The sequence below is a fragment of the Pseudoalteromonas nanhaiensis genome, assembly GCF_051235485.1.
Taxonomy (GTDB): Bacteria; Pseudomonadota; Gammaproteobacteria; order Enterobacterales; family Alteromonadaceae; genus Pseudoalteromonas; species Pseudoalteromonas lipolytica_C.
In genome coordinates this window covers 1-57,671 of the sequence record NZ_JBPNYQ010000025.1, presented here as the reverse complement: position 1 = coordinate 57,671, position 57,671 = coordinate 1, and the positions used below count along the sequence as shown (strand labels likewise).

Below are 57,671 nucleotides of genomic sequence, written 5' to 3'. Positions count from 1 at the left end.
TACTTTTGTATTTCCTTGCCAAAGCAGTCACATCATTGAGTCTAAGTCATTCAAGTTGTATCTGAATAGCTTTAATCAGACACGCTTTGAGACGCTAGAAGACGTACATCAAGCGCTTAGCAAAGACTTATCAGATGCGGTAAATGCACAGGTGTTAGTTACATTATACCAAGCAGACGATTTCAACTGTTTACCTTTTACAGCGTTACCGGGTGAGTGTATTGATGATCTTGATATCGAAATCACCAGCTATGATATTGATGCAAGCTCACTTCGCCATAATGGTGATGAGGTTGTCTCAGAAACCTTACACAGCCATTTACTAAAATCGAACTGTTTGATCACTTCACAGCCTGATTGGGCGAGTGTGATTATTCGTTATAAAGGCCAAGCTATTTGCCATGAAGCCTTATTAAAATATTTAATTTCGTTTCGTACTCATAACGAATTTCATGAGCAATGTGTAGAGCGTATCTACTGCGATTTAATGCAGCAGTTAAACCTCGAAGAGTTAGAAGTATATGCGCGTTACACACGCCGTGGCGGTTTAGATATCAACCCTTATCGCTCAACTAATCAAGATGAAACTCCCTTCAAGGTGAAAATTAATCGGCAATAACGTTGGTGACAATAAAAAACCGAGTTCAACTCGGTTTATTATTGTCTGAAGATTCATTACTCGTCTTTAAAAATCCCCACATACGTTGGTGATGTATTTGATTTACTCGCACGATACATACCAGCGGTGTTAAACGGCAAGCTGATGTTCCCTTTAGCATCAATGATGATCACACCGCCTGTGCCACCTATAGGCATTAATACATCGTGGATCACTTCGTTACCCGCTTCAACAATGGTTTTACCTTGGTATTTTACGCGAGCACAAATATCAGCTGCCACATTGTAGCGAATAAAATACTCACCATGCCCTGTCGCAGATACTGCACATGATTCATTTTCAGCAAACGTACCTGCACCAATCACGGGTGAATCGCCCACACGGCCAAAGCGTTTTGCAGTCATACCACCTGTTGAAGTACCTGCAGCAATATTGCCGTTTTTATCAAGTGCAACTGCACCAACGGTGCCCATTTTGTAATTAACAGGCAGAGCTTTATGTGCTGCTTGGTAGTCTTTGCTAGTTACTTTTTGTTTATCGAGTTTTTCTTTGGCTTTTAATAATGCCTTGTAGCGATGATCTGTATCGAATAGATTGTTTTCAACCAGCGGCATACCTTGGGTTTTTGCAAACTCTTCGGCACCTTGACCGCTGAGCATGACATGCACTGATTTTTCCATCACTAGGCGTGCCAGATTAATAGGGTTTTCAATATGTTTAACCCCTGCAACAGCACCTGCTTGGCGTGTACGGCCATCCATAATTGATGCGTCAAGCTCATGGGCACCATCATAAGTATACACTGCACCGCGACCTGCGTTGAAATACGGTGAGTTCTCAAGCACATTAATTGCCGCAGTGATGGCATCTAAGCTCTCGCCGCCCTTTTCGAGTACCGCATAGCCGGTTTCAACTGCTTCTTTTAGTTTTTCACGATAGGCTTTTTCTTGTTCTGGTGTGAAGCGACTCTTTTCTATGGTGCCTGCACCACCATGAATAGCGATAGCAAAAGGTTGATCACTACTGTGGCTTAGGGTACTAAATGATAATGCGCTAAGGGCAATGGCTGAGGTAAGTAATGTTTTTAGCATAAGGGCACTTATATTTATTTTAGTTTGTAAGCCCAATGTGAATAATTCAGCGCTGTATTTCAAGCTTTAACCGATGAAAGAAACAAAAAAAGCGCCTAATGGCGCTTTTTTTCAGCAGTTTAAAATTAAGCTTGCGCTGCTTTTAAACGTGCTAAACGAGCTACTTGGTGAGTAGACGTTAAGAAAGAGTAGATAGGTGCTAGGTAGCCACGTTTGCGAAGTTCTAAGAACTCTTCATCGCTTAGTGAGTTAAGTTTTTTCTCATCAACAAGGTAGATACCGTTGATGTCTTTTTTCTCACCTTTAATTTCTACTGTTAGCGTTTGCGCTACTAATAATTCTTTGTCTGCTAAGAATTTAGTAAATGCTTCTGTTACTTGCGAAAACTCAATGTAAGAAACAAGTGCTTCTTTACGACGTTTAAGATAATCGGTCTCTTCACCGTTTTCGAAAAGTGCGTTACCCGCTTCTTCACTTACTAATGGGCTTGCTTCGTCAATTACGATACCGAATTGGTCAGCTTCTGGGTGCTTAACAAGACCAAGTGGATAACGAGTCATTGCCATTGGAGCAAATGCCGCAGTCCATTTGCCATCTTGGATGAAAAGGTTTTCGCCTGGCTCTAGACCAAATAACGCAACTGCTTGGAATTGACCTGATTCGTTGTTTTTAACAAATGCCATTGGGAATTCATTTGCGATGCGTGCAAATTCGTGTGCAACCACAGGTACTAAGTGCTGAGTTTTCATAAACTCGATATTGATGCCATTTTGGATTTTAGTGTTGGCATGTTTTTCGTTATGTAAAGGCTGTACTTGTTGCTCCGCCATGATACTGCTCCATTAATTTTATAATATGTTTTTGCTGTTAGTGCCCAAAGCCTATAGGTTTTGGCAACAAAAAGGAAGTGAAAATTTTGTGGCAGTTTGTACATTATAGATTAACAAAATTACCCGCCTTACCAATCAATCCCAAATGATGAAAAAACAAACTATAAACAAGTAAATATTATCACGCATAAGCCACTATTTTTGTTAGTATATTCAACAATTATGGAAATAATGAGGCAAACAATGGAAGGCTATCATTTAAATAAAGACTATAAAATAAGCAGCGTTTTCATTGCTGAAATTAATGAGACTGTCATTATTATTGATGACTTTTTACACAGCCTTGAGCCTATTTATCAATTTGCTACAGAAACAGCTTATTTCCAGCCTTTCGGTAGTGATGGAACGCTCTACCCCGGTAAGCGTGATGAAATGCCAGCGCCTTACTATCGTGCTTTTGAGCAGTTAATTAATGAGCTTTTAGAGCAAGGGATAATTACAAGCAGTGAAAATAATTTATATCTTCACCGCTGCAAGCTTTCATTAGTTACACAAAATGCGGACGAACTAAATACCTTACAGCGTATGCCACATATTGACTCGACGGACGATAAAACATTTGCAGCAGTGCATTATTTATCTGCTAAAGAATGGGGTGGTACGGGCATTTACAAATACCGCCCTGACAACATCATTAAAGTGACAGCTGATAATCAAAATAGCGTACATAAAATGATTGCTGATACTGAAAAGCACAGCGCAACTCATCAGGGGTATTTAAATGAAACAACAGAGCTCTTTGAAAAAGTGGTGAATATTGAAGCAAAGGTAAATAGGTTAGTAATTTATAAGAGCAATCTACTGCATAGCGCAGCTCTTTTTAATAACAAAAAGTACAACAATGATATTAACAACAGCCGTTTATCTATCTCTTCATTTTTTAGAATTAACTGAACTGGCTAATGGTTTTTAGCCAGCTCAGTTAATGAAAACTAGTTTTTCTGTAAGCCAAATTTCTTTATTTTATCTAGCAGCTCTCTGTGCTTAGGTAGCTCATTTAATAACTGCTTGACGCGTTGCTGTTTAAATTCAGCAACGTGTTGATTGTCGTTCTGCTTAGATTGCTGCTTGGCTGGTACATAATGCATACCAAACAGTACGTATAAGTAGTTTTCTAAGTCGAATAAATCGAACTTACTGGCAAAGTCTTCTCGTACCGGTGTAAAGCGCTGCCAACGTGTTAGGTTATTTTTTAGTTTTTCTGATAGCTGGTCGGTTTTCTTGTTATCACGCCAAAAGGCCGAATCTGTTCTATCCGAAATACAGTAATGCATCTTTATAAAATCAAAGGTTTGCTGCCATACATAATTCACGTGCTGATTGTAATCATCAGCAACTAATTTAATGTCATCGCGGCTGCGCGGAAAACGTTTAGCTAATAACCCTGCAGAAAAGTCCGCAATTAAAATAGCTGTGGCTTCGAGTGGCTCAACAAAGCCTTGCGATAACCCTATAGCAACACAGTTTTTGTGCCACATTTTTTCTCTGTGCCCTACTTTCATCGGGATTTTTCTTGGCGTTAAATGCTCAAATTTATTACCTAAGTAACGATGTAATTTTTCGTGAGCTTGCTCATCGCTCATATACTTAGATGAATAAACAAAACCCACTCCTCTTCGCTCTGTAAGCGCAATATCCCAGATCCAGCCAGCTTGGTGTGCTGTGGCGATAGTATAAGGCGGTATTTCATCATCACTTTGTGTAGGCACTTGCAAGGTGATTGCGGTGTCGGTTAATAAGCTATCTGATTTATCGACAAAACCAACCCCTAGTTTTTGCCCGATAAAGGCAGCCGAAAAACCAGAACAATCAATAATAAAGTCAAACTCTAAGGCGTTACCTTCTGAGTCAATTAGATGTGTAATAAAGCCTTGCTGATCACAGGTTATATCTTTAATTTCAGCAAAAAGATGTTTTACGGAAAAATGTTGCGTGGCATGGCTTCCTAAGAATGAAGCAAACTTTTTAGCGTCAAAATGATAAGCATAACCGTTGATACCGGCATATTGCGGTGTTGCGATTGTTTTTGGCGCTAGATTATTTTCACAGCACACATGCTGCTTAGAAACAAATTCAGCGTAGTCATTGCCGTTACCGTCAGCAAGCCACTGCTGCGTTAATTGCTCACCAAAAATATGTGGATGATCAAATAAATGATGGTAAAAGTTAGCACCATGTTTGTGTTTATCTAGCCAATTTACAAACTTGATTGACTGCTTAAAAGTAACATCACATTCATTGATAAAGTCACTTTCACTGATACCAAACTTTTGCAATGAGTTGCGCATCGAAGGAACAGTTCCTTCACCGACACCTATGCTGGCAATATTTGGTGACTCGATTAACGTGATCTCAATACCGCTATGTAAAAGCGCATGCCCCAAATGGTTAGCAGCTAACCAACCTGCTGTTCCGCCACCAACAATTGCGATTTTTTTTATCATTTTTACTCGCCCACTTTTTACTCACAAAAAAGCCCAGAACAAGCTGGGCTTTCTTAATTTCGTTATCTAAATCAACTTAGAAACGTAGTGATACACCTAGCTTGTAGCGTGCTTCACCTTCAAAGCTCCATGCTGGATAGCCGTTACGAAGCTCTGGTTTAACCTCAGCATCACCTGTAGCAGTACCAATTTGGATACTATCTTCTTCAGTGATATTAACCGCTTCAAATGTTAAGTCTAGGTAGTCAGTTACAGCAAACTTAGCTGTTAGATCGAGCGTACCATAGTCTTGATGCTCGCGGTTACCATAGAAGTAAGGTGCTTCACGAACCATATACTCTGAGCGCCAGTTATACGCTAAACGTACGCTATAGAAATCTGCTTCATAGTAACCAACTAAGTTAACCGTATGCTCTGAAGAGTCAGAGAATAATTCGATGCGGTCAGGGAAGTTCTCTGCAGGCGCTTCTGAATCAACCCAAGTATAGTTTGCTTGATAACCAAAGCCATTATCAAAACCATCTTGAATTTGCAGCTCGATACCTTGAATTTCACCACCTGAACCAGTTCCTTTAGTAGCAACTGTCCAGTTATCAACACCTGAATCTGGGTCTACAATGCCTATGCTTTGATTCAGAATTTGGTCAACTTTAGTAAATGAAGAAATATCCTTGATAAAGTAAGCCGCACTTATCATGCCGTCGCCATCAAAGTAATATTCAATACCGAAATCAGCTTGTGTTGCCTTAAACGGTTCAAGACCGATATTACCTGTAGTAATTACCTCATTACCAATTGTGCCATCTTCGTAACCAGACAACGAAGATGCTGCAAACATATCCGCATAATTAGCACGAGAGATAACTTGTGCAGCAGAGAAGCGCAGAATCATATCTTCAGTTAGGTCAAACGCAACGTTAACACTTGGTAATACTTCACTGTAGTCTGCTTTTTCAGTGCTAAGGCCGTTACCATAGTCACCATTAGCATTTAATGCATAATAATCAGACTCTGCATCTGTAGAAACATATCTTAGGCCAAAGTTACCGCGAATACCTTCTGCTGAAAAATCAGCCATTGCGTATAACGAGATATTTTCTTCTTGAATCGTACCGTAGCCAGATTTATAAGCGATAGATGTATTATCGAAGCTGGTAATAGCAGCGTAGCCATCACTAATCATTTGATCAAGCTTTGGCTCTGGTAATGTATAGCCTGCACCAGAAGACACCGTACCTGAGTAATAACGAGAAGCATCGTATGCAGCGATTGAGTCAACTAAGTTTGCAGTATAAGTTTCTTGCTTAACTTCATGATCAGCCCAACGGAAACCTGTTTTAATAGCTGTAATTGCGCCAAAATCTACAGGGATAGTTAAATCAAACTGTGCATAAGTCTCTTCGTCCGTATTCGGCTGTTTCTTAAGAGCCCAACCTGCTGAAGATAATTGTCCTTGGAAGTCATCTGGCGTGAATGATTTATTTGCAACATTAATATCAATAACATCGCCTGTCGCATCATAGGTGCCGGCATAGTCTGCTGGAGTGCCTAACCAGAAACCATAGTTTGCTGTTAAATCTGTACCACCTTCAGATTGGGTATTACCAACTCGACCTTTAAGTTCGAAGTTTTCACCTGAATACTTAAAGTCGAAGTCAAAAGTATCTGAAGTCATTGAACCTGCACGAGCCCAAGTTTGTGCCCAACCTGGATTTGCGCCATCACCTGAACGGCGATAGAAAGTACATGTTCCATCAACATTAACTTGCTCACAAGCTGCATCTTTGTCATCAGGGAACATAACAAATAATGACGTGTTAGCATTATCAGCTGATAAGTCTAAAGTCATTATGTTAAGACCTAACTCTAGTTCATCAGTCGGACGGTATTGGAACACTGCGTTAATAGCTGTACGTTCACGTTGTTGTTGGAATGTTGAAGGAACAATGTCACCCCAACCTACTAAAGACTCAATACCATTGCGTTGATAATTTGTTTCAGAAAATGCTGCTGATACAAGCGCACCAAACGTTTCTTCATCATTTTTCCAACTATAAAGACCAGAGATTTCAGGATCTGTTTCTTCAGAGATCGTGCCGTAGTCAGCTTTCACACTTCCAAAAAGAGTATTAGAGTCAAGATCTAAAGGCTTACGAGTGTTTACGATTACCGTACCACCGATACCACCTTCAACGAGATTCGCTTGAGATGACTTATAAACTTCAATACCACCGACCATTTCAGGTGGAAGTAATGTGTAGTTAAAGCTTCTATCGATAGACTGTTGATCATACCACCCTGTTGAAGCAACTGAGTGTCCATTTAGTAAAGTACGCGTTAATTGTGCAGATGCACCACGAATAGACACTTGCTGGCCTTGCCCAAAAGCACGGTTAACAGCAACACCTGAAATACGACCAAGTGCTTCACCTACATCGCTATCAGGAAACTTACCGACATCTTCTGCAGAAACAGCATCGACAACGCTGTCAGCAAAGCGCTTAGTATTCATTGAAGCTTCAAGTGAACGGCGAATACCGCGAACTTCAATTACTTCAACATCTTCTTGAACTTTAGTTTCTTCTGCTGCGTATGCAGCGCCAGTGAACCCAGCACTCATTACGAGGCCGATATTAACTGCTAATAAGCTTTTCTTAAAATTTTTAGCTAACACAGGATTCCCCTTGAATCATTTTGTTGGTTTTTTATATCACTTCTGCCCAGTGATGATGACAACGCTGTCATCTAGTAACAAACCATACACTCTAAATTACATTTGTGCTACATCTTTTTGGTTAATTTGTGCAAAAAATTTACAACGAAATAATCAAGTAATTGATATAACTAATATTTAATATTGAGTTTTTAAGAATTGTTACAAATAAACGGCGCAAATATAGCATGAGTGATATTACAGATGAAAAGACCAAAAGGATGAGTTTTTGAAAACAGCTAAAAATAACGTGCATTTTTGTAAGCTTAAGTTGCCACTGTGCAACTATTAACCATAACTAAAAGTTATATAAAAACTGTTATCTAACAGTTGATTAGCTTAAGAAACTAGCTTGTTTCTAAAAGCACTCTGTCATGTACAATTTATTTTTAACTTTTTCTGGGCAGAGTAAGCTAAAGGGGTTTGAGAATAACAATCAATAACAATGACAGCGTTGTCATTTTTAATTATATAGGGCCATTTTGTACTTGTCTAACACTTTATGGCGCTATTTTAAGAAAGTGCGTTGATACGAAATGGTTTGTTTAAAGTGAATATTTAACAACAAAAAAGCGAGCCTAAGCTCGCTTTAGATAAGTTGGTTTGATTAGGCGATTAAGGTGCCCAATAAACTTCAATATTGATATGTGGGTGATTTAATACTGCACGCAAAGGCATGTCAGCAACTGCACCGCCCTCTTTAGCCTGTTTATATACTGCAAGTTTTTCTTCACCGCTAATTAATAGCTTAACAACTTTAGAATCTGCGATTGCAGATAAAGTTAGCGTCATACGCTCAGTGATCTTGCCAGTTACATCACTTTCAATGGCGTTAATTGCACACACTAAATCATCTGTGGCTAAGCCATGTTCAAGGCCTTCGGCGTGTGGGAAAAGTGATGCTGTGTGACCATCAGGACCCATACCTAAAATAGTCACGTCAAAAGGACGCTTTAATGCTTTATAGGCAGCTTCACAATCAGCTATACCATTTTGAGCCGTTAATGCGTCATTTTTCATCGTTACGAAATTAGCTGCAGCGCCATGGTTTTGTAACAGCGTGCTTTTGATAAATGCTTCATTACTTTTTTCATGATCAGCATCAACCCAACGCTCATCAACCATAGCTACATCAATGTTTGCCCAGTCAAGTTCAAGGTTTGATAAATGCTTATAAGCTGGTGCCGGCGATGAGCCACCCGATACCATCAGTACCGCGCGACCATCTTCTTTAATACCAGCAACAAGGCTTTGTTCAAGGCTTGAAGAAAGCTCAGCTGTTAATTCGTCTTTGTTTGCAAAGAATTTTTCAACAATTGTTGCCATCTTAATTACGCCTTATCGCCTGTGTTAAACCATACATGATTGTTTTCTTCTAACAATTCATCAGCATCGTCCGGTCCCCAAGTACCTGCTCGGTATAACGAAGGGGCGCCTTTTTCTTGCCAGCGCTCAATAATTGGATCAATCCATTTCCAAGCTTGGCGCACTTCATCACGGTGAATAAACAGTGATGGGTTATTTGCCGCAGCATCTAACATTAAGCGCTTATAAGCATCTGAATGGAAACCATTACTATAAGCCTGAGATAACTCAATGTTCATTGTTACTGGCTCTAACTGCATCTCAAGGTTATCAAGACGCTTAGACATCAATGTTAATTGAATTGTTTCTTCAGGTTGCAGACGAATAACGAGACGGTTTGGCTCAATATTGCCTACGTTGTCTGTATAAACATTGTGTGAAACCTTTTTATATTCAACAACGATTTCAGCACAACGCTTTTTCATACGCTTACCAGTACGAAGATAGAAAGGCACACCAGCCCAACGCCAATTATCAATATGCGCACGAATAGCAACGAATGTTTCAGTTTTACTTGCACCTTCGTTTAATTCTTCTAAGTAACCAGGGACGATTTTACCGTCTAAGTTACCTGGCACGTACTGACCACGTACGATGTTCGCATCAACATCTTCAGCCACTAATGGACGTAACGACTCAAGTACTTTTAATTTTTCAGTACGGATGCTATTGGCGTTTAATTTGTTTGGTGATTCCATTGCTACTAAGCAAAGTAACTGCAGCAAGTGGTTTTGCACCATATCACGTAATGCACCGGCTTTATCGTAGAAACCAGCACGGCTTTCTAGGCCCACTGTTTCTGATAAGCTGATTTGGATGTTATCGATTGACTTAGCATCCCAAAGGTTTTCAAACAGTGAGTTTGAAAAACGCAGTGCCATCAAGTTTTGTACGGTTTCTTTACCTAAGTAATGGTCAATACGGAAAATCTGTTCTTCATTAAAGTATTCAGCAATTTTCGCATTGATTGCTTCTGCTGACTCACCACAGTAACCAATTGGTTTTTCAACCACTACACGTGATGTTTCTGTGATTAAACCTTTTGAAGATAAAATTTCACAGCAGCTACCGTATACTGCAGGTGGTAATGAAAGGTAAAAAACACGAGACTTATCAGCATCGTGTTCATTTAAAATATCTCTTAGCTTATCCCAGTCATCATCGGCTTCAGTAACGTTTGAAACAACAGGAACCAAGTAAGATGCAAACGCTTTCCAATCTTTTGCGTTGTATTCGCCTTTACCTAAAAATTCTTGCAAAGCTTTATGAGCCGTCTCGATATATTCTTTGCATTTGTTTTGGTCACGTACCGTAGGAAGGATGCGCGAACCTTGAGGTAAATTACCTTCTTGATAAGCGCGATACATTGCAGGAAGCAATTTGCGTAACGCAAGATCACCACCGCCCCCAAAAATTACGATATCAAATGGATTTAGCATATATCACTCTCTACATTGGCAATGCCGAATAAATTAACTCCATGACTCTCATGAAATTTGGCAATGCTCGTTGTTATCTGGTTGATCTGGCTTTGTTTGATAGTTCCATTAACAAAACCTGTTGAATTTGTTTTGTGAGTAGCTTACTCATTATTCTTGTATTGGCTGAAGTAAATGAGTCTTAGGGGCTCTGTAAATCCTCTCACAAAAATACAGGCCCTAAGAACTCCAGCGCTACCCGTTCAAAGGTATCCGTTTTGCAGCTATTGCTGCGAATCTGTTACTGCTTACGATGCGTTTTATAGTAAGCGATCAGTCCATTCGTTGAACTGTCATGCGGATGACTTACTGTGTCATCAAATAATTCAGCTTCAATTTTAGAAGCAAGTCCTTTACCTAGCTCTACACCCCACTGATCAAAAGAACAGATTTCTAAGATGATGCCTTGGCAGAAAATCTTGTGCTCATAAAGTGCAATTAAACGACCAACTGTTTTTGCATCAACCTTGTCTAATAACATTGAGGTTGTTGGGCGATTACCCTGATGAATCTTGTGATTCAATAATTCTGCAATTTCTGCTTCAGATTTACCTTTTGCGGTTAAATCAGCAGTTACTTGCTCTGCATCAACACCAGCCATCATTGCTTCGGTTTGTGCAAAGAAGTTTGATAATAAGATATCATGGTGCTTACCAACATTTACTTGCGGCTCAATTGAGGCAATAAAGTCAGCTGGTACAATTACATTACCTTGGTGCAGACATTGGTAAAATGCGTGTTGGCCGTTAATACCAGTCATACCCCAAATAATAGGTACTGTTGTGTAAGACACTGTTTCACCATCAAAAGTAACGTGCTTACCGTTACTTTCCATCTCACCTTGCTGTAAATATGCAGGTAACATGTGTAATGCTTGGTCGTAAGGTAAAATAGCTTGCGCCGTATAACCTAAGAAACTCGTATTCCAAACACTTAAAAGCGCCATTAATAATGGTACGTTGTTTTCAAATTCAGCATTTTTAAAATGCTCATCAATTTCAAACGCACCTTCTAAGATTTCTTCAAATGCTTCAAAGCCTAAATACAAGGCAATTGGTAAGCCTATCGCACTCCATAATGAAAAGCGACCGCCTACCCAATCCCACATTGTGAATACGTTTTCATCAGCGATGCCAAAAGCTGCTGTTTTCTCTAAATTTGTACTAACAGCAACAAAGTGCTTAGCAATGTGCTCTTGAGCCTGTGCTGTTTGCAAAAACCATTCAACCGCTGATTTAGCATTAGTCATGGTTTCTGATGTTGTAAACGTTTTAGATGAAATAACAAATAACGTCGTTTCAGCGTCTAAACCTTGTAAAACTGATGCAATCTGAACACCATCAACATTTGATACGTAATGAACATTTAATGTGTCATCAGCGTAGGCTGCAAGCGCCTCAGTTGCCATTTGCGGGCCTAAATTTGAACCGCCTACACCAATTGCAACGACATCTTTCACAGTTTTACCTGTGTAGCCTAACCACTCGCCACTGCGAACCTTGCTAACGAACGCTTTCATTTTAGCAAGCTCAGCGTTTACTGCGTCTGTTACGTTTTCACCATCAACCATTATAGCTGTATTCGCACGGTTACGAAGTGCAGTATGAAGTACAGCACGGTCTTCAGTAATGTTAATTTTTTCACCACTGAACATTTTTTCGCGCCATGCGCTAATGTCACACTCTTTCGCTAAAGAGATTAATTGTTCAAAAACTGTTTTATCAATTTGTTGCTTCGAGTAATCGAATAATACGCCTGGGATCTGAGCTGAGAATTGCTCGAAACGCGTGCTATCTTTGGCAAATAAATCTTTAAGATGAATTTGTTTCATCTTCTTGGCACTTTCAGATAGTGCTTGCCAACTAGCTAATTGCGAACGGCTGCTCATATATATAATCCCCTCAAAACTTGCAACAAACTGATTTTTAACTATCTTTTTATTAATGTTGAATAAAGACAGCAATTAAAAACACGATGAAAATTAACACTAAGTTAAAATGACAACGCTGTCAATGTTCTACTTTTACATTTTATAGTCGAGATAATAGCGCAATTTTTCTCTTTTGACACCGGTATCATAAAAATTATCTCAATTATTTTACTGCTAATTTGGTAGAACATTAGATACACTAACTAACTTATATTAAATATTAATGTACCTATTAAGAAAAAGCGCTCTGGTGAACACTTTTCGATATTATTATAATACAAATATAACTAACTATAAAGTAACTGTATGAAAGTAACCATAAATGATGTAGCCAAACTCGCTGGTGTTTCAATGAAAACTGTTTCGCGAGTGATCAATAAAGAGCCATCTGTCAGAAAAAAAACGTACGACATAGTGATGGACGCTGTAAACACGTTGAACTATCAGCCAAACCTTGCAGCTCGTAACCTTGCAGGCACATCGTCTTTTACTGTTGGTCTAGTATATGACAACCCCAATGCATACTATGTTATCGACATGCAAAATGGGGTGCTATCACGCTGCAAAGAAGAAGGCTATGAGTTGGTTATTCATCCATGCAGCTATCTTGATGCGAATATGCAAGAAGACTTTAAAACCATGATCAAGCGCTCGCGTTTGGCAGGCCTTGTATTAACACCACCTCTTTCAGAACAAAACAGTATCATAGAAATGCTTGACGAAATGGGCATTCATTATGTGCGTGTACTTTCTGGTCGTCCTACAGAGGAAGATCAAGACACCTGTATTTATGTAAATGACTACGCGGCAGCGTACGAAATTACTGCTCACCTACTCTCGCTTGGTCATAAAAATATCGGCTTTTTATGCGGCGACAAAGAACATAAGTCAACAACCGAACGCTTAGAGGGTTATCAGGCTGCGCTAAGGGATCACAACATCCCATTGAATGCTGATCTGATCTACGAAGGCCAATATTCTTTTGAATCTGGTGTTGAAGGTGCAAAAGCATTGCTTGGTGAGAATAACCCGAAAAACATTACAGCCCTACTTGGCGGAAACGATGAGATGGCTGCGGGTGCGTTATTTGCTTCACGATTAATGGGTATTGAAATTCCACAGCAACTCTCTATCACTGGTTTCGAAGATTCGCCATTCTCGCGTCAAACTTGGCCGAAACTAACAACAGCCCATCAAGCGAATGATGTGATTTCACAGCATGCCGCTCGGTTATTGTTTAGAAAAACCCGTGGTGCACGTAATCAAGATAAAGACATCATCACGACCTTTACCCCTTCATTAGTGGTGCGGGAAAGCTCAGGCCCAACCTCAGCTTAATTTATTCAAGTTACAAAAAAGCCGCTGTTTAGCGGCTTTTTTGTTTGATGACTGAATTGTTCTGATACCAATCAAAACAATGCTAAACCGCCATTTAAGTTATACACATTTTCAAAACCTAACTGCGACAAATTGTTTGCGGCTTGTTTTGAACGGTTACCACTACGACACACCAAAATGTAGTTATGTGCTTTATCAAGCTGCCCTTGGACTATAGCATTAGCCATACGGCTTAATGGAATGTTGATCACTTTGCTATCAGCAACTGTAAATAACTCAGCTAAATTATTCGCACCATGTTCATAAGGTTCGCGCGTATCGATAAGGTAAGTTGCCTTGTCGTCTAACATTGCTTTAGCGTCGGTTGCTGCTAGCTGTTTCATCGGCGCACTTTCAAGTGTTTCAACATATCCACATAAAGAGTGGCTCTCTGCATGCTTTTGTTCATCCGCTTGTTGCTTTAACTCAACAAACTGAACATCTGATACTTGCTCATTTAATAGTTTTGCTAATAATGGCGTCGTTGCTTTTTGTGCGTGCCAATCCATTGCAAAGCATTGTTGATAATCATGACCTGAACAAATCACTGTTGAATCTGTGATTGCCATTGCAAGCTGTTTTAGTGATTGTGCCATTTTTGCTGCATCGCCACCGCTAATTGCCGTGTTACCTAAGCCACCTGGTAAGATTAAATCACCACAGAAACAATAGCTGACCTCACCACTTTGCGTATCTGACAATAAATAGCTAACACTATCGTCACTATGACCCGGTGTCGCTACTTTAGTTAAGCGTGCATCGCTTAATTCGATGGTTGCTGAATCTTTAGGCCAGCCAAGTTCATCTATTTCATTAGCAACAAAGCGTTCTGCGAGCTCTTTTGATAATAAACAACGAGCCGATAAACGCTCTTGGTGATTATGGGTATCTAAAATCGCTTTTACTGTTAGACCTTGTGTTGCGACTATTTTCGCCATACGTGGAATAAGCTCGATAATAGGATCAATCACCACTGCGTTTTTATCGCTGTCTACATACAGCCAACAGCACGCCGCCTGATGACGTAGCTGTGTTAAGCCAATCGCACAGACTTCTTGCTGAGGCGATGTGCTATCAGAGACAACTAGGCAGTTAGCTTCTAGAATCGGTTTTAAAGAACGGATTTTTTCACAGGCAAAGTCAATTTCTTGTTGGCTTGCAGCTGGGCCAAACGACATACGAATCGCATTTTCACTTTGCCAATTACTAGCGCCCATTGCATCAAGAACAAAGCTACGATTAGCACCAGAGCTACATGCAGAGCCACCGCTTACTCGGATGCCCGCAGCATCAAATAAGTCCATCACTTCTTTACTGGTTAGTTCATTAACTGCAAAGTTTAATGTAGTGGGCACTGAATGCTCAAAACTATGGTTAAAAGTAATGCTACCAAACGTATCTAAGAGAGCTGCATGTAACTGCTTACGATAATCATGCAACTGCTCAAGAGGCTTAAATGTCTGGTTTTGTTTATCAAGTAGTAGTGAGAACAGTTTATTTAAACCAGCAATACCTGGCAGGTTCTCGGTGCCTGAGCGCATTCCGCTTTCTTGACCGCCACCCGCTATAAATGGTGTGTACGCACTGCCTTTACGAATATACAGCACACCGATACCTTTCGGTGCATACAATTTATGACCAGAGAATGGCGCATAATCTATCGTTGTTTCGCTAAGTGCTAAATTGGTTTTTCCTAATGCTTGAACACAATCTACCATCCAGGCTACATTATTGTTCTCACTGCGAATTACTCGCTCAATGGCGGTTAAATCTTGGAACACACCGGTCTCGTTATTTACTGCCATAGTACAGATCATCAATGCATTAGCAGCATGTTCACGAATAAACTCAAGATCTAAAATACCGTTTTTATCAACTGGAATAGATAAAACGCGTGCGTTGATATCAAGCACATTATTCCAATGCTTTAAGGTATTTGGCACCGCTTTATGCTCTGTAGCCCCATAAAGTAATACAGGGTTCTCGATTTGGTGATTTTTAGCAGCAATAAGCGTTGAAACAACCGCCGTTTGAATACCTTCGGTCGCACCTGAGGTAAATAAAATATCGCCATCGGTAGCACCTATCACTTCGCGTGCTTTGGTGCGTGTTTGTTCTAATAGGTGTTTAGCTTGAATACCTGTAATGTGAGAGCTCGATGGATTACCAAAGCAAACTTGCATCGTGTGCGAAACAACATCGGCAATGTCAGAAAGTACAGGAGTCGTTGCATTCGCATCTAAATAAATTTGTTGATTAGCATCGTCAGAAAGGAAAAAACTTGCCATGAAAAACGCACCATATTACTAAAAGATATATCTTATAACCTATTTTACAGTTTTCACGGCTAAATTATAATAATCAATTAGTCAGTAAAGTGCGTTTTCTATACTTTTTAAGACTAAGCTAGCGCTCAATCAACTCTTCTTTTTTAGATGACCATGCATTTATAAGTGCTTTTACTAATGAAGCTAGCGGGATTGCGAAGAACACCCCCCAAAATCCCCATAAACCACCAAAAAACAACACTGCAACAATTATAAACACCGGATTTAAGTCAACAGCTTCAGAGAACAGTAAAGGCACTAACACATTGCCATCAAGTGCTTGAATTACACCATAGATGATTAGAATGGTCCAAAACTGCGTTTCTAAACCAAATTGGAACAACGCCACCGCAGCCACAGGAATAGTCACCAGTGCCGCCCCCACAAAGGGTATCAATACAGATAGACCAACCAAAACACCTAACAAGGCCGCGTAACGTAGATCTAAAACGGCAAAGGCGATAAAAGAAGCTGTACCAACAATTAAAATTTCAAATACCTTGCCGCGAATATAATTCATTATTTGCTGATTCATTTCTTGCCAAACTTGAATGATTAAGCGGCGCTGCTTAGGTAATAAACGTTCAGCACTTTGTATAAGTTCTAACTTATCTTTAAGCATAAAGAACACAAGTAACGGTACTAAAATCAAATAAATCAACCAAGCTGCCACATCTTTTATAGACGTTAATGACACTGATAGCACTAACTGACCAAACTCAATAGCTTTGGTTTCAACACTGGTAACAATTGATTTAACCTGATCTTCAGTGATCAAACTTGGGTAATCCTCAGGAAGATGTAAAAGCAGCGCTTTACCTTTTTCAATCATATAAGGGGTTTCTTGCACGAGGTTACTGGTTTGCTGCCAAAGCACAGGGCCCATGCCGACGATAATGGTGATCATTAAGCCACTAAACACTAACATGACAATAATTGTGGCAGTGAAGCGTTTTAAACCTAGCCTTTCTAAATGCGCTACAGGCCAATCAAGTAAATAAGCAATTACCAGTGCGACTAAAACAGGTACCAGTAAGGAGCCAAAAAAATAGAAAAATGCAAAGGTTGCAATTAACAGCAACAATAAGGTTACTGAGTGGGGATCAGAAAATTTATTTTCGTACCAAGCTTTTACATATTCAAACACAAACGGGCTCCACGGTTAACACACCTAATTCTAGGTCAATTTCAAAATGGTAATGATGTTTTTCTAAAAAGCGCTGCATATCATCACTAGAATGTGCAGCATTAAATGTAAAAGTGACGGGTTGATTAACAGATTGTGCCTTATTTAACCCTAATTTAAACTGAATAAATTGTTGTGGACACTTATAGTCCCTTAAATCAACCATTAACATAGCGAATCAACTGCGTTATTAATATGAATAATAAGTATAAGATGTCAGCATCTTGGAAAAATAATCCTTTATAGTGAGAAGAACTCATTTTTTTCTTAAAACACGCAAAACAATAGTTTATCCTTAATCAATAACTGGTAGTAAAGGAAACACGATGCCTGGCTCGCATAATAAAGCGCAATTGCCTGCGAATCCAACTCTTAAAGAGATTAATTGGTATAAAAAACAAATAAACTGGGGGGAGTTGCCGCCATTTTACCATTTGGTAGCATCGTCAGTGAGTGAATCTGAAGGTATTTTAGATCATGGCTTTGACAATGCGGTAAAAAGATTAATAGATCCCAGAAATTGGAACCTTGAGCTACTAGGAGGCTACGAAACCGAGATGGGTGAAATTGTCTGTGAGCAAAAGCCACGCATCGCATTGCACCAGAGCTTTACCGATCGAGGTTTCGAATTATGGGCCTACCCCTTTGCTAAAGATGTCACTGTTGACCAATACATCAAAGACAATCGATTTATGGAGTTTAGAGTCTGGGATCCGCATTCAATGAGGAACCTTATACGCTTTAATCAACTACACAAATTTATAGCTTTTTATTTTGAACGTGGCGATAAAGCTGATAAAGCCTTAATCTTACACGCACACAAAGTCGTACATAAAATCATAACTTTTTTACAACGGGAGTTGAACGTTGTTAAGCTAGACGGAGTCACAATAAAAGATTTCTATCAATTGTGTGAAAAAGATAGCCGAGCATGCAGCGACGAAATAGACATAGCAAAAGTCATGTTAGGTGAGCAAATCAACAAGGAATAAGATGCGACTAAAATCAGCCTTTATAACATTATGCAGTGCTTTACTAACATTTTCGATACTGCATAGTGAGCCGTTGAAGGCGCAAACTAATTTTAAGCTGCCCGATTTAGGGACCTCGGCTTTACAAGCCTTGCCTATTGAAAAAGAGCAAGCAATAGGCGAAGTAATGATGATGCAAATTCGTGGCTCATCACCCGTCGTCAATGATCCTGTGCTTGATGAATACCTAACGACATTAGGTCGTCGATTAGTTGCTAACGCAAACGATGTGCGTTTTCCCTTTTCATTTTTTTGGATAAACAACCCAGAAATAAATGCTTTTGCATTTTACGGGGGTCATGTGGGTGTTCACACAGGCCTCATCGCTCAAGCAGACAACGAAAGTCAGTTTGCCTCAGTGCTCGGCCATGAAATTGCCCACGTAACACAGCGCCATTTAGCGCGTCGTATTCAGCAGCAGCAAGATAACAGCGCACTTACTATTGCAGGTATGATTGCGGGGATATTAGCAACCGTTGTTGCTCCAGATGCTGGGATAGCGATTATTTCAGCAAACCAGACTCAAGCCGCATTTAGTCAACTTACTCATAGCCGTGCAGCTGAACAAGAAGCTGACCGCATCGGCATGCAAACTCTCAACAACGCAGGCTTTGATCCGCGCCAATCAAGCGAGTTTTTAACCAAGCTCGCTGCGCAAATTCGCTATAAATATAAGCCACCTGCATTTTTGCTTACCCACCCACTACCCGAAAGCCGGGTATCAGATGTGCGGTTACGTGCAGAGCAATACCCAAAGAGACATTACTCAGACAGTCTCGACTTCAACTTAGCCAAAAGCAGAGTTATAGCAAGGTATCACCAAAAACCTAAAGCGGCAGAAGATCTTTTCCGTAAGCTGATGCGTGATAATAGCGTACATAACGACACCGCCTTAAAATATGGATTGGGTATTAGTTTATTGGATCAAAAAAAGCTAGATGAAGCAGCCAGCATTCTTAATCCTCTGCTTGAGCAAGATCCAAAGAATTTATTTTACATCGATACCCACACCGACTTATTAATTGCCCAAGGTAAAGCCGATGAAGCGGTAGAGTTTTTAGCTAAGTTAGATATCGACAGACCTAACAATCAGGTTATCGCCCTTAACTACGCTAATGCCGCCATTGAAGCAAAACAATTTGATGTTGCTGAGCGTATTTTAAAGTCTTACTTACTCGCAAAGCCTGATCACAACCTTGCTAAAGAGCTCATTGCTGATGTGTACAAAAAACAAGAAAACATGGCCTCCTACCATGAAGCCCATGCAGATGTACTAGCCCAATATGGCGCTTATTTAAAAGCGGCCGATGAAATTCAAAAAGCGCTGAATTTTGTTGAACCCGAAGAGTTAGTAAAACAGCAGCGCTTAAAAGCCCTACTCACGCAATACCGACAGTTACAAAAAGAGCTTGCGAGACTTTAAGTCTTGCACTGCTTGCCCTAAAATAAGCCAAATTATTAAAATCAGAGACCACGCTATGTCTGTAACTATTTACCACAACCCTCGTTGTTCTAAATCACGTGAAACCCTTGCCCTATTAGAAAGCAATAATGTGCAGCCAAGTGTTGTTGAATACCTAAAAACACCACTTAATGAACAACAAATTGCAACGCTTGTGACACAGCTAGGCTTTACCTCAGCGCGTGAGTTAATGCGCACAAAGGAAGATATCTACAAAGAGCTTGAACTGAAAAACGAGCAAGACGAGAACAAGTTAATTGCTGCGATGGCGGCCAATCCAAAACTAATCGAGCGCCCTATTGTTGAGAACAATGGCAAAGCTGCTCTAGGTCGTCCACCAGAAAACGTATTAAGCGTACTTTAATGGCTATAAACATTGTTGTGCTATACCACTCAAGCCATGGCTCTTTGGAAGCTATGGCACATGAGATAGCCGAGTCAATTGAGCAGCAAGGTGCTACTGCCCTACTACGCACATTTGTGCAGCGTCAGCCGCACGATATTGTGATCAGCAAAGATGATCTAATTAATTGCGATGGTTTGGCATTTGGCACCCCGACACGATTTGGCATGATGGCCTCACAAGCAAAGAGCTTCTGGGAAACCACCAGCGACTTATGGTTAAAAGGTCAATTAATCGACAAACCAGCTTGTGTGTTTTCGTCATCCAGTAGTATGCATGGTGGTAATGAAGCCACTTTATTAAATCTATCGCTGCCATTATTACACCACGGCATGATGTTGCTCGGTGTGCCTTATGAGGTGCCTGAATTACTCGCAACTGAAACTGGTGGAACGCCTTACGGGGCCAGTCATGTTGCTGGTAGCAACAACAGCAATGTATTAAGTAAAGACGAAATTAAAATATGCCAAAGTGTTGGAAAACGTTTGGCGCAAATTGCGAGTAAATTACAATGAGCGTGGAAACTGAATTAAAACAGCCCGTAGCCAAAAAGCCTATCACTAAACGGTTTCAACGTTTTGCGTTAATAGGTTATGTTGGCTTATTAGTTTTGATGCCGATTTGGTTGTTTTTAATTGCCCCAAGAGAAGGACATAGCAATGCCTTTATCTTTGTAGTTTATATACTTCCCCTGCTGCTACCACTTAAAGGCATTATTCAAGATAAACCTTATACCTATGCATGGGCCAACTTTATCGTAATGTTCTATTTTATCCATGGTTTTACATTACTGTGGGTGGCACAAGAGCAGCTGATTTGGGTATTACTTGAGTTAACCTTTGCCAGTCTGATGTTTATTGGCTGTACCTATTATGCACGCCACCGTGGACAAGAGCTTGGTCTTAAGATACGTAAATTAAAAGAAGAGCTGGCTGAAGAAAAAGCCGCTCACGAGCACGATAAATAATACCGATTCTTTTATCTAAAGATGAAACAAAAAACGGCAACCAAGGTTGCCGTTTTTTTATGTCATATTTGCTAATCGTTAACTAATCACACTAACTCAGCTAAGGTAGCTAAAGCGACGATACTTGCCAGACCAACTTGCCCGATTAAGCTAAGTAACGAGAACATTCTTAATAAGAAAAGTCCCCATGGATGGCGTATATGCGGGTAAAGTGCGCATCGCTTCAAACTTGTAGCAAAGAAAAAGCACAGAATAGAAACCAGCGTAAAGCTAAGTGTTAACTCACTTTTAATGGCAATACTGTCATCAAAGAAGAAAAACAATTGCACAGGAAATAGCAAGGTAACTATGGCGTGCAAGAGGTGCACTTTTTTAACGCGGTCAAACTGCCCTTCAGGCGAAAGCTCTTTAATCCCGAAGTCATGTTCAAGAACCTTGACTAAATTATCAGCTTTAATACTCACAGCTAACCGATAACAACTTAAGCCATCTTTATTACGTACTCTGAAGTCAAAACCATTTTTCAGTAACAAAACGAGTAAAGGCGCATTTTCAGCGAACACTGCGTAATGAAGAGCTGTGTTGCCTTTATTGTCTTGAATGGTTTTATCTTGGTGCTCAAGCAGGGTTTCAACAACATTGACATACCCTTTCTCTGTTGCCCACATAAAAGCTGTTTTACCATTCTCATCAGCTAGGGTGCCAGTAGCCCCTTGTTCAATAAAGCGCTTAGCCATGGTTTGTTTGGCGCTTTCATGGCTTAAGTGAGCAAGCAATGCTTGTTCTAAAAGAGACACCGAATCAACATCCGGAGAGATCAACTTAAGTAACGTGAAATAATCCTCACCGTGCGCAACTTTTTCAGCGGCTAACGCAGTTAGCTGCTCTAAATCAGCCACAGAGTCAGGGATAAATCCGCTAAAACGTTCTCTAAAGTCTACTTCGGTCCAAAGAGTCAGCACATCTTCTGCAGACATCTTAGCCCCTTGCTCCAAGACATGCTCAATCACCGTAAAGTATCGGCGATTAAATAACTGTTGAATCAATGTAATGGGCGTTTTTACCGCTGATTGGGCAAATGCACTTGCGTATTTTTCTAAACGCTGGCACAACATCAGCACTAAGCTCTCAGGAGTATATTCATTTTCTAAAAAGTGCTGTTTCATCGCATTGATATAGTTCAATGCAGCTTCGTCAAACTCAGAAATATGTTGAAAATAGCACTCTTCGAATGGATCTAGTGGAGTTAACCAAGAAAGATAATAAATAGGCGGAAGGACTGTCGCACAGACACCATCATCTTCATTGGTTGAACGACATGCAGGCCAAGCTTCTAAAGCGTCTAAAATATAAGCCCCGTTTTGCTCAGCTAATCCTTTGATCAGTAACGGGTACTCCTTTGGCCAAATTAGTACATTTTCCATTAAAACAACACAACTCCGCTCACGCATTATTAGGTGACTTATTAAGCTCTACGTTATAGCAAAAACTAACTGACACTGAGCTTAATAATGAAACAAAACAACGAGTATCTAATTCGATACTTCAAGATGAAAAAACTAGCTTGATTCTACCACAGAGGGCAATTGGTGCTAGCGCAAAGTAGGTGATTTTTAAAGAAAATAGAAAAGCAGTGGTACATTGGTAATACTCACTGCTTGGTTGGAGACTGCTACTTACTTGCTAACTCTTGAGTCACTTTATCAATGCCCACTTGGCTGATACGTTGAAGTACTTCTTTTTGCTTAGCACTTAATAAAGAAATACCTTCAGCAACAATATCATATACCTTCCATTGCTTATCTTTACCTTGGCGAAGTTTAAAGTGTAAATCAATAGTCGGCGCATTATCATCAATGATCTGAGTTTTTACCGTTGCATATCCGTCATCTATCAACTGTGATGGATCGAACACTACTTTTTGCCCAGTGTATTTCATCAATGCACCCGCATAAGTTACTGTTAAGTAATGCTCTACAGCTGCGATAAAATCGATTGCTTGCTCACGTCGCAACCCTTTTATGTGTTTACCCAACAACTTATATGATACGAACTTGGTATCCATATGGGGCAGCAAACGTTTTTCAACAATACTAGCCATTGCCTCAGTGCTAGCGTCACCTTTGGAGTTTACATTAGCAATATCAACAAATAAGTCTGCTGTGACTGACTCTAACAATTGCTTTGGCGAACGGTCTTCGCTAGCAAACACGCTTGTAGTAAGTAACGTTGCAATTAGCAAAAGTGAGTTAACTAATTTGGTCATCATCGTATTCGCTTGTGATTGAAAATTTCCGCCAATATACCGATATTGAAACCACAAAAAAAGAAACAATACGTCAACATTTTAATGCCAAATTGGCATCAATCAGTTTTTACCAAGTTTTTCAATGTATTGCTTAAAAAAGCGAGAATATGCACAAGTTCTGTGTGTTTACGCACATTGAAAAAGCAATGTCACCACCCCTATCTACTTGCTCAAAGTCATAGTAAGAATTACCGATATGAAATTAAAACAGCCACTAAAAGCACTTGCACTAAGCACAGCATTACTATTAGCACCATCGATTGATGCCGCCCAAAATCATGGCTATGCCATTGATTACATTCAAGGTGAAGGTGATGTGAAAGGGTTAAAACTTGCCTATCAATACCATTTACCAAACGAAAAACTGCCTTTTGAACATGCTCGGGTATATTTCGAATCAAGCTTTAATGTTTGGCAGTATGGCAAAGACAACAGACATCAAACGAATATCGTGTTAGCTGTTTCTCCAGTGATCCAATACCCGGCGTTTAATGTGAAAAACATACCTGTTCATGTGGAGTTTGGTATTGGGGTTTCACTGTTGGATGACACCCATTTTGCAGGCAAAAATGTTAGTACTCACTACCAGTTTGAGGACAGATTAGGATTAGTGGCAGACCTAGGAAACAACACAAGCTTAGCACTCAGGTATTTACACTATTCCAACGCCGGATTTAAAAGCCCTAACCCTGGACTTGATTTTATTTCACTGTCTTATGCCAAACGATTTTAAGTGCTACTATTGTGCTGCATATATTTACAGGATTTCAAGATGGAAACATGGCAAATTATAGGCATTTTTGTTGCAGTATTTGGTGTAGTAATTGGGAACCTTATGTTGCTAAAACATGCTGCGAAAATGGACTTCAAGGTACCTAAAGATGAGACTGGTAAAGATAAAAAAAGCCCTGATGAATAATCAGGGCTTTTTTAAAAAGGCTTAGCTTATTTATACTAGCCAATGCGCCATTAAGACAATAACCGGTAATGTCACTAAGGTTCTCAAAATAAAGATGAAGAATAGCTCAATAATATTTACCGGAATTTTACTTCCTAAAAGCAAAGCACCGACTTCAGACATATAAATCAATTGGGTTACACTCATTGCTGCAATAATAAAACGTGTAACGTCACTTTCGATACTACCTGCAGCAAGAATTGATGGAATAAACATATCTGCAAAACCAACCATAATAGTTTGTGCTGCAGCTTCGGCTTCAGGTACTTGAAGAAGCTCTAAAAATGGTACAAATGGTTTACCCATATACTCAAATATCGGCGTGTATTCAGCAATGATCAGAGCAAATGTGCCCACCGCCATAACCACAGGTAATACTGCGAATACCATATCAAATGCGTTGTGCAGACCTTCTTTAACTGTACCAACAAAGCCCGGTGCAGTGCGCGCTTTAGCAAATGCGACATCTAACGAATGCGAAATTAAGGTTTTACCTTCAGGTACCAACTCAGCATCTTTATCGGGCTCGCTACCATCAAAATATAAATCTTTCTTAAAACGTAATGGTGGTAAACGAGGCACAATTAGTGCTGCCACTAAACCGGCTAAACACACAGTTAAATAAAACGGTGCAAATAAGTGCTCAAGCTTTACTTGACCAATAACAACTAAACAAAAGGTAATTGATACAGCTGAGAAAGTGGTACCAATAATGGCAGCTTCGCGTTGTGTATAGTGTTTATCTTCATACTGACGAGCGGTCATCAAAATACCCACACTACCGTCACCTAACCAAGATGCCACACAGTTGACTGCACTTCGACCTGGCACACCAAAAAGTGGGCGCATCACTTTAGTTAATAAGGTACCCACTAGCTCAAGTAGACCGAAGTTTAATAATAACGGTAATAATAATCCCGCTAAAACAAACACAGAAAACAACACGGGCAATAAGTCGTTTAACACCAATGCACCGGTATTACCGGAAATAATCATTTCTGGCCCTTGTTTTGTATAGGTCAGAATAATAAATACCATCCCCAGTAATCGAACACTCAGCCAAAGCCAACTAACATCAAATAAATGTTTAATTATAAAGTACTTAAGTAATGGCTGTGGTTTAAACAGCTTTATCACTAAAGATAAAATACCGGTGATACAAACAATACTGGTAATCAAACCCAGTGCAAAAGGTGCAATCCATTGTTGCACTGCTTTTGCCATAACAGCAATTGGGATGGTCATTGCTTCACCTATGGGTACCGGCGTCATGAATAAGAAGACACCTATAAGTGAAGGAACGAAAAAGGTGAACAAGGTTCGCATGTCGATGCGATTTGTTGCGTTTAAGTTAGACATATTTTCAACCTGTAGAAACCACAAAAAGAGCGGCTAGGCTCTTTTTGTGGTGGTTTAATTTTTTTAATTATTAAATATTAATTCCACGCTGACGCAGCGCGTTTTCTAATGCTTGTTGTAGGTCATTCATTGTACCAGGCTCTAGCGTAGCACCTTGCGAGTCCATCCAAGTTAAACTTGTACCACCATCATTAGTGCGGCTAACGAGAATTTGGTACTGGCCATCTTCAATTGGTAACTCAGCAACTTCTTCGCCCCAAATTGAATCCCAAACACTTGACTCTGGCTTTTTATAATCAGCAGTGATCAAACCACGCTCTTGGTCAATCTCAACAATTGTGAAAGATAAACGCTCTAAGAAACCAGAAAAACGATCGAATACCATGCTGTATTCTTGCTCAGTTACAAGCGCAGCGTTGCCTTTGTTATCAAAGCCCATTTCAAGAGAAATAATGCCTTGTTGCTTACGCATTTCCACTTCTAACTGACGGTAGCGGTAATCAAACTCAGCAATAATCTGGTTAAGAGCACGCACTTCTAGTTGTTGCTGTAAAAGTGGCGTCAATTGTTGTGAACCGCTTTTATAATCAACAAGTTTTGAGGTTAAAGAAGCTGTACGTTGATGCGACTTCTCTTCAATTGTAAATAAAAAGCGTTGTTGAGATACTTCTTTTTCACTTTCCCAAAACCAACCATCTTCAGGTTTAATAATTGTATACCAGCCTGTTTCGATGCTATTTGTTGCTTTGTCAGCTTTTTCTACAGAAGTATTTTTCTCTGCTAATACCGCTTTTATAGAGTCCCAAATGAATGTATCTAGATCTTCAATACCATCATTTTTATCAAAATAAACCCGAGCTAATTTATCACCTTCTTCCACCCAAGTTCCTTGCGCGATGGTAATAACCTGTGCTGGCGGACGATAATTTTTTGCTTCAGGGTTGTTGTCGTATTGTGCAACATCCATTTTGTAAGTCGGATCTTGAGTCGGTTGCGCAAGGCCTGCTGGCGCTTTGACCGGTTCATTTGCACGATAATTACGCTTATGGTGTGCTTCATCAGTGAACACACTGCATCCTGTTAAACTTACCATTACGCTTACAGCAAGCGCCTTTGAGATCCAATACTGCACAGATATTTCTCCTTAGCAAACCCTTAATTTTTTAACAAATATATGAGTGGGTAATGCCGATTTGGTTCACTGTAAAATCATTTATAACTTTACATTTATTGTTTTTATGCAAATAACCCGAGCAATTTGGGTTAACGCGTCATGTATATGTTTACTTATCGCCTTGCAAAATTTTAACTATGGTACTTTCTGATGCCCCTAAAAACAAGAAAGAGCACACTTTATTAACGGCTTAATTAATCGCAGCTACCGTTAACGATGTTAATTATGGTAAACTTCGCCGCCGTGCAGTATTAAACTCACGTGAAATCAAGGCTTATTGGCTTATACCCATTGGTATTATTTAATTACTAGGTACTTAAAATTCCATGACTGCTTTTTCAAATCATCAGATAGTGCTCACAGCGATTGGCGAAGACAGGCCCGGTATCGTTAGCGAATTAACTCAGCTAGTGAGTGATTGTCATTGCAATATTATTGACAGTCGCATTGCTATCTTGGGTAATGAATTTACTTTTATTATGTTATTAGCAGGCGATATGTCTGCAATTAGCCGAATCGAGCATACCTTGCCTACAAAAGGAATGGAACTTGGTTTATTAACCATGATGAAACGCACAGCAAGTCATATTGCATGTGAATTTTGTGCCGGTTACACCCTTGAATATACGGGTATCGACACTCCGGGTACATTAAGCAAAGTTACTCGTTTTTTTGCTGACAACAACATCAGCATTTGTTCACTTAAGTCAGACACTTATGAAGAAGACAATGAACTAAAAATGCGCTGTGAACTGGAGTTTAATATTCCTGTCGACGTTGATATTGATAATTTTAAAGTGAGCTTTGAAGATCTTTCTCGTAGTTTGAACGTAGATTATATCTTTAGACGCATTCGTTAAGGAGCACAGTATGAAGAAAATTAATCCTCTACAAGCAGGTGACACAGCCCCTGCTTTTAGTCTACAAAATCAAAACGATGAAACAATCGTGTTAGCCGATTTATTAAAAGAGCAGCAAGTACTGGTTTATTTTTATCCGAAAGCATCAACACCAGGTTGTACTGTACAAGCAGAGAACTTACGTGACGAAAAAGCTGAGCTTGCTAAATTTAACACCCGTATCGTTGGTATCAGTCCAGACCCAATCAAGCGTTTAAAAAACTTTGAAACCAAAAAAGAGCTGAACTTTGATTTATTAGCTGATGAAGATCATGCCATTGCAGATGCTTTTGGTATTTGGGGCTATAAGAAGTTTATGGGTAAAGAATACGAAGGAATTCATCGTATTAGCTTCCTTGTAGGTCAAGACGGTAAAATCAAACACGTGTTTGATAAGTTCAAAACCAAAGACCATCATCAGGTTGTTTTAGATTATCTCGCGCAAAACTAATTTTTAAACAAAAAGCGTTACTTTTGGTAACGCTTTTTGCTAAAAATACTATCTTCACGTACAAAAAACCCAGCAATCGAGCTGGGTTTGTAATTTTAAAGCAGCAAAACAGAGTATTAATCCATGATGTCTTCAGGCATATCGCCACGAATTTGCTGCCAAATCTCACCTGTTTGATGACCATATTTACGCATCATCGAAATTGCACCATCATGTTCACGTCGCTCAGCAAGTTCTGTTAGGTCTTTATAGAACTGACGTGCTAATTCGCGTGTACGTGAGTCAGAGAAGTAGTGACAGCCAATTTTAGAGTAAAAACCTTTAAAGCCATTTAGTATCAACACGTAAATACGGTTATTACCAGCCACAGCAAGCTCATGGTGAACTTTGTAATCATAATCAGCAAATGCCTGAGCGCTGTCTTCTAGCTCTTCGCTCTGCGAAAGAATTTCAATTACACGCTCAGGTGCTAATTTAATAGCTGCACGCGTGTAAATAGCACTGATGTTGGTTCGTGCCGAAAGAAGTTGATCGGTAAGCTCTGGCATTTTATCTTCATCAAGACGTGCGAGTGTCTCTAAGATATTAAGACCAGAAGTCTCCCAGAAATTATTAACACGTGTTGGTTTACCGTGTTGGATCGTTAGCCAGCCATCACGCGCTAAACGCTGAAGTACTTCACGTAAGGTTGTACGTGTTACACCAATCAGCTCTGACAATTCACGTTCTGCCGGAAGAATCGATCCCGGCGGAAAGTCACCATTCCAAATAGATTCAACAATGTATTCTTCAGCAAAACCTGCTGGGCTTTTCGCTTTAAAAATTCTCATTCATTTTCCACTTGAGTTAGCAACTTTTATTATCGCAATGTGCGAACAACCCACTGATTGTACCAGATGATCCGCAACTAACAAGTAAACTAAGTCCGGTGTGCATAAAAATCTATTATTTATAGCTAAATAAAAGCCCTTTCGGCCCAATAAGACACCAAAAGAATAATACTTTAAGTATAGTAAATATACCTAGTTAACAATTCAAATAAGCTCTAAGCTTAGTTAACTTGAAATAACAACAAGCACAAATAATAAGGTACAGCGATGCAGCAGCGGATTTTACCAGCGATCTTTAAAAATTTTTTGGGGACCTCGCCTCAATGGTATAAATACACCATTGTCGCCTTTTTACTAATAAACCCTATATTATTTCAACTTAACCCCTACCTTGCGGGTTGGGTTTTAGTGTTAGAGTTTATTTTTACTCTTGCTATGGCTTTAAAATGTTACCCTCTTCAGCCTGGTGGCTTACTTGCCATTGAAGCCATGTTCATTGGGATGACGTCGGCTGGGCAAGTTGAGCATGAAATAGTACAAAATATTGATGTTATTTTGCTGCTTATCTTTATGGTGGCAGGTATTTACTTTATGAAAGACTTGCTTCTGTATATCTTCACAAAGCTTGTTGTTTCAGTGCGAAGTAAAACTGTATTGTCGCTGTCGTTCACGATTGCTGCGGCTTTTTTGTCTGCTTTCTTAGATGCGCTAACTGTTATGGCTGTTGTCATTGCTGTAGCGATGGGTTTTTACAGCATTTATCATAAAGTTGCTTCGGGAAAGGACTCGAGTAGTGAACATGATATTAATGATGATAATCAAGTACGCCCGGTAAATCGTCAAGAGCTTGAAGAATTCCGTGCTTTTCTCCGTAACTTATTAATGCATGCTTCTATAGGCACCGCTTTAGGAGGAGTGTGTACGATGGTAGGCGAACCACAAAACTTAATTATTGCTGAGCGAGCTGGCTGGCTATTCGGCGAGTTTTTCTTTCGCATGTTACCAATCACCCTGCCGGTTATGATTGCGGGTATATCCACAACTATTTTATTGGAAAAAACCAAAGCGTTTGGTTACGGTGCGAAACTGCCCGCCCCGATTCACACTATTTTATCTGATCATGCGAAGAAGCTTGAGAAAAAACGCACAACACGCGATAAGGTAAACCTAGCTATTCAAGCTGTTATTGCAGTTTGGCTTATCATTGGCCTTGCTTTACACCTTGCCACTGTTGGTCTAATTGGCTTGTCTGTGATTATTTTTGCCACAGCCAGTGCAGGAATTATAGAAGAGCATCAACTTGGCAAAGCCTTTGAAGAAGCATTGCCATTTACTGCTTTGTTGTGCGTATTCTTTTCTATTGTTGCCGTCATCATTGACCAACATTTATTTACCCCCGTAATTGCTTGGGTTCTGACCTTTGAAGGCCAATTGCAACTTGTTATGTTTTTTATTGCCAACGGTATTCTGTCGATGGTCAGTGATAATGTGTTTGTGGGTACTGTTTATATAAATGAAGTTGCAGCTGCACTCGAAGCTGGTCAAATTACTCGTGACCAGTTTGATTTATTAGCTGTAGCAATTAATACCGGCACCAACCTTCCAAGTGTTGCCACACCAAATGGACAAGCTGCGTTCTTATTCTTACTTACTTCAACGTTAGCCCCTGTGTTGAGGCTATCTTATGGGCGCATGGTTTATATGGCGCTACCTTATACCATAGTGTTGACAGTTGTCGGTTTAAGCATGACCTTATTCAGCCTTTCTGATATGACTGATTTACTGTATCAATGGGGTTTAATTAATCACCACACAGGTGCGTTACCAGGCTCCTTAGGTGGCCATTAGGGCAATTATTGCCAACAACACATTTGAAACTAAAAAGCCCGCTTGATGCGGGCTTTTGGTTTAATTAAACAAAATTATTAATCTAACACTTTCGCATCGTTTGCTTTATTAAGTAAGCTTCGGCTTTGTGTTAAGAAATGTGCAGTTGCATCAGAGAAATATTCTTTTGCGTTAGCAAAGGCATTTATTAATGACTCTTTATCACCAGCTTTTAGCTTCTCAAGAGTGTCTGCAAAGGTGTCTTGATAACTCGCAAGTAACGGCTCTACATCATCAAATTGCGCCAGCATGATGTCAGAGTACAACTCTGGTGACTGGGCAAATAAACGCCCTACCATCATTAACTCTAACTGATAAATAGGTGAAGAGCAGCTACGTAGCTCTGCTAACGTATGGCTTTGTTTAGCTAAGAATTGTCCGTACACAAACGTTGTTAAGTGGCGCATTACTTGGATGATTTGCATCGCTTCATCATGCTTTTTGGCATCCATTTCAACTACTTGACAACCCCAGATCTGTAATTGTGCCATTAGCCCTTTTGCTACTTCATGATTTCGCCCTTCACACACGACGACCGTTTGTTTTACCCAGTGCGAAATATCTGGACCAAACATTGGGTGTAAACCTACCACAGGGCCGCTGTGAGCTGCCATGAGGGCTTTTAAAGGCTTTTGTTTAACTGAGGTAATATCAACTAATAAACAGTCATCATCAAGTGTTGGTAATGCAGCAACGACTTGCTCAAGTGCATTAATTGGCACACTTACAAGTACAAGTTTTGCACCGGCTAATATCGCTTCGCTGTCGGCTTGTTGCTCTTTATCTAAAATTCGTACATCGTATCCTGAGCGAATGAATTGTTGTGCAAACAATTGACCCATCGCACCTTGCCCACCGACAATCACAATAGGAGATAACTGAGGAGCTGAACAAGCCAAACTCCCTTGTTGATTTTGATATGCTTCACGCATCATACGACGCAGAATATCTTCAACTAACTCAGGGTTAACTCCTTGTGCAATCGCTTCTTGTCTTCGCGCTTCAAGTAAATCAGCTTCGCGATCCGGCGCATGCAAAGGGGCGCCAATTTGCTGCTTAATTGCACCAATTTTAGCCGTTATACTGTTTCTTTTTGCCAACAAGGAAACTAACTGCGCATCGCATTCGTCAATTCCTGTCCTTAATTCATCAAGCTCATTCACTGTTACCACGTTAATACACCTCAAACCCAAAAAACGTACAAAAATATATACAAAAAAGTAAAGCTTTCAATACGAATTATAGTAACAGGATAAACAGCAAAGCACAAAGCCCTAACACTTCTACACGGCTTGAATCACAAGGGAACATTTAAATTAGAAAGAGATATTAAGAAGTGCTGACAACTAAGTTTGAAAGTCGTAACTAGATATTTTTTGCTATAAAAACCAAAACGGGTTGCAACCTAAGGCTGCAACCCGTTTTATTTTGCGTTGTAAAACAGCGCGTATTAGTTAAGTTTTTCTCTAATACGTGCAGATTTACCAGAACGCTCACGTAGATAGTAAAGTTTCGCACGGCGAACAGCACCGCGACGTTTAACTGAGATACTATCGATAAGAGGGCTGTGCGTTTGGAATACACGCTCAACACCTTCACCGCTCGAAATTTTACGAACTGTGAATGCTGAGTGAAGACCACGATTACGCTTAGCGATTACAACACCTTCAAAGGCCTGTAGACGCTCTTTGTTACCTTCTTTTACACGTACCTGTACAACAACTGTATCACCAGCGCCGAATGCTGGTACGTCTGATTTAAGCTGCTCTTCTTCAAGCGCTTTAATAATATTTTGGTTTACTTTTGCCATTATATTTCTCACTTTCCTAGGTGTAACTGTCTTCTAGCCACAAGCTTGTTGGTACTCTTGCTGGAACTCAGCAAGAAGTGCCGCTTGCTCCTCAGTCAGAGCTAGGTTATGCAACAAGTCAGGACGACGTAGCCAAGTTCTGCCAAGTGATTGTTTTAAACGCCACTTTGCAATTTCTTGGTGGTTACCACTGAGTAATACAGCGGGAACCTGCTTATCATCCAATGTCTCTGGCCGTGTATAATGAGGACAATCAAGCAAGCCATCCGAAAATGAATCTTGCTCAGCTGACTGGTTATGCCCTAACACCCCTGGTACTAATCGTGCTACTGCATCAATTAGCGTCATAGCGGGTAGTTCACCACCACTTAATATAAAATCGCCTATTGACCATTCTTCGTCAACGTACGACTCTATAATTCGCTCGTCTATACCTTCATAGCGACCGGCAATTAGAATCAACTTATCTGAGTTGGCAAGCTCGCTTGCCCCTTGTTGATCTAATTTGCGCCCTTGCGGGGACATATAAATTACTTTTGCACCATCACCTGCCGCTTTTTTTGCGTCAAGAATGGCTTGTTTCAATGGTTCAACCATCATTAACATGCCTGGACCACCGCCATAAGGGCGATCATCCACGGTCCTATGCTTATCAGTTGCATAGTCACGTGGGTTCCAGCAATTAAAGTCGATTAGACCATTTTTAACTGCACGACCTGTAACCCCTTGGGTAGTTATCGCATCAAACATGTCCGGGAAAAGGCTAATCACCCCTACCCATAGTGAACTTGTTTGTGACATTAAAACCCTGGATCCCAGTCTACGGTAATTTCTCTTGCATCATGTTTAACTTCTTTGATAACAGAGTCTGTTAAAAAAGGAATCAAACGTTCTGCTTGGCCAAATGCATCTTTTTTGTTTGCTTTCACAACCAAAACATCATTTGACCCTGTCTCCATTAGGTCATCAACAGTGCCTAAGTCGTAGCCTTTATCGGTTACAACTGACATGCCGATGAGATCTCGCCAATAGAATTCACCTTGCGGTAATTCTGGAAGCTGCGCTGCATCCACGGAAATTTCTACATTGGTCAAAGCCATTGCTTCGTCTCTGTCGTTTACTTGCGCAACTTTAGCGATAAAGCCTTTGTTGTGGCGACGCCAGTCGACCACTTCTAAGGTCTGCCATTTACCTTGTTGCCCTATCAACCATGGGCTGAAATCGAAGATCCCTTCGGGATCATCAGTAAATGAATGCACCTTAAGCCAGCCCTTTATACCATACGGGGCACCGAGCTTTCCTACTGTAATATACGAGGTGTTCTCTTGACTCATGGTTACTCTTACGCCTATTAAGCCGCTTTACGAGCGTCTTTAACTAATTTAGCTACGCGATCTGAAAGAGATGCACCTTGACCTACCCAGTGTTCAACACGAGATAAATCTAAACGTACTTTTTCTTCCTGACCAGAAGCGATTGGGTTAAAGAAACCTACTTTCTCGATGAAGCGACCGTCACGCGAGAAACGGCTATCCGCAACCACAATTTGATAGAAAGGGCGTTTTTTAGCGCCACCACGTTGCAAACGAATAGTTACCATACCGTCCTCTACATTAGATTGACTGTTTTCATTAATAAGATTTACTCCCCAGTACGGGAAGCTGGGGAATTGTACGAGTTTTTTGCAACATTGCAAGTAAGAACTGCTGCAAAATGTAAGTTTAGTTGATTAAACACTGATCTGGGCTTTAAATCTTACACTCAGCTAACAACTACGCATAATTTATCTACAAAAAAAGGAGCTATATGCCCCTTTTTTGTACACGCTCAATGATAAGCTCAATTAAAATTTTGGACCGCCACCCATCATACCCGGTGGTAACATACCTTTCATACCGCGCATCATTTTCTTCATGCCGCCCTTGCCTTTCATCTTCTTCATCATTTTTTGCATTTGCGTAAATTGCTTAAGCAGTTTATTGATCTCTTGTACTTGGGTACCAGAACCAGCAGCAATACGTTTTTTACGAGAGCCTTTAATGATTTCAGGACGTGCACGCTCTTTTGGTGTCATTGAGTTAATGATCGCTTCCATTTGCACGAAAGTTTTATCGCCCATTTGACCTTTTACAGCATCTGGAAGGTTTTGCATACCCGGCAGCTTATCAAGCATCGACATCATGCCGCCCATGTTCTTCATCTGACGAAGTTGCTCTGCAAAATCATCTAATGTGAAACCGTCACCTTTAAATACTTTCTCGGCAACTTTAGCAGCTTTCTCTTTATCTACTTTCATCTCGACTTCTTCGATTAATGAAAGTACATCACCCATACCTAGGATACGAGAAGCAATTCGGTCAGGGTGGAATGGTTCAAGTGCATCTGTACGCTCACCCACACCCATAAACTTAATTGGTTTACCGGTAATATGACGAATCGATAAGGCAGCACCACCACGAGCATCACCATCGGTCTTGGTTAAGATCACACCACTTAAAGGCAGTGCTTCATCAAATGCTTTTGCAGTATTTGCCGCATCTTGACCTGTCATCGCATCAACAACGAATAAGGTTTCAATTGGATTAATTGCACTATGAAGTGCTTTGATCTCGTCCATCATGTCGTTATCGACGTGTAAACGACCCGCGGTATCAACTAATACCACATCAATGAATTTCTTCTTCGCGTGCGAAATAGCGCTGTTGGCAATATCTACAGGCTTTTGTGAAATGTCACTTGGGAAGAACTCAACACCCACTTCATCAGCCAGTGTTTCAAGCTGTTTGATTGCTGCCGGACGATAAACGTCGGCACTCACAACTAATACAGATTTCTTTTTACGCTCTTTTAAGAATTTAGCTAGTTTACCAACACTGGTTGTTTTACCCGCACCTTGCAAGCCTGCCATCATCACTACTGCTGGCGGCTGTGCATTAAGGCTAAGCTCTTCGTTGGCTTCGCCCATGGCTTTTTCAAGTTCTTCACGAACAATCTTAATAAAGACTTGGCCTGGGCTTAAGCTTTTCGTTACTTCAACACCAACGGCACGTTCTTTAACTTGCTTAACGAACTCACGAACAACAGGTAAGGCAACGTCCGCTTCCAAAAATGCCATACGGACTTCGCGTAATGTATCTTTAATATTGTCTTCAGTTAGGCGTCCGCGGCCACTGATATTTTTTAAGGTTTTACCTAAGCGTTCTTGGAGATTCTCAAACATGTAAAGTTTCCGATAAAACGAGTTTCACCTAAATTGCTTGTAAAACGTACAGTTTATTCGGCAATAAAGGCAATATTAAAATTTAATTCCTAGCAGTATACCGTAAATGATGGCCGACAATACAGTATTCAAGTGCGCTGTTTGAGTTTCTTTTTACAAACTCTATGCTTTTGCCTTGCTATAAAATACAATGGCATCAATGAGACAAGGATTTATCGAATAAATTAAGTGGCCATAATACGATGATTATTAGTTTAACAATTATTGCTAGTTTGTTTTATGTGTTAGCGACATCGCATGTGCTTTCACGCCTTTTTCACAAACAAGGTCCAAGCCAGAAACTCACCGTGATTTTGAGCACCGTTGCTATTCTTGCTCATATGCTACTGTTGGTGAACTCTGTTTTTCGCGCTGATGGCCAAGACCTAAGCATTGTAAACGTTGCCTTATTGACCTGCTGGGTCATTGTGGTGTCGGTAACGGCCGTGTCACTTAAATTTCCTGCGACCCTTTTATTACCTGTAGTCTACGGTTTTGCAGCCATACTAACGCTCGCCAGCTTATTTATTCCACATCACGTTATTTTACAATCAATAAATGTTGAGCTCGGCTTGGTAACACATATTTCGTTATCTCTATTAGCTTACTGTGTACTAATCATCGCCACTTTATATGCTGTGCAGTTTTATTTTATCGACAAGCGTTTAAAACGCAAAGACTTGGCGATTGTACATAGCCATCTTCCCCCATTAATGGTGGTTGAGCGTCAGCTGTACCAGTTACTGACGTTAGGCACTATCTTACTTACCTTTGCACTGCTTTCTGGGTTTATCTTCTTAGAGGGGATGTTTGCAAGTGAGTTTATCCATAAAACAGTGTTATCGTTAGTAGCCTGGTTGATTTTTACTGTGGTCACTGTTGGACATTTGCGTAAAGGCTGGCGTGGTAAGCCTGTTGTGTTTTCGATCATGATAGCCGCATTTGTCTTGTCACTTGCTTATTTTGGCAGCCGTTTCATTCAAGAAGTGATTCTAAATAAGTTTTAACTTGACTCAGCAAGCTGTCTCTAGCTTAATATGCACTGATTTATAAAAAAAGGATCCATCGTTGGACGACATATCGACTAGTACCCTGTTTATTGTATTGGGATTATTGATACTTATTTCTGCTTATTTTTCTGGTTCTGAAACTGGGATTATGTCAATTAACCGCATTCGCCTGCGTCATCTTGCTAAAGAAGATCACCGTGCAGCGAAGCGCGTCAGCAAACTGTTAAGTCGCCCTGACAGACTTATTGGTCTGATCTTGATTGGTAACAACTTAGTTAATATTGCCGCAGCACAGGTTGCAACAATCATTGGTATTCGCCTGTATGGTGATCTTGGTATCGCAATAGCTACCGGCGCGCTAACGCTGGTTGTTTTAATCTTTGCCGAAGTAACACCAAAGACACTTGCCGCGCTTTATCCAGAGAAAGTCGCTTTTCCAAGCTCAATCGTGCTCAAAGGGCTGTTAAAAATACTTTTCCCATTTGTGGTTATCGTTAACTGGATGACCAACGGCATGTTGCGTTTGTTTGGTATTACCACAGCACAAATTGAAGAACATAGCCTAAGTAAAGAAGAATTAAAAACCGTGGTGAACGAATCAGGTGCTCTTTTACCTGCCCGCCACCAAAGCATGCTAACTTCAATTTTAGATTTAGAACAAGTTACGGTTGAAGATATCATGATCCCACGCAACGAAATCGTTGCGATTGATATTAATGACGATTGGAAACTTATCAGCCGCCAGCTTACTCATGCACAGCACACACGCGTACTGTTATATCGTGACCAAATTGATGATGCTGTTGGCTTTATTCACTCACGTGATGCACTGCGCCTATTAACTAAAGAACAATTTGATAAACCGTCATTGTTACGTGCAGTTCGTGAAATTTACTTCATTCCTGAAGGCACATCACTAAACACGCAACTACTTAAGTTCCAGCAATCGAAAGAACGTATTGGTTTAGTGGTTGATGAATATGGCGATATTCAAGGCTTAGTAACACTTGAAGATATCTTAGAAGAAGTAGTGGGTGATTTCACAACAACGCAAACGCGTACACCAAGTGAGGAAGTCACCGAGCAAGATGATGGCTCAGTACTTGTAGATGGCGGTGCTAATATTCGCGATTTAAATAAAGAAATGGGTTGGGAGCTACCAATTGATGGGCCGAAGACCCTGAGTGGTTTAATAGTTGAATATTTAGAAGATATCCCAGACTCAAACCTCAGTTTGCGTATTGCTGGCTATCCAATCGAAGTTCTCGAAGTTAAAGAAAACATGGTTAAACTTGTTAAAGTACTGCCAAGTAAGCGTACTACTTAATCATCATTAATTTTCAACAAAAAGGAGTGGTCATCCACTCCTTTTTTGTATCTAAATTCTTATTTCCTTTCTGAAGTTTCATATTTACAACGTACGCTCCCGCAAACCGCTAGTGTTTCGGCTACTATTAGTAGCTATTTAACTGCCGCATTTAATAAGGAGCAATCATGGACGAAATATCGATCGAAAACATTTATAATCAAGCAATTGAGCTACTGCTACTCTATGGACCTAAATTCATTCTCGCTATTGTTGTTTTAATAGTTGGGTGGTGGCTTATCGGTCGTATCTCAAATATGGCTGAAAAATCAATGACCAAGGTTAAGTTTGAAGTGGGACTTACACACTTTTTGGTGTCATTTATTTCGGTCATTTTAAAAGTACTTCTGCTAATTTCAGTTGCGTCAATGATAGGAATTGAAACTACTTCATTTATTGCAATGCTTGGTGCAGCCGGTTTGGCCGTTGGAATGGCCTTACAAGGCAGTCTTGCTAACTTTGCAGGTGGTGTGCTTATCCTGTTCTTTAAGCCTTTTAAAGTGGGTGATGTTATTGAAGCCCAAGGCTATATGGGCACAGTAGTTGAAATTCAAATTTTTGTTACCGTTTTACTTACCTATGATAATGAAAAAATTATTATTCCTAATGGCACTCTTTCAAATGGTTGCGTTAAGAATAAGTTCTCAGAGCCATTACACCGGGTTGCGATTGAATTTGGTATCAGCTACGGCGATGACGTACATAAAGCCCGTGATGTGTTAATGAAGGTATTAAATGACTATGATCTAGTTTTGAAAAATATCGAACAGAAAAAGCCGGTTGTACATGTCAGTCAACATGGTGAGAGCCATATTGGTATGCTCGTTTGGGCTTGGGTTGAAACAGACAATTATTGGCCAGTCTATTTTGGTTTATACGAACGTGTGAAAATAGCATTTGATGCTGAAGATATTACCATTCCGTTCCCACAACGCGATGTGCATATACACCAGTTCCCTGGTAAATAACCATTAAAAAGCCCGCATATTGATGCGGGCTTTTTAATATGAAAACCTTAACTAAATAAGCGTTCAAACCAGTTTTTATCTAGATCAGCTTCGCACTTTTTAAGTTGTGCGCCATACCGGCTAGCTCGGTGTTTTACTTTATTGGCAACACTCATCAACCACTTTTTACTTTTATAAGTACCGCGTTTATAGCCGCCCCACCCTTCATGGTAATTCAAGTACTGCGCGTAGGCGTCCCATTTTGATATTCCGTTTACTTTATGAGTTTTATAAACAAACCAAGCCATAAAGTCTATCGCATCATCAAAATCGTCTCTGTCTGCCCCACTATTACCAGTTTCGCGAATGTAATCTGACCAAGTTGGCGTTTTTGCTTGCGAGTATCCATACGCTGAACTGGCTCGGCCAATAGGAATGACCCATAAGAAATATTCCATAGGTGGCGCTGCATCATGGCGAAATGAGCTTTCTTGATACATCATACTCATGAGTACGTGTTTAGGTGAGCCCCACTTTTCTTGCGCATCACGCGCATCGTAGTACCAGTCAGGCTTTTCCTCAAAAATCTTACAAATATCATGAGGTTGCTCTGGAGGAGCCGTTGCGCAACCCGCCATTAAAGCGGCCAGCGATAAAATAATTAAACTTTTTTTCATTTTTTTATGTATCTCGCTGAACTTTTTCTCATCAGGTCAGTCTGAACTTATGAATGCAGCAGTATAGCATTGTTTCATCCCTGAAGAATCTTTGACGCAGCCTCCCTAGGCTGCGTTTTTTTATGTACTCACCTTATTAAGCTTTAGCAAAATAATCATCTAAAAACGCAGTAAAAGATAGCTTGTCTGCTGCTTTTACTTCTCGCTCTTTAAGCACTGAATCAGATGCCTGTTTAGTCAAAAATGCATGATCATAAAATTGATAATCAGCCTCGACATGATTTTGCTTATATTTTTGCGCAAGTGTTAAGGCAAAAAGACCATTATCTTGATTTTCTTTTGCAAGTGCACTGACATACCGACCAGAGAAAGTTTTATTAGGGTTTTTGACCCAACTTGCAAGCTCTGCGATTGTTTCGCTGTAATAGCTCACACCATATGCGTTATCCATATAGTTAGCCACAGCAGCTAGATTAGTAAATATAGATTCAGCCCAGTCAACAAGCAGAACCTTTTCACTTTGCTTATTCAACGTAAGCTCAGGGTCTCGGCCTTCATTTACAACCGCATCAAGATTAGCTGTACTTAACTTTTGTTCCTGCCAATCCATTTCTGGAGACTCAGACAATAAACAATAGGTCAAAAATACGTCTAAAAAGCGAATTTGCTGTAAATCAATACCGGTTTCACTGAATGGGTTAACATCTAGCGCGCGTACTTCTATATACTCGATCCCACCTCGTAATAAGGCATCAGTAGGTGTTTCTCCTGAGGCAGCATTACGTTTAGGACGTATCGGTGAGTAAAATTCATTTTCAATTTGTAGAATATTTTTGTTCAGTTGTTTTGGCTGCTCACTACGGTAGTCATCAAGGTGACCATATAGGTCTGATGGCGTATGAATCGCTTCTTTTAAACCTGCTACATATTCTTCTAATGAATTGTACATAACTCGTAAAGACGATTGTGCGCTATTAGTATAACCAAGGTTGCCTAATCGCAGTGCCGTACCGACTTCTAAATAAAGTGTGCCTTTACCTAGTTTCTTAAACGGTAAGTCTGTTTGACGACCCTGCAAGAAAGAATTACACAACGCAGGCGAAGCGCCAAATAAGAAACTAATTAACCATAACTCGCGCTTAAAGTTGCGAATGAGCCCTAAGTAACCATTCGAAATTGAATCTGCAAGTGTGCCTTGGCTCCCGTTTAAACTATACAGACTTTGCCATAAGCTTTCAGGAAAGGAAATATTGAAATGAACACCCGCAATCGCTTGCATCATACTACCATAGCGATTTTTCAACCCTTCTCGGTAAAGAGTTTTCATACGGCCGATATTTGAATCACCAAACTGAGCTAGTACGATATCATCTTGGTGCTCAATAAAGCATGGCATACTAATCGGCCACAGTAGTTCGTCACCCATTTGAGATAAGGTGAACTTTTGTAAGTCTTTAAGTTGAGCTAGGGTTTCCTCGGCTGAGGTGCTCACTGGAGTAATAAATTCTAATAACGATTCTGAAAAGTCAGTGGTGACATGATCATTGGTTAAAGCGCTACCAACGCCTTGTGGATGACCTTGCCCTGAGATAACACCATTTGGTTTGATCCTTAATGCTTCTCGCTCGATACCACGTTTAATCCCATTAATTGCGTTAGGAAATTGTGCCGTTAACGCTTCTAGCGTTTTATTTAAATCATGTTTTATCAAAAATGCTTCCTCGAGCCGCGTGGCTGTAATCCTAAGGGTATGGGGGCAAAAAATAATTACTCAAGTGCGAAAAATAACATTCAATTACCACCTCACCACTTGAAGCACAATCTTGCCATTGTGAATAGCATTATACAATTGCTTTAGTGGCACTTAATTAATGCTAAATCTATTCATCTGTATAATTTTTATCACTAACTTGTGAACATTAGACCTTTTGCCTAATATGAAAAGGTGAGGCTAAACACAATAATTCTCGCAAGATATTGTTTTAGATCAAGGGAAAGGTGAAATTTTTAAAACTTTAACAGTTATCAATATGTTCCCCCTTCCCTTACATTTTTCTGAGACTATAATCCGCACACCATAAAAAAGTACATTTCAAGGACTCATATGCGTCGTGGGCAAGAAATAATCAATCAAGAAGTGACATACTCCGAACATCAAGAGCTTGTCTCTACAACAGATTTACGCGGCATCATCACATACGTAAATAAGGAATTTTGTACCATTGCTGGTTATACCGAAGAGGAGTTACTCGGGAAAAACCACAATATAGTACGCCACCCAGATATGCCAAAAGCGGCATTTAAAGAGATGTGGGAAAAACTAAAGCAAGGCCATTCATGGCGTGGCATGGTAAAAAACCTCTGTAAAGATGGTCGCTACTATTGGGTTGATGCGTTTGTTACACCTATATACGAACACGGTCAGCTCGTTGGCTATCAGTCAGTGCGAACAAAACCATCTGAACAGTTAAAAACTCGTGCAATGGCGCTTTACACTAAAATTAATAACGGCAAGTCTGTCGCGTCATTTCGTGAAAATATTTCGCTAAGACAAACCTTATCTACGGTATTATTAGTTGCTGGCATTGTTGCTTTGGCCCTTACTACGTCATGGATTGTTGCCTTAGCTGCAGCTGCCCTCATTGCAGCACTTTTTGTACTCAATTATGACGAACTCATTGTAACGCCTAGCCATTTAAAACAGCAGCGTGCTGAGTTTGACTCGGTATCTCGCTATGTGTATTCGGGCTCCCACCCATTTAGTATTGCGACTTATAATCAGCAAATGTTATTTGCTAAGCTACGTACCGTACTTGGCCGTGTTAAAGACTCTACTTACTCATTTAAAGATATTGCCACCAACCTAGATAAGCAATCATCACTAACAGAGCAAGGAATTGCAGCACAGGGTCATCGTTTAAGTGATATTGCTGCTGCGATGAGTCAGATGAGTACAACTATTGGTGAAATATCTGCAAACACTCACCACACTGCTGAGAAAGTAAATACAACGTACCAAAGCTGTAATGATATAAAACTTCATATTGAAGAAAATAGCTCTATGGTGTCTGATCTGGCTAACCAAGTTGAGCAAGCAGCGAGCACCGCTAACTCTCTTGCCAGCGAAGCAGACAAAATAGGCCAAGTAATGAGTGAGATTGAAGGTATTGCTGAACAAACAAATTTATTAGCGCTCAACGCAGCAATTGAAGCAGCTCGCGCTGGTGAACATGGTCGTGGTTTTGCGGTTGTAGCTGATGAGGTACGTGCGCTTTCATCACGCACTCAAAATGCTACATCACAAATTCACAGCTCAATAAAAGAAATTCAAGATACCTTGTTTAGCTGGTCGAAAGTAATGCAGTCAACTAAAACGCAAGCTGATAGTTGTGTTAATACAACGGCCCATACTAAAACTGAGTTAGCGAGTATTTTTGCGCAAATAAATGAAATTTCAGGTCTTGCTGCAGAAATTTCGACAGCAGCTGAAGAGCAACAAGTTGTGAGCGCTGATATTCGCGAAAATGTCGACAGCATCAAAGAACACAGTGAGGAAAACTTAAAACTTAGCTACAACGTCGCTAAAGACGCTGCAGGGCTGGTTGAAGGTTCACGCAAAGTCAATGATATGCTGTTAACGTTTAAGGTTTAAACTTAGTTAATACAAAAAAGCCGCATTGTATTAATGCGGCTTTTTGCTTTTAAAGCATATTAACGACTTGAGAAAACAAGACCATTTTCATCGGCGTCAATATGAATAATGGCACCAGGTTGATAATCGCCCCCTAACAAGCGCTGTGCTAATGGGTTTTCAATGGTATGTTGAATAGCACGTTTTAGCGGTCTTGCACCATAAACAGGATCAAAGCCACTTTCAGCGATACGATCTAATGCTGCATCCGTTACTTCAAGAATGTAGCCTTTTTCTGTTAAGCGCTCGCGTAGCTTGCTTAATTGAATATCGGCGATTTCTTTAATATGCTCATTAGCAAGCGGATGGAATACCACAGTTTCGTCGATTCGGTTAATAAACTCAGGACGGAACTGACTCACCAATACGCCCATTACTTTTTCTTTTAACGTAGCATAATCATTTGAACCGGCTTGCTCTTGAATAATATCTGAGCCTAAGTTAGAGGTCATAATGATCACCGTATTTTTAAAATCAACGGTACGACCCTGACCATCCGTTAAGCGACCATCATCAAGTACTTGCAGCAAAATGTTAAATACATCTGGGTGCGCTTTTTCGACCTCATCCAATAAAATAACTGAATACGGACGACGGCGTACAGCTTCAGTTAAATAGCCACCCTCTTCGTAGCCGACATAACCTGGAGGCGCCCCGACTAAACGTGCCACTGAGTGTTTCTCCATAAACTCCGACATATCAATGCGCACCATGGCATCTTCGGTGTCAAACATGAAGCTAGCAAGAGCTTTAGTCAGCTCTGTTTTACCCACCCCTGTCGGACCTAAAAATAAGAATGAACCGATTGGACGATTAGGATCAGCAAGTCCTGCGCGAGAGCGACGAATTGCATTAGCAACAGCCACAACAGCCTCATCTTGACCAATCACTTTATGGTGTAACTGATCTTCCATTTGCAGTAACTTTTCACGCTCACCTTGCAACATTTTCGATACTGGAATACCTGTCCAACGCGATAAAATTTCCGCAATTTCATCCTCACCGACCTGATTTTTAAGCAAACTCATTTCTTGCATTTCGGCTTGTGAAGCAAGGTCTAGTTTGCGTTCAAGCTCAGGGATACGACCATATTGCAGCTCAGACATGCGTTGTAAGTCGCTGGCACGACGTGCAACTTCTAAATCAAGACGCGCCTGTTCAAGCTCAGCTTTGATTACTTGCGTGCCTTGCAATGAGGCCTTCTCAGCATTCCACACTTCGTCTAATTCACGGTATTGAGCTTCAAGTTCAGTGATCAATTCTTGCATTTCGGTGCGGCGTTTTTGGCTCGCTTCATCTTTTTCTTTCGCCAACGCATTGTCTTCAAGCTTTAACTGAATAATACGTCGCTCAAGTTTGTCTAAAGACTCTGGTTTTGAGTCAATTTGCAAACGAATTGAAGAACCCGCTTCATCAATTAAATCAATCGCCTTATCTGGTAATTGGCGATCGCTGATGTAACGGTGCGACAGCTGCGCCGCAGCAACGATAGCGGGATCGGTAATATCAACTGAATGATGCAGCTCATATCGCTCTTTTAAACCACGTAAAATTGCGATGGTGTCTTCAACCGACGGTTCATCAACAAATACTTTTTGGAAGCGGCGTTCAAGTGCAGCATCTTTTTCAATGTACTGACGATACTCATCAAGTGTTGTCGCCCCCACACAATGTAACTCACCACGAGCAAGTGCAGGCTTTAACATATTACCCGCATCCATAGCGCCGTCCGTTTTTCCTGCACCTACCATAGTATGGATTTCATCGATAAACAGGATGACTTGGCCTTCTTCTTTGGCAAGTTCATTCAAAACTGATTTTAAACGCTCTTCAAATTCACCACGGTATTTAGCACCGGCAACCAACGCACCTAAATCGAGCGATAATACTCGCTTGTTTTTTAAGCCCTCAGGTACTTCACCGTTGATAATTCGCTGCGCAAGACCTTCAGCAATCGCCGTTTTACCTACACCCGGCTCACCAATTAACACCGGATTATTTTTAGTACGGCGTTGTAATACTTGAATAGTGCGACGAATTTCGTCATCACGGCCAATAACAGGGTCAAGCTTGCCTTGCTCTGCTCGCTCAGTTAAATCGATGGTGAACTTTTTTAATGCCTGACGGGTTTCTTCAGCATTGGGATCATCAACTTTTTGGCCACCACGAATAGCTTCGATTGCGGCTTCAATTTTGCTAGAAGTAATATTCAGTGCTTTGAAAATATCCCCAAGTGGACCTTTATCGTCACACGCAGCAAGGACAAATAACTCACTCGAAATGAATTTATCTTTGCGCTTTTGGGCATATTTATCACACAAGTTGATTAACGAAATCAGGTTATTTGACAGCTGAACATCACCACCAATACCTTCAACTTTAAACAGCTTCTCAATTTCTTGGGATAACTTGGTGTTTAACTCATCAGCACTCACACCTGCTTGCGCAAGTAGTGCACGCACACTTGAACCATTTTGCTGAAGCAATGAATACATTAAATGCACAGGCTCAATAAATTGATGATCGCGCCCAAGTGCTAATGACTGCGCATCTGAAAGCGCAGATTGAAATTTACTTGTAAATCTATCTAAACGCATAAGGGTTTACCTATTAAAAAATCTAATTGCTTAATTAATGGGTATGCTTAGTGATTTGTTCAAGTAAAGAAGAAAATTTAATCGCAAAAAAGGCGTATTAATTGCGCCAGATCAAGCTAGCCATGCGGCCAGTTTGCCCGTCGCGGCGATAAGAGAAAAACTGTGATTTATCAGTGACGGTACAATGCTCACCACCGTAAACGTTTATTACACCTAATTGTGTTAATTGTTGACGTGCGAGCAGGTAAATATCCGCTAAATACTTATTGCCCTTAACTTTAAATGCGCTTTGATGCTTAGGATTCAATTCACAAAAGCATTCTTTTACTTCTGGGCCCACTTCAAATTGTGATGGGCCAATAGCAGGGCCAAGCCAAACAATTATCTCGCTTGGTTTTGCTTTAAAATGTGCCACTGTGTTAGCTAAAATGCCCTGAGCTAAGCCTCGCCATCCGCCGTGTGCTGCAGCAACTTCATTACCCGAAGCCGAGCAAAATAGTACGGGTAAGCAATCTGCGGTCATTATCGCAAGCGGTTGTTTTACTAAACGAGTATAAAGTGCGTCAGCAGAGCGCAACTCACTTAGCTCAGACCTTTCATCAATCACCACCACTTCGCTGCTATGTGTTTGGTTCAACCACACAGCAGGGTTTGGCAGCTGATTTGTAAGTAACGCGCGATTTGCAAGTACGGCTTGCTCATCATCACCAACATGTAAACCCATATTAAAACTATCAAAGGGTGCAACGGATACACCGCCCTGTCGGGTGGTACTCAGTGCGCTAACAGTTTTTGGGGCTGTCCATGCTGGTGTGATCATAATGCTTAAAACTCGATATTTGGGTTTGCTTTAGTATCAGCACGAAGAGCTTCTGTCATCGCTGCCATATCATCTGGAATTGGCGCTTGCCATGTCATTAACTCACCCGTTATTGGATGCGCGATAGAAAGCTTAACTGCATGTAATGCTTGGCGTTTAAAGTCGCGTAACATTTGGAACAGTTCAGGTGTTGCGCCCTTAGGCGGACGCGGGCGACCACCATAAAGTTGATCGCCAACTAATGGGTGATTCAAATAAGCCATGTGCACACGAATTTGGTGAGTACGACCTGTTTCTAAGCGTAAACGTAAGCGCGTGTGAGCACGGAATTTTTCTGCAACACGGTAGTGCGTTATCGCTGGTTTGCCCATTTCATGAACAGCCATATGAGTCCGCTTTGTTGCATGACGGCCAATTGGTTTTTCAACCATACCACCTGCAGTCATAGTGCCATTACAAATTGCTTCGTATTCACGGGTGAAGTTTTCGCGCTTTTGCAATGCCGTCACTAAATGTGTTTGCGCGGGAATAGTTTTAGCAACCACCATTAAACCTGTGGTGTCTTTATCTAGACGATGGACAATACCGGCACGTGGCACATTGATAATGTCAGGGTAATGATGAAGTAAAGCATTTAAAACAGTACCATCAGGGTTACCTGCACCAGGGTGAACAACTAGCCCCATCGGTTTATTTATAACTAATATATCATCGTCTTCATAAACGATGTTTAATTTGATATTTTGTGCCTCATATTCTCGAGGAGCCTCAATGGTTGTTTCTACACTGACCATTTCGCCACCGAGTAATTTTTCGCGAGGCGTGTTCAATATTTCGCCGTTTACCGTGATTTTGTCATCCAAAATCCATGTTTTTATCCGTGAACGCGAATAATCAGGGAACAATTGCGCCAATACTTGGTCTAGACGTTTACCGCCAAGGTCTATTGGAACCTCGGCTTGGAGAGAAATTTGCTCTGACATTAGTAACTTTACCCAATTTACCAGTGCAAGCTGTGCTCGACTGGGTTAGAATCGCTTTATTAAGCATTGTATAATACGTATAGTTTACTCGGTTTTCCTCTGTTGGCCTAGCCGAAGACATCGAAGGTAATAAATAAAATGATAAATAAAATAGGGAAACGTGCGTTCGCCATTGTTTTTTCAGTTACAGTACTTGGTTTAGGGGCTTGCTCGTCAGCACCAGATCAAGAAGATATCCAACGCGTTCCTAATAAATCTGCGCAAGCTTTATATGAAGATGCGAAACAAACATTAGATTCAGGCTTATACGCTCGAGCAATTGAGTTGTTGAGTGCTATTGACTCTCGCTATCCTTTTGGTCCGCTATCAAAGCAAGTACAAATGGACCTAGTGTATGCTCACTATCAAGCAGGTAATACTGAACAAGCACTTGCAACTATTGACCGCTTTATTCGCTTGAACCCAAACCACAAAGATTTAGATTACATGTACTATATGCGTGGCTTAGTGAACATTAAAGCAGACCAAAATGCTTTCCAAGAGTATTTTGGCGTAGACCGTGCGGATAGAGATGCAAATCGTACCCGTGTTGCTTTCACTGACTTATCAACATTATTAAAACGCTATCCTAATAGTGCTTATGCGCCAGAAGCAAAAAAACGTTTAGTGTGGCTTCTCAACAAAATGGCGCGCTACGAGTTAAAAGTGGCTGAATATTACTATGAACGCGAAGCATATCTTGCTGCCGCTAACCGTGGCAAATATGTAGTTGAGCATTACTCACAAAGCAGCTACTTAGATCAAGCTTTAGAAATCATGGAAAAAAGTTACGACAAACTCGGCTTACCTGAGCTAAGCGCGCATGCTAAAGCAACGCGTGAAGCGAATAAACGTTAATTCATCACATTTACATTAAAAAAGGCGCCATAGGCGCCTTTTTTAATGTTTGCGATCGAATATACCCAAACCACCTCAAGGTGCGAGTTTCAGTTGGAATTAAAAGCGATTTAGGCAAGGCATTGATTGCAAGTAATAGTGGTTCTATTGTTAAAATCAATAACGCAGTATAAATCGCTTTTAAACCAACCCTTTGGGCGCTCACAGGCACTTACTCTCATCGTTGTTACTTCTTAAAAGGGACTACCATTCTTGCAAAGTAACGCCTTGATATTAAGCACCTGTGAATCGCTGAATTCTGCATCTTGAGGTGGCTTGGGTATACTGATTAAATCGCATCTTCATCTTCTTCGGCGGTACGAATACGTACTACACGTTCCACATCAGTGACAAAGATTTTACCATCGCCAATTTTACCTGTTTGCGATGTTTTAACGATCACTTCAATCGCTCTATCAACATCTTCATCGCTAAGTACAATATCAAGTTTAACTTTCGGTAAAAAATCAACCATGTACTCAGCACCGCGGTAAAGCTCAGTGTGCCCCTTTTGACGGCCAAAGCCCTTAACTTCGCTAACCGTCATTCCTGTGATACCCACATCTGACAACGCTTCACGAACATCATCAAGCTTAAAGGGTTTTATAATTGCTTCTATTTTTTTCATAGTAACCAGTTAGTTTAAAACATATTTGCCTCGATTTTAGACAATCCATGTCAGCATAGCAAACAAACTGAACAAATAGGTGCACTATAAACAAAGCGTGATATTATTATTAAACTACTTGTAAGTGAGGTACAAGCAATGAAAAACAACAGGAAACATAAAGGCTTCACGCTTTTAGAATTAATGATAGCAGTTGCGATTGTCGGCATTGTTGCCACAATTGCGTTATGGGACAGCTCAGATACATTAGAAAGAAATAGAGCAGAAAATTACTTACTCGACTTGCAGCGGATAATTAGTTTTGCCCGGGCTAAAGCTGTTAGTACAGATACCCAAGTAACTGTATGTAAGGGCTGGGAAAGCCGCATAAAAAGGGACCAAGTGAGTATCTGCCACCCTCTGTCAAAAAATAACGCACAAGAACAAGTTATCTTTATGTTTAGTAACGATAAAGAAAGATTTCCACGTAATGTAATTCAATGGTACGAACCTTATTATGGTGACGAGGTCTACAGGATGCTTCCTCCGCCTAGCAATAAGGATGTGATCACTTATAATGGTGGCGAACAAATTATTTTCGATACCAGTGGTAGTATACTTACTCAAGTGGGAACTTTTGTATACTGTCCAAATCCTAATAATAATGACAATAATAAAGCCCTTCTAATAAACAAATCAGGTAGTGCGTTTTATCTTGGTGATACAAACCTCAAATGTAATTAAATAAACACTTGACATGATTTTAGGTACATCTATATTTAAATAAAATATATCAATAGGGAGTCTTCAAGGATGAAGACACATCTCTTTTATCGTCGAGTACTTTGCGCAACACTCATTGAGGTTTTAATAGTGGTATCGATTGTTTCGATACTTTTAAACCTAGCATTGTTCGATTTAAAACCTTTCCTTGCGCAAAACCGTCTAGATAATCAAATACATCTTATTAAACGCGCAGTCGCTATTAGCCGCTTAAATGCACAAGCAAACAATGCGTATGTCACGTTTTGTGCATTACACAATAACCAGTGTAACTATCAATTCTGGCATAAAAAACTCACTGTCTTTATCGATCATGGACAGATTGGCGTGTTTGATAGTAATGACACTAAAATAGTACAGTTTGAAGCAATCAATAAGCTTGATATGCTCACTTATAATAAACGCAATGCATTGACCTTTTTGCCAAACGGAAGACCAATGGGGCTCAATAATGGGACTTTTATTTATTGTCCTGAATACAAAGAAGCAAGCCTAAGTGGGCTTGCTATATCGGTAAATATTGTTGGCAGGGTGAAAGTAATAGATACTGATAAATGTCAGCAATAAGCTAATTAGCGACCCCAGCAAACATCAGTAGACGCTGCAGAGCCTCCATGACGCTGAATACCACGGTCGTCTATTATTAATCTTGTACATTCAGTATCTTTGGCAGGGGGGCCTGCAATTGCAATAGCTGATGCATAGAAAACTGCGCGGCCGACAGTGTTATTAACTTCCAGCCTTAACCGGTAATAACCATTTTCCGTGGTATCGTTTAAGCCAAGTTGATCAAATGTGGTAGCGTATTGACGATTATCCGCAAAGTATTGCTCCTGCTTATTTGCTATATCTAATAAAGCAGTAACAGCTTCACTTCTTGCTGCACGCTTAACATATTCGAAATAATTAGGTAGCGCAATACTTGCTATAATTCCTAAAATAGCAACCGTAATCATTAGTTCAATTAAGGTAAAACCTAACTGCTTATTTTTCTTTCTTGATCTTATATATTTTATACCCATCAAATATTTCTCAAAGACTCGCTATACATTTGATTATAATAGGTTCAGTTTTTTATGATTGCAATTAACTTTATTTTTATACCTTTCTAAAAGGTAAAAAAATGTAGCAATAAAACCATAATCAAACTTTAGCACTGCATCGAATAATCAAATTAATTAATTTTTACTAGTAAGTTAGATCACGTTTTTCTTGTTTATAAATATACATCTGTTGGGTTTTAAAACCAAAACCAATTGGCACTTTATCACTAACAAGTTTTATTTTACCGTTTTCAATTGTTAACCCAGGGCCTAAGATTTCTTGTACTTTGAATGGGTTTTGAGCGCCCTTAACTCCAGGTCCAATCGATAAAAACTGGCTTTGTTCTCTCACTTTTTCGCTAGTATTGTCATCACAAAAACCATCGCTATTTCCATCGACACAACTATCACCAACGCCAAAATAAAGTTGAGGTGTGTCTGGAACATCGTTCGAAGTTGTGAATTTTAAACTGTCATAGACTTTGGTGCCATAATGTAAATGAAAAGCATAAAGACCGCCAGACCCACCAGTCAGTGAACATTGATTTGCAGTGGCTGTCGCAGGAGAAAAGCTAGTAAAATAAGCTACACCACCAATAACCGTACTTGCAGCTAGTGACTTTTCTCCCGAAGCCGGCAAGTTATAGTACCAACCTTTAAACTCCCCGAGCGTTACTTCTAGTTCTGTGAATTTTTCGACATCGTCAATAGCTTTGCCAAAAGGATCCGAATCTACATTCATTAAGTCTGCTTGAGTGATCACGTCAGGTACATCAGCACCTTTAAATGATTTTGTCACGGTATTAATATCACGGATCATAAAAAGTTGATCGTTGGCTGTCGAAGAAAGAGGCTTAGCGCGGTTTCCGCTACCAATTAATACTGCGTCAAATGGCGTATCAATTCGCGTTTTAATCGTTTTCCCTTCAAAAGTGGTTTCTGATACTTTGCTGAACATTGTACGAGCAATCATTGGTTTATAGAAAAAACGACGATCTTGAGTAGACAAAGCACCACCTAGGCTCGCTAATTTAAAATGCGTCCATGGTTTTTGTGAATCATTAGGGTTATTTGAGGGCATATCAACACGCCATATATCTCCACCTGTATCCGCTGCATACAATCTATCTACATAGCCATCATAATCTGAATCAAGAATGCTAATATCAGAAGCAATGCTGTGCTTTCCTAAAAACCCATTTTCAGTTGGAGTCAGAGCCCAAATTTTCTTACCTGTTTGCGCATCAACAATGAATATACCCCGCCCTTTACTATCATTGGAGCGCGAAACATTATCTTTATTTGTGTCATATCCGCCCCCAAAAACTAATACAGGGCGGTCCTCATAACCTGCTAAATTAATGTAGGTTACGATTGGCTTTGACCAGGTTTGACCAAGCTCTAAAAAGTCACCAGTTCCCCCTTTGATAGGCTCATCCCACAATAATTTAGGAGAGTTAGGGTTAGTAATATCAAGGCCATAATAATAATTACCGCCTCGTCTTAAACCAAAGAATGCCCAAACACGATCACTATCATTAACAACACCGTCTCCATTTTTATCATCAAAGAAAACAGAGATAGGTCCGTCTACACCATAGACTTTTGTGTCTGCTTGATTATCACGTAGCGGCTTAATAATTTTATATAGACTTCTAGGTATAAATGCCCAACTTTCGCTTAATACATCATTTTTATCTTGGAACATATGCAAGTACCCAGCATTAGTGCCAATTAAAATTCGGATATCATCATTACCGTAATCAATCGTTACAGGTTTTGAATGCAATGGATCACCGAATATGTCATTACGCGAATCACTGGTAGATCCATCTTTGTCTTCATCATCTACATCTACACCACGCGACCAGAAAGCAAGATCATACAACTCTTGTCTGGTTGCCCCACTAACACCGAATGCTTCAGCTGCCTTTTCAACACTACCGTAGTAATCTATTGCATTCCAACCAGAAAAATGACGTAGTACATTCCCTTTTAAATTTGATAATATAACCCGCCTTCCCTGTGCATAAGGAACGCTATCTTGAAGTGCCAAATATGCATTCACCCCACCGAGTTCTACTGAACTACCATCTGCTCCTTCGCCACTTGGTAACCAAAATGTTTTCGCATTTTTATCAATTAGGCCATCTTCATTTAAAGCAGGTTTTCCATCTTTATCAGTGATTTTGTCGCCAGACACTTTTAATTTTTTCAAATTTCCGCGCCAACGAGCCCCTGTTTTAGGATAAAACATCGCATAATAAATCGACTCTCTGCTACGTGTTTGGTCAACATTGTTACTCGCAACAGAAGGAGAGGTAAAACTATCGTTCACTTCCCTAATTTGAGTTATCGTATTTTTAAGTGCATCAGAAAGCTGATCAGCAGTATTTGCGTGAAGGTATTTCCCCCCCCCTAACTTTGCTGTCTCAGACAGTAAACGCTTACCGTTTTCGCTCATACCACTACCAAATCCGATAGTATAAACGCGGCCTGTCTCATGGATCTCACTAGTCGAAGGAAATAAGTCAACTTTAACATTTTCCGAGCCATGAATTATTTGCGCAAGCTTGTGGAGGTATACACCCGCGATACGATCTGAGTCGCCTAAATAGCGGCCAAAATACGATTGATACAGATTACTGATAGTGCCATCTTGTTCATTATCCGAACCTGAGCTAGGATCGCCATCAGTCATGTAGATAACATTTACAGAATGGTCACAGCGTTTAACTTCTTCTGTATTATCAAAGGGAGAGATGTATGAATAGGTATAGTAACGATTCCACCATGGACCTGAAACCGTTTTGTTCTCAATTGAATTATCACGTAGCGCCTCAGCCACCTTTGCACCGTAGTAAAGGCTTTTCCCAGTGATATACAAATAAGCTTCCCAGAGTGTTTCGGTTAAGGGCGTCCCCCCATTAGCAGGTAATGTAGCAATCGTTTGCTTTAGAAAAGAGTTAGAAGAACCGATACCCGCAAGAACATATCCCCCATCAAGTCCATTAAAACGCATTAAGCCAAAATCTATATCGTCATTTCCATCAATTAAATTAGTTATAGCATCTTGAGCGATACCTAACCGGCTATCAGGGCAAAGAATATATCGCCCATACGAAAAACCACAGTTAAAACCTGAGCTTGTTGAGAATGCCATACTACCTGAGGTATCGAAAACTATCAGAACACGGGGTTTCTCATCGAGCTTTACATTATGATTAACGTACAGTTCAATGTCTTCAGCATGGGCCATTGAGCTGAAAATAACAGCACTACCAAGCAAGATTTTGCTGATTAATTTTCCTATATTCATTACAACCCCCACTAAACACCAACGTTCAAAACCAATAACCTAATTGAAAAAAGTTATCTCGAAAGCCCAAGAGTAAGTTACCTTCTAACAACACGATGACTAAATACTTGTAGCTGACGTAATGCAAATAAATTTAAAATTGATACAAGTTAAATTATAACTAATTATTTTGAATTAAAACATAAGTGCTACAAATAAATTAATTATTTGCACCATTTTTTCTTAGAATTTCACTAAAAATAACTAGAGCTTTGGCTATTCACTGAATTCAATACATATTTTGCAGTGTATTGCTTTAACTATTAACAAAAATAATAAAAAAGAGCCAACTTTAAAAGAAAGGTAAGCGAAAGGGATTGCTTTCTACGAAGCAAAGTAATACATTGAATTTTAATGTAAATTTATGGACTTACAATTATAAAAAGGACACCACTTTAAAATTGGTGCCCTTATTACAGCTGCATTATACAAGTATAAAGCTGCGACTAAATAATATGATAAAAACATTGCATATACTATTATTGAGTTCGGTCATACTTCTCTTGTTTATATATATAAGTTTGTTGAACTTTAAATCCAAGAACCTCATCACTCAGTAATTTAATTTTACCATTTACGGTATGTAAGCCAGGGCCCAATACCCCTTTGGCAACAAACGGATCTTTTTGGCCAACAATCCCGGTACCAATCAACATAAACTGACTTTCACCTTTATCCGATTCACCAAAGAATAATTGCGGAGTATCAGGTACATCATTCCCTGTTTGGAACTTAAGTTCATCATATACTTTGGTTCCATAATGTAGGTGAAAAGCATAAAGACCACCAGTACCACTACCTAGACTACACTGGTCGACAACATTGGTTGTCGAGCCTGGTGCAAAACTTGTAAAGTAAGCAACACCTCCTACAACGGTACTCGCAGCTAATGATTTCTCACCTTGAAGCGGCAAGTTATAGTACCAACCATTAAAGCGCGCTAATTCAACCTCAAGCTTGACAAAGCCATCAACATTATCAAGTTTCTTAGCAAAAGGATCTGAACTTACATTCATTAAATCTGATTGTGTGATAGTGTTCGGGACTTTACTCCCTGTAAAAGACTTAGTCACAGTATTTATATCGCGGATCATAAATAACTGATCATTCACCGCTGATGAAAGCGGATTTGCTCTATTCCCGCTGCCAATTAATACGGCATCAAACGGAGTATCAACGCGAGTTACTGTGGATTTACCATTTACAACAACTTCAGATACTTTGCTATATACACTTCTCGCAATAGTCGGTTTATAAAAAAAGCGCCGGTCATTGTTAGCCCGAGTGCCCCCAAGACTAGCAAGTTTAAAGTGCGTCCAGTTCCGTGAGTTTTGCGTAGGCATGTCCACTCGCCAAACATCACCACCTGTATCAGTGGCATACAAACGATCTATATATCCGTCGTAATCAGAGTCTAAAAGAGCAATATCAGATGCGATACTGTGTTTACCTTGAAAACCATTTTCAGAAGGAGTCAATGCCCAGACTTTTTTACCTGTCTCAGCATCAACAATGTAAATTCCTCGCCCCTTAGAGTCATTAGTTCGTCGACTATTATCTTTATTAGTATCATAGCCAGCTCCAAAGATAAGCACAGGGCGATCTTTATATCCAGCTAAATTGATATAGGTTACTTGTGCTTTTGACCAGCTTTGTGCCAACTCTTTGAAATCACCTGAGCCACCGACAATTGGTCCACCCCACATTATTTGTGGGCGATTAGGGTTAGTAATATCTAAAGCGTAATACTCATTTCCGCCACGTCTTAAGCCAAAAAATGCCCAAACCCTATCTGTTCGTGTATCTACAACACCATTTTTGTTTTTATCGTCAAAGAAGATAGAAATAGGTCCATCAACACCATAGACCTTTGTATTTTTATCATTGTCTCTTAATGGTTTGATAATTTTATATAAACTTCTTGGAATAAACGCCCAGGTTTCAGTTAAAACATCATTTTGATCTTTAAACATATGCAGATAGCCTGCATTCGTACCTATTAAGATACGTACGTCATTATTTCCATAATCAATAGTGACGGGTTTTGAATGAAGTGGATCACCAAAGACATCCTCACGAGTATCCGTTGTTAGGCCATCATTATCTTCATCATAAATATCTACACCACGTGACCAAAATGCTAAATCGTATATCTCTTGTCTAGTCGCGCCTTTGGCCCCAAAAGCTTCTGCTGCTTTATCAACACTTCCATAGTAGGTAATAGCATTCCAACCACTGAAATGACGCAATATTTCATCCTTTAAGTTTGATAATATTGCTCGTCTGCCTTGAGCATATGGTATGCTATCTTGTTTAGCCAAATAAGCATTAACCCCACCAAGTTTAACATCATTGCCATCTGGTTTTTCGCTGTCAGCTGACCAGAATGTATGAACATTAGGGGCAATTTTTCCGCTATCATCTAAAGCAGAAACCCCACCTAAACCAACTATCTTATCACCAGATACCTTAAGCTTTTTTAAATTACCTCGCCAACGAGCACTTGTGCTAGGGTAAAACATCGTATTATACAGTGCATCCCGACTACGAGTTTGATCAGTGATCTGGTCAAGCTAGGCCGCACACTTTTTCCTTACACTTTCAAACTCAATTGGCGACATATCATTTAATGAAG

49 protein-coding genes (1 of these 49 running past the window's edge) are annotated in these 57,671 nt (G+C 40.2%); 20 read left to right on the top strand and 29 right to left on the bottom strand.

The window, feature by feature from the left end; genetic code table 11:
- On the top strand, positions 1 to 619 hold the 3' portion of the coding sequence (gene queF, locus ACSFVZ_RS17435) for an NADPH-dependent 7-cyano-7-deazaguanine reductase QueF (RefSeq protein WP_138556854.1). Its footprint begins 227 nt before the window's first position; the window shows 619 of its 846 coding nt (coding positions 228–846); its start codon lies off the left edge, out of view; it ends in the stop codon at positions 617 to 619.
- Between the two features lie 56 nt (positions 620 to 675).
- Here the strand turns inward: queF and ACSFVZ_RS17430 are convergent, their stop codons facing one another.
- Complete coding sequence (locus ACSFVZ_RS17430) at positions 676 to 1,710, bottom strand: isoaspartyl peptidase/L-asparaginase family protein (RefSeq protein ID WP_135925470.1); 1,035 nt, start codon at positions 1,708 to 1,710, stop codon at positions 676 to 678.
- Positions 1,711 to 1,835: 125 nt separating this feature from the next.
- Positions 1,836 to 2,540, bottom strand: a complete 705-nt coding sequence (locus ACSFVZ_RS17425; protein ID WP_135925472.1) for a SapC family protein — start codon at positions 2,538 to 2,540, stop codon at positions 1,836 to 1,838.
- 243 nt (positions 2,541 to 2,783) lie between these two features.
- Between ACSFVZ_RS17425 and ACSFVZ_RS17420 the strand changes: the two genes are divergently transcribed.
- Entirely contained in the window at positions 2,784 to 3,494 is a 711-nt protein-coding gene (locus tag ACSFVZ_RS17420) for a DUF6445 family protein (protein WP_135925474.1), read from the top strand.
- A gap of 38 nt (positions 3,495 to 3,532) precedes the next feature.
- Here the strand turns inward: ACSFVZ_RS17420 and ACSFVZ_RS17415 are convergent, their stop codons facing one another.
- From ACSFVZ_RS17415 to pgi, 5 genes are all read right to left on the bottom strand, one after another.
- Entirely contained in the window at positions 3,533 to 5,044 is a 1,512-nt protein-coding gene (locus ACSFVZ_RS17415; RefSeq protein WP_295512471.1) for a tryptophan halogenase family protein, read from the bottom strand.
- Positions 5,045 to 5,120: 76 nt separating this feature from the next.
- Positions 5,121 to 7,718: a TonB-dependent receptor gene (locus ACSFVZ_RS17410; RefSeq protein WP_138556851.1), complete on the bottom strand. Its 2,598-nt coding sequence runs from the start codon at positions 7,716 to 7,718 to the stop codon at positions 5,121 to 5,123.
- 654 nt (positions 7,719 to 8,372) lie between these two features.
- Complete coding sequence (gene pgl, locus ACSFVZ_RS17405) at positions 8,373 to 9,083, bottom strand: 6-phosphogluconolactonase (protein ID WP_435559303.1); 711 nt, start codon at positions 9,081 to 9,083, stop codon at positions 8,373 to 8,375.
- A 5-nt stretch (positions 9,084 to 9,088) separates the two neighbouring features.
- Entirely contained in the window at positions 9,089 to 10,561 is a 1,473-nt protein-coding gene (zwf, locus tag ACSFVZ_RS17400) for a glucose-6-phosphate dehydrogenase (RefSeq protein ID WP_135925485.1), read from the bottom strand.
- Between the two features lie 280 nt (positions 10,562 to 10,841).
- Positions 10,842 to 12,488: a glucose-6-phosphate isomerase gene (gene pgi / locus ACSFVZ_RS17395; protein WP_435559302.1), complete on the bottom strand. Its 1,647-nt coding sequence runs from the start codon at positions 12,486 to 12,488 to the stop codon at positions 10,842 to 10,844.
- 348 nt (positions 12,489 to 12,836) lie between these two features.
- On the opposite strand from pgi, the gene ACSFVZ_RS17390 reads away from it, so the two are divergent.
- Positions 12,837 to 13,868: a LacI family DNA-binding transcriptional regulator gene (locus ACSFVZ_RS17390; protein WP_435559301.1), complete on the top strand. Its 1,032-nt coding sequence runs from the start codon at positions 12,837 to 12,839 to the stop codon at positions 13,866 to 13,868.
- A gap of 71 nt (positions 13,869 to 13,939) precedes the next feature.
- On the opposite strand, the gene ACSFVZ_RS17385 is transcribed toward ACSFVZ_RS17390, so the two are convergent.
- Both ACSFVZ_RS17385 and ACSFVZ_RS17380 read right to left on the bottom strand, forming a co-directional pair.
- The gene (locus ACSFVZ_RS17385) at positions 13,940 to 16,195 is read right to left on the bottom strand and encodes an aminotransferase class V-fold PLP-dependent enzyme (RefSeq protein ID WP_435559300.1); all 2,256 of its coding nucleotides are present in this window, start codon (positions 16,193 to 16,195) and stop codon (positions 13,940 to 13,942) included.
- Positions 16,196 to 16,313: 118 nt separating this feature from the next.
- Positions 16,314 to 17,381 carry an AI-2E family transporter gene (locus ACSFVZ_RS17380; RefSeq protein ID WP_435559299.1) on the bottom strand — a complete coding sequence of 356 codons (1,068 nt, stop codon included), beginning with the start codon at positions 17,379 to 17,381 and terminating at the stop codon, positions 16,314 to 16,316.
- 365 nt (positions 17,382 to 17,746) lie between these two features.
- Here ACSFVZ_RS17380 and ACSFVZ_RS17375 point away from each other — a divergent pair, with 365 nt between their 5' ends.
- Genes ACSFVZ_RS17375 through ACSFVZ_RS17355 form a run of 5 tightly spaced genes read left to right on the top strand, consistent with a single transcriptional unit; the run spans position 17,747 to position 21,283 of the window.
- Positions 17,747 to 18,412, top strand: a complete 666-nt coding sequence (locus ACSFVZ_RS17375) for a hypothetical protein (RefSeq protein ID WP_199527388.1) — start codon at positions 17,747 to 17,749, stop codon at positions 18,410 to 18,412.
- A gap of 1 nt (position 18,413) precedes the next feature.
- Positions 18,414 to 19,874: a beta-barrel assembly-enhancing protease gene (gene bepA, locus ACSFVZ_RS17370; RefSeq protein ID WP_135925502.1), complete on the top strand. Its 1,461-nt coding sequence runs from the start codon at positions 18,414 to 18,416 to the stop codon at positions 19,872 to 19,874.
- A 55-nt stretch (positions 19,875 to 19,929) separates the two neighbouring features.
- The gene (arsC, locus tag ACSFVZ_RS17365; protein ID WP_135925505.1) at positions 19,930 to 20,277 is read left to right on the top strand and encodes an arsenate reductase (glutaredoxin); all 348 of its coding nucleotides are present in this window, start codon (positions 19,930 to 19,932) and stop codon (positions 20,275 to 20,277) included.
- Positions 20,277 to 20,831, top strand: coding sequence for an NAD(P)H:quinone oxidoreductase (gene wrbA, locus ACSFVZ_RS17360; RefSeq protein WP_135925508.1), 555 nt, complete (start codon positions 20,277 to 20,279; stop codon positions 20,829 to 20,831). Before arsC ends, wrbA begins: the two co-directional genes overlap by 1 nt.
- A complete protein-coding gene (locus ACSFVZ_RS17355; RefSeq protein ID WP_435559298.1) occupies positions 20,828 to 21,283 on the top strand; it encodes a DUF2069 domain-containing protein in 456 nt (151 codons plus the stop codon). Before wrbA ends, ACSFVZ_RS17355 begins: the two co-directional genes overlap by 4 nt.
- Before the next feature lie 86 nt (positions 21,284 to 21,369).
- On the opposite strand, the gene ACSFVZ_RS17350 is transcribed toward ACSFVZ_RS17355, so the two are convergent.
- Together ACSFVZ_RS17350 and ACSFVZ_RS17345 are read right to left on the bottom strand one after the other, a co-directional pair.
- Positions 21,370 to 22,707: an ankyrin repeat domain-containing protein gene (locus ACSFVZ_RS17350; protein ID WP_135925513.1), complete on the bottom strand. Its 1,338-nt coding sequence runs from the start codon at positions 22,705 to 22,707 to the stop codon at positions 21,370 to 21,372.
- A 248-nt stretch (positions 22,708 to 22,955) separates the two neighbouring features.
- Positions 22,956 to 23,549: an MlaC/ttg2D family ABC transporter substrate-binding protein gene (locus ACSFVZ_RS17345; RefSeq protein ID WP_135926296.1), complete on the bottom strand. Its 594-nt coding sequence runs from the start codon at positions 23,547 to 23,549 to the stop codon at positions 22,956 to 22,958.
- Positions 23,550 to 23,787: 238 nt separating this feature from the next.
- Here ACSFVZ_RS17345 and ACSFVZ_RS17340 point away from each other — a divergent pair, with 238 nt between their 5' ends.
- Both ACSFVZ_RS17340 and ACSFVZ_RS17335 read left to right on the top strand, forming a co-directional pair.
- Positions 23,788 to 24,324 carry an acyloxyacyl hydrolase gene (locus tag ACSFVZ_RS17340; protein WP_253039320.1) on the top strand — a complete coding sequence of 179 codons (537 nt, stop codon included), beginning with the start codon at positions 23,788 to 23,790 and terminating at the stop codon, positions 24,322 to 24,324.
- A gap of 39 nt (positions 24,325 to 24,363) precedes the next feature.
- Positions 24,364 to 24,510, top strand: coding sequence for a DUF2897 family protein (locus ACSFVZ_RS17335; protein WP_135925518.1), 147 nt, complete (start codon positions 24,364 to 24,366; stop codon positions 24,508 to 24,510).
- Between the two features lie 30 nt (positions 24,511 to 24,540).
- Here ACSFVZ_RS17335 and ACSFVZ_RS17330 read toward each other — a convergent pair whose 3' ends face one another.
- Together ACSFVZ_RS17330 and bamC are read right to left on the bottom strand one after the other, a co-directional pair.
- Positions 24,541 to 25,908, bottom strand: a complete 1,368-nt coding sequence (locus ACSFVZ_RS17330) for a YjiH family protein (protein WP_135925521.1) — start codon at positions 25,906 to 25,908, stop codon at positions 24,541 to 24,543.
- Between the two features lie 70 nt (positions 25,909 to 25,978).
- The gene (gene bamC / locus ACSFVZ_RS17325) at positions 25,979 to 27,040 is read right to left on the bottom strand and encodes an NlpB/DapX family lipoprotein (RefSeq protein ID WP_135925523.1); all 1,062 of its coding nucleotides are present in this window, start codon (positions 27,038 to 27,040) and stop codon (positions 25,979 to 25,981) included.
- Positions 27,041 to 27,408: 368 nt separating this feature from the next.
- On the opposite strand from bamC, the gene ACSFVZ_RS17320 reads away from it, so the two are divergent.
- Positions 27,409 to 27,942 carry a glycine cleavage system transcriptional repressor gene (locus tag ACSFVZ_RS17320; RefSeq protein WP_135925526.1) on the top strand — a complete coding sequence of 178 codons (534 nt, stop codon included), beginning with the start codon at positions 27,409 to 27,411 and terminating at the stop codon, positions 27,940 to 27,942.
- A 10-nt stretch (positions 27,943 to 27,952) separates the two neighbouring features.
- Positions 27,953 to 28,432: a thioredoxin-dependent thiol peroxidase gene (bcp, locus tag ACSFVZ_RS17315; RefSeq protein ID WP_135925528.1), complete on the top strand. Its 480-nt coding sequence runs from the start codon at positions 27,953 to 27,955 to the stop codon at positions 28,430 to 28,432.
- Between the two features lie 116 nt (positions 28,433 to 28,548).
- Here the strand turns inward: bcp and fadR are convergent, their stop codons facing one another.
- Entirely contained in the window at positions 28,549 to 29,262 is a 714-nt protein-coding gene (gene fadR, locus ACSFVZ_RS17310; protein WP_054561887.1) for a fatty acid metabolism transcriptional regulator FadR, read from the bottom strand.
- Between the two features lie 267 nt (positions 29,263 to 29,529).
- Between fadR and nhaB the strand changes: the two genes are divergently transcribed.
- A complete protein-coding gene (gene nhaB, locus ACSFVZ_RS17305) occupies positions 29,530 to 31,110 on the top strand; it encodes a sodium/proton antiporter NhaB (RefSeq protein WP_135925530.1) in 1,581 nt (526 codons plus the stop codon).
- Positions 31,111 to 31,187: 77 nt separating this feature from the next.
- Here nhaB and tyrA read toward each other — a convergent pair whose 3' ends face one another.
- The 6 genes from tyrA to ffh all read right to left on the bottom strand — a co-directional run bounded on the left by tyrA (position 31,188) and on the right by ffh (position 36,179).
- Positions 31,188 to 32,321, bottom strand: coding sequence for a bifunctional chorismate mutase/prephenate dehydrogenase (gene tyrA, locus ACSFVZ_RS17300; RefSeq protein WP_138556842.1), 1,134 nt, complete (start codon positions 32,319 to 32,321; stop codon positions 31,188 to 31,190).
- Between the two features lie 278 nt (positions 32,322 to 32,599).
- Positions 32,600 to 32,959 carry a 50S ribosomal protein L19 gene (gene rplS, locus ACSFVZ_RS17295; protein ID WP_130051062.1) on the bottom strand — a complete coding sequence of 120 codons (360 nt, stop codon included), beginning with the start codon at positions 32,957 to 32,959 and terminating at the stop codon, positions 32,600 to 32,602.
- Positions 32,960 to 32,992: 33 nt separating this feature from the next.
- Positions 32,993 to 33,760, bottom strand: coding sequence for a tRNA (guanosine(37)-N1)-methyltransferase TrmD (gene trmD, locus ACSFVZ_RS17290; protein WP_135925535.1), 768 nt, complete (start codon positions 33,758 to 33,760; stop codon positions 32,993 to 32,995).
- On the bottom strand, positions 33,760 to 34,293 hold the full coding sequence (rimM, locus tag ACSFVZ_RS17285) for a ribosome maturation factor RimM (RefSeq protein WP_135925538.1): 534 nt from the start codon (positions 34,291 to 34,293) through the stop codon (positions 33,760 to 33,762). The genes trmD and rimM overlap by 1 nt, the downstream gene beginning before the upstream one ends.
- A gap of 17 nt (positions 34,294 to 34,310) precedes the next feature.
- On the bottom strand, positions 34,311 to 34,559 hold the full coding sequence (gene rpsP, locus ACSFVZ_RS17280) for a 30S ribosomal protein S16 (protein WP_036967110.1): 249 nt from the start codon (positions 34,557 to 34,559) through the stop codon (positions 34,311 to 34,313).
- Positions 34,560 to 34,802: 243 nt separating this feature from the next.
- The gene (ffh, locus tag ACSFVZ_RS17275) at positions 34,803 to 36,179 is read right to left on the bottom strand and encodes a signal recognition particle protein (RefSeq protein ID WP_135925540.1); all 1,377 of its coding nucleotides are present in this window, start codon (positions 36,177 to 36,179) and stop codon (positions 34,803 to 34,805) included.
- 242 nt (positions 36,180 to 36,421) lie between these two features.
- Between ffh and ACSFVZ_RS17270 the strand changes: the two genes are divergently transcribed.
- From ACSFVZ_RS17270 to ACSFVZ_RS17260, 3 genes are all read left to right on the top strand, one after another.
- Positions 36,422 to 37,225 (top strand): cytochrome C assembly family protein, encoded by an 804-nt coding sequence (locus ACSFVZ_RS17270; RefSeq protein ID WP_135925543.1) that lies wholly within the window; start codon positions 36,422 to 36,424, stop codon positions 37,223 to 37,225.
- A gap of 61 nt (positions 37,226 to 37,286) precedes the next feature.
- Positions 37,287 to 38,555 carry an HlyC/CorC family transporter gene (locus ACSFVZ_RS17265; RefSeq protein ID WP_135925545.1) on the top strand — a complete coding sequence of 423 codons (1,269 nt, stop codon included), beginning with the start codon at positions 37,287 to 37,289 and terminating at the stop codon, positions 38,553 to 38,555.
- Between the two features lie 167 nt (positions 38,556 to 38,722).
- Entirely contained in the window at positions 38,723 to 39,562 is an 840-nt protein-coding gene (locus ACSFVZ_RS17260) for a mechanosensitive ion channel family protein (RefSeq protein WP_435559297.1), read from the top strand.
- 47 nt (positions 39,563 to 39,609) lie between these two features.
- Here ACSFVZ_RS17260 and ACSFVZ_RS17255 read toward each other — a convergent pair whose 3' ends face one another.
- Both ACSFVZ_RS17255 and gshA read right to left on the bottom strand, forming a co-directional pair.
- A complete protein-coding gene (locus ACSFVZ_RS17255) occupies positions 39,610 to 40,218 on the bottom strand; it encodes a transglycosylase SLT domain-containing protein (RefSeq protein WP_135925550.1) in 609 nt (202 codons plus the stop codon).
- A gap of 136 nt (positions 40,219 to 40,354) precedes the next feature.
- A complete protein-coding gene (gene gshA / locus ACSFVZ_RS17250; RefSeq protein ID WP_435559296.1) occupies positions 40,355 to 41,929 on the bottom strand; it encodes a glutamate--cysteine ligase in 1,575 nt (524 codons plus the stop codon).
- Positions 41,930 to 42,322: 393 nt separating this feature from the next.
- Between gshA and ACSFVZ_RS17245 the strand changes: the two genes are divergently transcribed.
- Positions 42,323 to 43,870: a methyl-accepting chemotaxis protein gene (locus ACSFVZ_RS17245; RefSeq protein WP_435559295.1), complete on the top strand. Its 1,548-nt coding sequence runs from the start codon at positions 42,323 to 42,325 to the stop codon at positions 43,868 to 43,870.
- Between the two features lie 59 nt (positions 43,871 to 43,929).
- On the opposite strand, the gene clpB is transcribed toward ACSFVZ_RS17245, so the two are convergent.
- From clpB to rluD, 3 genes are all read right to left on the bottom strand, one after another.
- Entirely contained in the window at positions 43,930 to 46,506 is a 2,577-nt protein-coding gene (gene clpB / locus ACSFVZ_RS17240; protein WP_138556840.1) for an ATP-dependent chaperone ClpB, read from the bottom strand.
- A 97-nt stretch (positions 46,507 to 46,603) separates the two neighbouring features.
- Positions 46,604 to 47,326 carry a peptidoglycan editing factor PgeF gene (gene pgeF, locus ACSFVZ_RS17235; protein WP_435559294.1) on the bottom strand — a complete coding sequence of 241 codons (723 nt, stop codon included), beginning with the start codon at positions 47,324 to 47,326 and terminating at the stop codon, positions 46,604 to 46,606.
- A gap of 5 nt (positions 47,327 to 47,331) precedes the next feature.
- Positions 47,332 to 48,309, bottom strand: a complete 978-nt coding sequence (gene rluD / locus ACSFVZ_RS17230; RefSeq protein WP_138556838.1) for a 23S rRNA pseudouridine(1911/1915/1917) synthase RluD — start codon at positions 48,307 to 48,309, stop codon at positions 47,332 to 47,334.
- A 138-nt stretch (positions 48,310 to 48,447) separates the two neighbouring features.
- Between rluD and ACSFVZ_RS17225 the strand changes: the two genes are divergently transcribed.
- Positions 48,448 to 49,206 carry an outer membrane protein assembly factor BamD gene (locus tag ACSFVZ_RS17225; protein ID WP_135925563.1) on the top strand — a complete coding sequence of 253 codons (759 nt, stop codon included), beginning with the start codon at positions 48,448 to 48,450 and terminating at the stop codon, positions 49,204 to 49,206.
- A gap of 328 nt (positions 49,207 to 49,534) precedes the next feature.
- Here ACSFVZ_RS17225 and ACSFVZ_RS17220 read toward each other — a convergent pair whose 3' ends face one another.
- On the bottom strand, positions 49,535 to 49,873 hold the full coding sequence (locus tag ACSFVZ_RS17220; protein ID WP_135925568.1) for a P-II family nitrogen regulator: 339 nt from the start codon (positions 49,871 to 49,873) through the stop codon (positions 49,535 to 49,537).
- A gap of 138 nt (positions 49,874 to 50,011) precedes the next feature.
- Between ACSFVZ_RS17220 and ACSFVZ_RS17215 the strand changes: the two genes are divergently transcribed.
- Complete coding sequence (locus tag ACSFVZ_RS17215) at positions 50,012 to 50,596, top strand: pilus assembly FimT family protein (protein WP_135925571.1); 585 nt, start codon at positions 50,012 to 50,014, stop codon at positions 50,594 to 50,596.
- A 69-nt stretch (positions 50,597 to 50,665) separates the two neighbouring features.
- Entirely contained in the window at positions 50,666 to 51,202 is a 537-nt protein-coding gene (locus ACSFVZ_RS17210) for a GspH/FimT family pseudopilin (RefSeq protein WP_435559293.1), read from the top strand.
- A 5-nt stretch (positions 51,203 to 51,207) separates the two neighbouring features.
- Here the strand turns inward: ACSFVZ_RS17210 and ACSFVZ_RS17205 are convergent, their stop codons facing one another.
- From ACSFVZ_RS17205 to ACSFVZ_RS17195, 3 genes are all read right to left on the bottom strand, one after another.
- Complete coding sequence (locus ACSFVZ_RS17205) at positions 51,208 to 51,657, bottom strand: type IV pilin protein (RefSeq protein ID WP_135925573.1); 450 nt, start codon at positions 51,655 to 51,657, stop codon at positions 51,208 to 51,210.
- Between the two features lie 166 nt (positions 51,658 to 51,823).
- Positions 51,824 to 54,997, bottom strand: coding sequence for a pilus assembly protein (locus ACSFVZ_RS17200; RefSeq protein ID WP_135925575.1), 3,174 nt, complete (start codon positions 54,995 to 54,997; stop codon positions 51,824 to 51,826).
- A gap of 518 nt (positions 54,998 to 55,515) precedes the next feature.
- Positions 55,516 to 57,558 carry a pilus assembly protein gene (locus ACSFVZ_RS17195; protein WP_435559292.1) on the bottom strand — a complete coding sequence of 681 codons (2,043 nt, stop codon included), beginning with the start codon at positions 57,556 to 57,558 and terminating at the stop codon, positions 55,516 to 55,518.
- Positions 57,559 to 57,671: the final 113 nt, after the last annotated feature.

Excerpts from the sequence above, each read along its gene's own strand:
- pgi (WP_435559302.1), bottom strand. The coding sequence starts at position 12,488 with ATGAGCAGCCGTTCGCAATTAGCTAGTTGGCAAGCACTATCTGAAAGT.
- wrbA (WP_135925508.1), top strand. The coding sequence starts at position 20,277 with ATGGCTATAAACATTGTTGTGCTATACCACTCAAGCCATGGCTCTTTG.
- ACSFVZ_RS17200 (WP_135925575.1), bottom strand. The coding sequence starts at position 54,997 with ATGAATATAGGAAAATTAATCAGCAAAATCTTGCTTGGTAGTGCTGTT.
- ACSFVZ_RS17255 (WP_135925550.1), bottom strand. The coding sequence starts at position 40,218 with ATGAAAAAAAGTTTAATTATTTTATCGCTGGCCGCTTTAATGGCGGGT.
- ACSFVZ_RS17330 (WP_135925521.1), bottom strand. The coding sequence starts at position 25,908 with ATGTCTAACTTAAACGCAACAAATCGCATCGACATGCGAACCTTGTTC.
- clpB (WP_138556840.1), bottom strand. The coding sequence starts at position 46,506 with ATGCGTTTAGATAGATTTACAAGTAAATTTCAATCTGCGCTTTCAGAT.
- pgeF (WP_435559294.1), bottom strand. The coding sequence starts at position 47,326 with ATGATCACACCAGCATGGACAGCCCCAAAAACTGTTAGCGCACTGAGT.
- ACSFVZ_RS17350 (WP_135925513.1), bottom strand. The coding sequence starts at position 22,707 with ATGGAAAATGTACTAATTTGGCCAAAGGAGTACCCGTTACTGATCAAA.
- ACSFVZ_RS17375 (WP_199527388.1), top strand. The coding sequence starts at position 17,747 with ATGCCTGGCTCGCATAATAAAGCGCAATTGCCTGCGAATCCAACTCTT.
- rluD (WP_138556838.1), bottom strand. The coding sequence starts at position 48,309 with ATGTCAGAGCAAATTTCTCTCCAAGCCGAGGTTCCAATAGACCTTGGC.
- ACSFVZ_RS17210 (WP_435559293.1), top strand. The coding sequence starts at position 50,666 with ATGAAGACACATCTCTTTTATCGTCGAGTACTTTGCGCAACACTCATT.
- ffh (WP_135925540.1), bottom strand. The coding sequence starts at position 36,179 with ATGTTTGAGAATCTCCAAGAACGCTTAGGTAAAACCTTAAAAAATATC.
- ACSFVZ_RS17225 (WP_135925563.1), top strand. The coding sequence starts at position 48,448 with ATGATAAATAAAATAGGGAAACGTGCGTTCGCCATTGTTTTTTCAGTT.
- rplS (WP_130051062.1), bottom strand. The coding sequence starts at position 32,959 with ATGGCAAAAGTAAACCAAAATATTATTAAAGCGCTTGAAGAAGAGCAG.
- ACSFVZ_RS17420 (WP_135925474.1), top strand. The coding sequence starts at position 2,784 with ATGGAAGGCTATCATTTAAATAAAGACTATAAAATAAGCAGCGTTTTC.
- ACSFVZ_RS17340 (WP_253039320.1), top strand. The coding sequence starts at position 23,788 with ATGAAATTAAAACAGCCACTAAAAGCACTTGCACTAAGCACAGCATTA.
- ACSFVZ_RS17355 (WP_435559298.1), top strand. The coding sequence starts at position 20,828 with ATGAGCGTGGAAACTGAATTAAAACAGCCCGTAGCCAAAAAGCCTATC.
- ACSFVZ_RS17430 (WP_135925470.1), bottom strand. The coding sequence starts at position 1,710 with ATGCTAAAAACATTACTTACCTCAGCCATTGCCCTTAGCGCATTATCA.
- pgl (WP_435559303.1), bottom strand. The coding sequence starts at position 9,083 with ATGGCAACAATTGTTGAAAAATTCTTTGCAAACAAAGACGAATTAACA.
- ACSFVZ_RS17245 (WP_435559295.1), top strand. The coding sequence starts at position 42,323 with ATGCGTCGTGGGCAAGAAATAATCAATCAAGAAGTGACATACTCCGAA.
- rimM (WP_135925538.1), bottom strand. The coding sequence starts at position 34,293 with ATGAGTCAAGAGAACACCTCGTATATTACAGTAGGAAAGCTCGGTGCC.
- rpsP (WP_036967110.1), bottom strand. The coding sequence starts at position 34,559 with ATGGTAACTATTCGTTTGCAACGTGGTGGCGCTAAAAAACGCCCTTTC.
- ACSFVZ_RS17195 (WP_435559292.1), bottom strand. The coding sequence starts at position 57,558 with ATGTTTTACCCTAGCACAAGTGCTCGTTGGCGAGGTAATTTAAAAAAG.
- ACSFVZ_RS17320 (WP_135925526.1), top strand. The coding sequence starts at position 27,409 with ATGACTGCTTTTTCAAATCATCAGATAGTGCTCACAGCGATTGGCGAA.
- ACSFVZ_RS17260 (WP_435559297.1), top strand. The coding sequence starts at position 38,723 with ATGGACGAAATATCGATCGAAAACATTTATAATCAAGCAATTGAGCTA.
- nhaB (WP_135925530.1), top strand. The coding sequence starts at position 29,530 with ATGCAGCAGCGGATTTTACCAGCGATCTTTAAAAATTTTTTGGGGACC.
- bepA (WP_135925502.1), top strand. The coding sequence starts at position 18,414 with ATGCGACTAAAATCAGCCTTTATAACATTATGCAGTGCTTTACTAACA.
- ACSFVZ_RS17215 (WP_135925571.1), top strand. The coding sequence starts at position 50,012 with ATGAAAAACAACAGGAAACATAAAGGCTTCACGCTTTTAGAATTAATG.
- ACSFVZ_RS17270 (WP_135925543.1), top strand. The coding sequence starts at position 36,422 with ATGATTATTAGTTTAACAATTATTGCTAGTTTGTTTTATGTGTTAGCG.
- bcp (WP_135925528.1), top strand. The coding sequence starts at position 27,953 with ATGAAGAAAATTAATCCTCTACAAGCAGGTGACACAGCCCCTGCTTTT.
- ACSFVZ_RS17385 (WP_435559300.1), bottom strand. The coding sequence starts at position 16,195 with ATGGCAAGTTTTTTCCTTTCTGACGATGCTAATCAACAAATTTATTTA.
- ACSFVZ_RS17205 (WP_135925573.1), bottom strand. The coding sequence starts at position 51,657 with ATGGGTATAAAATATATAAGATCAAGAAAGAAAAATAAGCAGTTAGGT.
- zwf (WP_135925485.1), bottom strand. The coding sequence starts at position 10,561 with ATGCTAAATCCATTTGATATCGTAATTTTTGGGGGCGGTGGTGATCTT.
- ACSFVZ_RS17345 (WP_135926296.1), bottom strand. The coding sequence starts at position 23,549 with ATGACCAAATTAGTTAACTCACTTTTGCTAATTGCAACGTTACTTACT.
- arsC (WP_135925505.1), top strand. The coding sequence starts at position 19,930 with ATGTCTGTAACTATTTACCACAACCCTCGTTGTTCTAAATCACGTGAA.
- ACSFVZ_RS17415 (WP_295512471.1), bottom strand. The coding sequence starts at position 5,044 with ATGATAAAAAAAATCGCAATTGTTGGTGGCGGAACAGCAGGTTGGTTA.
- ACSFVZ_RS17220 (WP_135925568.1), bottom strand. The coding sequence starts at position 49,873 with ATGAAAAAAATAGAAGCAATTATAAAACCCTTTAAGCTTGATGATGTT.
- ACSFVZ_RS17335 (WP_135925518.1), top strand. The coding sequence starts at position 24,364 with ATGGAAACATGGCAAATTATAGGCATTTTTGTTGCAGTATTTGGTGTA.
- trmD (WP_135925535.1), bottom strand. The coding sequence starts at position 33,760 with ATGTCACAAACAAGTTCACTATGGGTAGGGGTGATTAGCCTTTTCCCG.
- ACSFVZ_RS17425 (WP_135925472.1), bottom strand. The coding sequence starts at position 2,540 with ATGGCGGAGCAACAAGTACAGCCTTTACATAACGAAAAACATGCCAAC.
- fadR (WP_054561887.1), bottom strand. The coding sequence starts at position 29,262 with ATGAGAATTTTTAAAGCGAAAAGCCCAGCAGGTTTTGCTGAAGAATAC.
- ACSFVZ_RS17390 (WP_435559301.1), top strand. The coding sequence starts at position 12,837 with ATGAAAGTAACCATAAATGATGTAGCCAAACTCGCTGGTGTTTCAATG.